49 protein-coding genes and 2 pseudogenes (1 of these 51 running past the window's edge) are annotated in these 57671 nt (G+C 34.3%); 36 read left to right on the top strand and 15 right to left on the bottom strand.

Annotated elements, in window-relative coordinates; translation table 11 throughout:
- The 3 genes and pseudogenes from AC4BHA_RS11710 to AC4BHA_RS11700 all read left to right on the top strand — a co-directional run.
- Positions 1-24, top strand: the 3' portion of a protein-coding gene (locus AC4BHA_RS11710) for a hypothetical protein (protein ID WP_490558696.1). It extends 234 nt beyond the left edge of the window; only the last 24 of its 258 coding nucleotides appear in the window; its start codon lies off the left edge, out of view; it ends in the stop codon at positions 22-24.
- Positions 6-902: pseudogene (locus AC4BHA_RS11705) on the top strand (IS1595 family transposase); the annotation flags it as partial. The gene AC4BHA_RS11710 and the pseudogene AC4BHA_RS11705, both read left to right, overlap by 19 nt.
- A gap of 201 nt (positions 903-1103) precedes the next feature.
- On the top strand, positions 1104-1565 hold the full coding sequence (locus AC4BHA_RS11700) for a GNAT family N-acetyltransferase (RefSeq protein WP_139892388.1): 462 nt from the start codon (positions 1104-1106) through the stop codon (positions 1563-1565).
- A gap of 283 nt (positions 1566-1848) precedes the next feature.
- Here the strand turns inward: AC4BHA_RS11700 and AC4BHA_RS11695 are convergent, their stop codons facing one another.
- Positions 1849-2088: a DUF6429 family protein gene (locus AC4BHA_RS11695; protein WP_180349992.1), complete on the bottom strand. Its 240-nt coding sequence runs from the start codon at positions 2086-2088 to the stop codon at positions 1849-1851.
- A 326-nt stretch (positions 2089-2414) separates the two neighbouring features.
- Between AC4BHA_RS11695 and AC4BHA_RS11690 the strand changes: the two genes are divergently transcribed.
- From AC4BHA_RS11690 to AC4BHA_RS11625, 14 genes are all read left to right on the top strand, one after another.
- Positions 2415-2612 (top strand): helix-turn-helix transcriptional regulator, encoded by a 198-nt coding sequence (locus tag AC4BHA_RS11690; RefSeq protein WP_066104464.1) that lies wholly within the window; start codon positions 2415-2417, stop codon positions 2610-2612.
- Positions 2612-3067: a DUF3278 domain-containing protein gene (locus AC4BHA_RS11685; RefSeq protein WP_490558695.1), complete on the top strand. Its 456-nt coding sequence runs from the start codon at positions 2612-2614 to the stop codon at positions 3065-3067. The genes AC4BHA_RS11690 and AC4BHA_RS11685 overlap by 1 nt, the downstream gene beginning before the upstream one ends.
- A gap of 209 nt (positions 3068-3276) precedes the next feature.
- Positions 3277-4161 carry a M23 family metallopeptidase gene (locus tag AC4BHA_RS11680; protein WP_490558694.1) on the top strand — a complete coding sequence of 295 codons (885 nt, stop codon included), beginning with the start codon at positions 3277-3279 and terminating at the stop codon, positions 4159-4161.
- 97 nt (positions 4162-4258) lie between these two features.
- Complete coding sequence (locus tag AC4BHA_RS11675; protein WP_490558693.1) at positions 4259-4912, top strand: hypothetical protein; 654 nt, start codon at positions 4259-4261, stop codon at positions 4910-4912.
- Positions 4909-5364 carry a hypothetical protein gene (locus AC4BHA_RS11670; RefSeq protein ID WP_490558692.1) on the top strand — a complete coding sequence of 152 codons (456 nt, stop codon included), beginning with the start codon at positions 4909-4911 and terminating at the stop codon, positions 5362-5364. The genes AC4BHA_RS11675 and AC4BHA_RS11670 overlap by 4 nt, the downstream gene beginning before the upstream one ends.
- A 143-nt stretch (positions 5365-5507) precedes the next feature.
- Complete coding sequence (locus tag AC4BHA_RS11665) at positions 5508-6137, top strand: DUF4304 domain-containing protein (RefSeq protein ID WP_490558691.1); 630 nt, start codon at positions 5508-5510, stop codon at positions 6135-6137.
- A gap of 272 nt (positions 6138-6409) precedes the next feature.
- A complete protein-coding gene (locus tag AC4BHA_RS11660; protein WP_490558690.1) occupies positions 6410-6772 on the top strand; it encodes a YciI family protein in 363 nt (120 codons plus the stop codon).
- A gap of 412 nt (positions 6773-7184) precedes the next feature.
- The gene (locus tag AC4BHA_RS11655) at positions 7185-7886 is read left to right on the top strand and encodes an MBL fold metallo-hydrolase (RefSeq protein WP_490558689.1); all 702 of its coding nucleotides are present in this window, start codon (positions 7185-7187) and stop codon (positions 7884-7886) included.
- Positions 7887-8470: 584 nt separating this feature from the next.
- On the top strand, positions 8471-9577 hold the full coding sequence (locus AC4BHA_RS11650; protein ID WP_490558688.1) for an amidohydrolase: 1107 nt from the start codon (positions 8471-8473) through the stop codon (positions 9575-9577).
- Between the two features lie 43 nt (positions 9578-9620).
- On the top strand, positions 9621-11054 hold the full coding sequence (gene nhaC, locus AC4BHA_RS11645) for a Na+/H+ antiporter NhaC (protein WP_490558687.1): 1434 nt from the start codon (positions 9621-9623) through the stop codon (positions 11052-11054).
- A gap of 12 nt (positions 11055-11066) precedes the next feature.
- A complete protein-coding gene (locus AC4BHA_RS11640; protein WP_490558686.1) occupies positions 11067-12173 on the top strand; it encodes a mandelate racemase/muconate lactonizing enzyme family protein in 1107 nt (368 codons plus the stop codon).
- 15 nt (positions 12174-12188) lie between these two features.
- On the top strand, positions 12189-12872 hold the full coding sequence (locus AC4BHA_RS11635; protein WP_490558685.1) for a GNAT family N-acetyltransferase: 684 nt from the start codon (positions 12189-12191) through the stop codon (positions 12870-12872).
- Between the two features lie 196 nt (positions 12873-13068).
- The gene (locus AC4BHA_RS11630; RefSeq protein ID WP_490558684.1) at positions 13069-13947 is read left to right on the top strand and encodes a hypothetical protein; all 879 of its coding nucleotides are present in this window, start codon (positions 13069-13071) and stop codon (positions 13945-13947) included.
- Between the two features lie 332 nt (positions 13948-14279).
- Positions 14280-14804: an FmdE family protein gene (locus AC4BHA_RS11625; RefSeq protein WP_148629991.1), complete on the top strand. Its 525-nt coding sequence runs from the start codon at positions 14280-14282 to the stop codon at positions 14802-14804.
- Between the two features lie 174 nt (positions 14805-14978).
- On the opposite strand, the gene AC4BHA_RS11620 is transcribed toward AC4BHA_RS11625, so the two are convergent.
- The 5 genes from AC4BHA_RS11620 to AC4BHA_RS11600 all read right to left on the bottom strand — a co-directional run bounded on the left by AC4BHA_RS11620 (position 14979) and on the right by AC4BHA_RS11600 (position 20497).
- On the bottom strand, positions 14979-16304 hold the full coding sequence (locus AC4BHA_RS11620) for an alpha-glucosidase/alpha-galactosidase (protein WP_490558683.1): 1326 nt from the start codon (positions 16302-16304) through the stop codon (positions 14979-14981).
- Positions 16305-16331: 27 nt separating this feature from the next.
- Positions 16332-17162 (bottom strand): carbohydrate ABC transporter permease, encoded by an 831-nt coding sequence (locus AC4BHA_RS11615; protein WP_490558682.1) that lies wholly within the window; start codon positions 17160-17162, stop codon positions 16332-16334.
- Complete coding sequence (locus tag AC4BHA_RS11610) at positions 17162-18043, bottom strand: carbohydrate ABC transporter permease (RefSeq protein ID WP_490558737.1); 882 nt, start codon at positions 18041-18043, stop codon at positions 17162-17164. The genes AC4BHA_RS11615 and AC4BHA_RS11610 overlap by 1 nt, the downstream gene beginning before the upstream one ends.
- A gap of 94 nt (positions 18044-18137) precedes the next feature.
- The gene (locus AC4BHA_RS11605) at positions 18138-19394 is read right to left on the bottom strand and encodes an ABC transporter substrate-binding protein (protein WP_490558681.1); all 1257 of its coding nucleotides are present in this window, start codon (positions 19392-19394) and stop codon (positions 18138-18140) included.
- 92 nt (positions 19395-19486) lie between these two features.
- Positions 19487-20497, bottom strand: a complete 1011-nt coding sequence (locus tag AC4BHA_RS11600) for a LacI family DNA-binding transcriptional regulator (protein WP_490558680.1) — start codon at positions 20495-20497, stop codon at positions 19487-19489.
- A 392-nt stretch (positions 20498-20889) separates the two neighbouring features.
- Here AC4BHA_RS11600 and AC4BHA_RS11595 point away from each other — a divergent pair, with 392 nt between their 5' ends.
- The 6 genes from AC4BHA_RS11595 (at position 20890) to AC4BHA_RS11570 (ending at position 28588) form a co-directional block, all read left to right on the top strand.
- The gene (locus AC4BHA_RS11595) at positions 20890-21444 is read left to right on the top strand and encodes a hypothetical protein (RefSeq protein ID WP_490558679.1); all 555 of its coding nucleotides are present in this window, start codon (positions 20890-20892) and stop codon (positions 21442-21444) included.
- A 121-nt stretch (positions 21445-21565) separates the two neighbouring features.
- Positions 21566-22870 (top strand): hypothetical protein, encoded by a 1305-nt coding sequence (locus tag AC4BHA_RS11590; protein WP_490558678.1) that lies wholly within the window; start codon positions 21566-21568, stop codon positions 22868-22870.
- Positions 22871-23330: 460 nt separating this feature from the next.
- Positions 23331-25307, top strand: coding sequence for a DNA/RNA helicase domain-containing protein (locus AC4BHA_RS11585; RefSeq protein ID WP_490558677.1), 1977 nt, complete (start codon positions 23331-23333; stop codon positions 25305-25307).
- A gap of 219 nt (positions 25308-25526) precedes the next feature.
- Entirely contained in the window at positions 25527-26759 is a 1233-nt protein-coding gene (locus tag AC4BHA_RS11580; RefSeq protein WP_490558676.1) for an AAA family ATPase, read from the top strand.
- Between the two features lie 6 nt (positions 26760-26765).
- Positions 26766-27815, top strand: coding sequence for a 5-methylcytosine restriction system specificity protein McrC (locus AC4BHA_RS11575; RefSeq protein WP_490558675.1), 1050 nt, complete (start codon positions 26766-26768; stop codon positions 27813-27815).
- 458 nt (positions 27816-28273) lie between these two features.
- Positions 28274-28588, top strand: a complete 315-nt coding sequence (locus AC4BHA_RS11570; RefSeq protein WP_490558674.1) for a hypothetical protein — start codon at positions 28274-28276, stop codon at positions 28586-28588.
- 773 nt (positions 28589-29361) lie between these two features.
- Here the strand turns inward: AC4BHA_RS11570 and AC4BHA_RS11565 are convergent.
- The 3 genes from AC4BHA_RS11565 to AC4BHA_RS11555 all read right to left on the bottom strand — a co-directional run bounded on the left by AC4BHA_RS11565 (position 29362) and on the right by AC4BHA_RS11555 (position 31975).
- Positions 29362-30072, bottom strand: coding sequence for a hypothetical protein (locus AC4BHA_RS11565; RefSeq protein WP_490558673.1), 711 nt, complete (start codon positions 30070-30072; stop codon positions 29362-29364).
- 92 nt (positions 30073-30164) lie between these two features.
- Positions 30165-30533: a hypothetical protein gene (locus AC4BHA_RS11560; RefSeq protein WP_490558672.1), complete on the bottom strand. Its 369-nt coding sequence runs from the start codon at positions 30531-30533 to the stop codon at positions 30165-30167.
- 62 nt (positions 30534-30595) lie between these two features.
- Positions 30596-31975, bottom strand: a complete 1380-nt coding sequence (locus AC4BHA_RS11555) for a Sau3AI family type II restriction endonuclease (RefSeq protein ID WP_490558671.1) — start codon at positions 31973-31975, stop codon at positions 30596-30598.
- A 167-nt stretch (positions 31976-32142) separates the two neighbouring features.
- Between AC4BHA_RS11555 and dcm the strand changes: the two genes are divergently transcribed.
- Complete coding sequence (gene dcm, locus AC4BHA_RS11550) at positions 32143-33393, top strand: DNA (cytosine-5-)-methyltransferase (RefSeq protein ID WP_490558670.1); 1251 nt, start codon at positions 32143-32145, stop codon at positions 33391-33393.
- 157 nt (positions 33394-33550) lie between these two features.
- Positions 33551-33994, top strand: a complete 444-nt coding sequence (locus AC4BHA_RS11545; protein ID WP_490558669.1) for a very short patch repair endonuclease — start codon at positions 33551-33553, stop codon at positions 33992-33994.
- A 131-nt stretch (positions 33995-34125) separates the two neighbouring features.
- Here the strand turns inward: AC4BHA_RS11545 and AC4BHA_RS11540 are convergent.
- Both AC4BHA_RS11540 and AC4BHA_RS11535 read right to left on the bottom strand, forming a co-directional pair.
- Positions 34126-34401: pseudogene (locus AC4BHA_RS11540) on the bottom strand (transposase); the annotation flags it as partial.
- 181 nt (positions 34402-34582) lie between these two features.
- Positions 34583-34750 carry a hypothetical protein gene (locus AC4BHA_RS11535; protein ID WP_490558668.1) on the bottom strand — a complete coding sequence of 56 codons (168 nt, stop codon included), beginning with the start codon at positions 34748-34750 and terminating at the stop codon, positions 34583-34585.
- Between the two features lie 749 nt (positions 34751-35499).
- On the opposite strand from AC4BHA_RS11535, the gene AC4BHA_RS11530 reads away from it, so the two are divergent.
- The 9 genes from AC4BHA_RS11530 (at position 35500) to AC4BHA_RS11490 (ending at position 49587) form a co-directional block, all read left to right on the top strand.
- Positions 35500-36981, top strand: a complete 1482-nt coding sequence (locus AC4BHA_RS11530) for an ATP-binding protein (protein ID WP_490558667.1) — start codon at positions 35500-35502, stop codon at positions 36979-36981.
- The gene (locus AC4BHA_RS11525; protein ID WP_490558666.1) at positions 36974-39784 is read left to right on the top strand and encodes a Z1 domain-containing protein; all 2811 of its coding nucleotides are present in this window, start codon (positions 36974-36976) and stop codon (positions 39782-39784) included. Before AC4BHA_RS11530 ends, AC4BHA_RS11525 begins: the two co-directional genes overlap by 8 nt.
- Positions 39766-40794 (top strand): PD-(D/E)XK motif protein, encoded by a 1029-nt coding sequence (locus AC4BHA_RS11520; RefSeq protein WP_490558665.1) that lies wholly within the window; start codon positions 39766-39768, stop codon positions 40792-40794. Before AC4BHA_RS11525 ends, AC4BHA_RS11520 begins: the two co-directional genes overlap by 19 nt.
- Positions 40791-42557, top strand: coding sequence for an AIPR family protein (locus tag AC4BHA_RS11515; RefSeq protein ID WP_490558664.1), 1767 nt, complete (start codon positions 40791-40793; stop codon positions 42555-42557). The genes AC4BHA_RS11520 and AC4BHA_RS11515 overlap by 4 nt, the downstream gene beginning before the upstream one ends.
- 954 nt (positions 42558-43511) lie before the next feature.
- Positions 43512-44063, top strand: a complete 552-nt coding sequence (locus AC4BHA_RS11510; protein WP_490558663.1) for a tyrosine-type recombinase/integrase — start codon at positions 43512-43514, stop codon at positions 44061-44063.
- Between the two features lie 22 nt (positions 44064-44085).
- On the top strand, positions 44086-45168 hold the full coding sequence (locus AC4BHA_RS11505; protein WP_490558662.1) for a DNA cytosine methyltransferase: 1083 nt from the start codon (positions 44086-44088) through the stop codon (positions 45166-45168).
- Positions 45161-46264: a DNA cytosine methyltransferase gene (locus tag AC4BHA_RS11500; protein ID WP_490558661.1), complete on the top strand. Its 1104-nt coding sequence runs from the start codon at positions 45161-45163 to the stop codon at positions 46262-46264. Before AC4BHA_RS11505 ends, AC4BHA_RS11500 begins: the two co-directional genes overlap by 8 nt.
- A 109-nt stretch (positions 46265-46373) precedes the next feature.
- Positions 46374-48314 carry an AAA family ATPase gene (locus tag AC4BHA_RS11495; RefSeq protein WP_490558660.1) on the top strand — a complete coding sequence of 647 codons (1941 nt, stop codon included), beginning with the start codon at positions 46374-46376 and terminating at the stop codon, positions 48312-48314.
- The gene (locus tag AC4BHA_RS11490) at positions 48304-49587 is read left to right on the top strand and encodes a 5-methylcytosine restriction system specificity protein McrC (protein WP_490558659.1); all 1284 of its coding nucleotides are present in this window, start codon (positions 48304-48306) and stop codon (positions 49585-49587) included. The genes AC4BHA_RS11495 and AC4BHA_RS11490 overlap by 11 nt, the downstream gene beginning before the upstream one ends.
- A gap of 672 nt (positions 49588-50259) precedes the next feature.
- On the opposite strand, the gene AC4BHA_RS11485 is transcribed toward AC4BHA_RS11490, so the two are convergent.
- From AC4BHA_RS11485 to AC4BHA_RS11470, 4 genes are read right to left on the bottom strand one after another with little or no spacing between them, the layout of a single operon-like run.
- Entirely contained in the window at positions 50260-51021 is a 762-nt protein-coding gene (locus AC4BHA_RS11485; protein ID WP_490558658.1) for an STAS domain-containing protein, read from the bottom strand.
- Positions 51008-51658, bottom strand: a complete 651-nt coding sequence (locus tag AC4BHA_RS11480; protein ID WP_490558657.1) for a cobalamin B12-binding domain-containing protein — start codon at positions 51656-51658, stop codon at positions 51008-51010. Before AC4BHA_RS11480 ends, AC4BHA_RS11485 begins: the two co-directional genes overlap by 14 nt.
- Before the next feature lie 4 nt (positions 51659-51662).
- A complete protein-coding gene (locus AC4BHA_RS11475; RefSeq protein ID WP_490558656.1) occupies positions 51663-52031 on the bottom strand; it encodes a hypothetical protein in 369 nt (122 codons plus the stop codon).
- Entirely contained in the window at positions 52031-52336 is a 306-nt protein-coding gene (locus AC4BHA_RS11470) for an antibiotic biosynthesis monooxygenase family protein (RefSeq protein ID WP_490558736.1), read from the bottom strand. The genes AC4BHA_RS11475 and AC4BHA_RS11470 overlap by 1 nt, the downstream gene beginning before the upstream one ends.
- A 1032-nt stretch (positions 52337-53368) precedes the next feature.
- Between AC4BHA_RS11470 and AC4BHA_RS11465 the strand changes: the two genes are divergently transcribed.
- Together AC4BHA_RS11465 and AC4BHA_RS11460 are read left to right on the top strand one after the other, a co-directional pair.
- Positions 53369-54124, top strand: a complete 756-nt coding sequence (locus AC4BHA_RS11465) for an aminoglycoside adenylyltransferase domain-containing protein (RefSeq protein ID WP_490558655.1) — start codon at positions 53369-53371, stop codon at positions 54122-54124.
- Between the two features lie 548 nt (positions 54125-54672).
- Positions 54673-57671, top strand: a 2999-nt coding sequence (locus AC4BHA_RS11460; RefSeq protein ID WP_490558654.1) for a Cna B-type domain-containing protein, incomplete at its 3' end; no start/stop codon positions are given.

The raw sequence follows: 57671 nt of genomic DNA, 5'->3' as shown, positions 1-57671 counted from the left end.
TGTGACGTTTTTCTGCTGGTCTAGTTTGTATTCATTGCGGGAGTGCTTCAGTAAAACGTAATGGTAAATATCGTTCTAGACAAAGATATTTATGTAGGGATTGCGGTAAAACATTTAATGATATGACAAATACTCCTTTTTCAGGTTCACGCTATCCAGGAAAATGGTTGAAATACATCGAAATGATGATTAACGGTATAACATTGCCTAAAATCGCTGAACAACTAAACATTCATTTATCTACTGCATTTTATTGGAGACACAAAATTTTAAATGCTTTAGGAAGCAATGGGTTTAATAAATTGTATGGCATCATTGAAAGTGACGAAACATTTTTCCGAGAGTCATTCAAGGGTCGTAGAATTACTCATCGAAAACCAAAAAAGCGAGGCGAAAAAGATGAAAAACGAGGGATTTCAAATCAAAAAATTGCTGTAATTGTAGCACAAGATAGAAATAACAATATAATCGCGAAAATGGCGGGAAGAGGTCGTGTAAAAGCAGAAGAAATTGATGCAGTTATTGGAGAGCATATATCTCCCCCTTCTTTGTTGTGCACTGATACAGCTACTAATTATAAAAAATTTGCAGCATCAAAAAATCTTAAGCACGAAACAGTTAATTTAAATCAAAATCAACGAGTGAAAAAAGGGATTTATCATATACAACACGTTAATAACTTCCATCGCCGTTTAAAAGGATGGATGGAACGATTTCAAGGCGTTGGTACGTATTATTTAGACAATTACCTTTACTGGTATCGTTGGCTTGAATTACATAAAAACTTAGCATTTGAAATTCGAGTCGAGAAAATGATTTATTTAGCGTGTCAAAAATCTAACTATTTCACAGTAAAATTAATAAGAGAAAACAAAAATTTATTATCATCAGATGCTTTTTAAGTTATCCAAGTTACTCAATAAAGGGTTTTGAAAAGTATTAGTAGAATAAATATATAACCTTATTCTACTAACTGCTAAACAATTAGGGGAGATTTCTTCAAGGTAGTAGATTGATTTAGAATTCTATTTTATGTTTTCCCTATGATTTATTTCGAAACAATCTTTGAGACAACAGCCAAAATTATAAAAAAGGAGAAAGAGATGAATTTGCAGACACAGCGGCTCAAAATTATCCCTTGTACAGAACAATTATTATCACAATTTCCAAGGGAAGAATACGAATTTGGTCCTCATATCACTCAGTATTTGGAGAAACTAAAAGAAGATCCAACCATTTCTGGTTGGGGTGTATGGCTGGTTATCAATAAAGAAACAAACACAATTATTGGTGACATTGGATTTAAAGGTAAACCTAATTCAGATAACACAGTTGAAGTGGGATATGGAATTATACCTTCAGCACAAAATAAAGGATACGCAACAGAGGCAGTAAAAGAAATTATTGAATGGGCGTTTTCATTTAAGAATGTTGACAAGGTAATTGCTGAATGCTTGGTTGATAATTTCTCGTCAATTAGAGTGTTAGAGAAGTTAAAGATGAAAAAACTTGGTGTAGTAGATGATATGTTAAAATGGCAATTAGAAAAAGACATAATCGTGTAAGTAACCAAAGACGTACTAATTATAGTACGTCTTTTCAATTTATAAGCTTACTTTTAAAATTAATCTGCAAAAACTCTATAAATAAACGTTACATCCTTAGTCAATCAGTATAGCAACAATCTTTGCGAAAACAGCCTAATTTAAAGAGAAAATGGATTAAATTTAAATTATATAATAATTGAAGGAAGTGGAGTTCTTACGCTGGGCATTCGATATACAAGGTACTTTGTCATATACATAGCTATTTTCTGTGATTAAGAAATTCTCAGTTTAGAGAATTTCCTCAGTTGTCTTTTATATGATATTTCTCTATTAGTTTCTTAGCTTCCTCGATACCATCATCTGTTAGATAAACAGATTTTGAACGTTTACTATCGATAATGAAACATTTCTCCGATAATTCATTTAGAGATTCAAAGGGATATCCCTTCCAACTTCTTTGAGCTTCACCTAATCCATAGTCATCTTTAAAAGAGGTTAAATACAACAATAATAAAGTTAATTCATCGATTTGATTTTTCATATGATTGATTCCTTTCGTTTTTCTTTAGTCTATCTTCATTTATGAAATATTCCAAACCAAATCTATACCTTACGTAAATATCAATGATTCCATGTGGTCTTTGAAATATCAGCTATAGAAAGTTCTATATTTTTTGAAATTAACCAATTAATATAGTCGTGAATACTTATATTTAAACAAACAAGGGCCTTGATCCAGGATGGATTAATGCCTTTTTAAGTTAAACTCCTTATGATTAGAGTCGGTTTCTTTGTTTTATATATAAATCTAATGTAAGATATAAATTGCATATGTAAACTATATCTTACATGAGTAAGGTGGAATATATGAAAAATAATGTAAAAATAACACGAATGAAAATTTCAATGACCCAAGAACAATTAGCAAGAAAAGTAGGGGTGACTAGGCAGACTATTGGATTGATTGAGAAGGGGGAATATAATCCGACTCTTCATCTTTGTGTTGCAATAGCAAAAGAACTTAATAAAACATTAGATGAATTATTTTGGGAGGTAGAGAGTTGATGAAATCTTGGATATCTTTTTTAATACCTGATGATGAATATAAGGAAAAAAGGATGCTATATTTCTTCGCGGAAGGTGGGATACTTCTTTTCCTTTTCATTGTTTTAATAATGTTCATAAACAAATATGCTTCTATCGACTTAGAGATAATTTTACTGTTGGCCATATCCATATTCGTTCTATATATATTTACAAGGTATATTGTAGCTGGGATTGAATATACGGAGGTTGCAACAAAAGTAGCTTATAGGAAAGAGTTAAGAGTTATTTTTACTAAAACAGTTACATTTTTTGTTATTTTTACTCTACTGTATTTACTATTGGTTGATACGCCTTCAAGAATTAGCAGTTGGAGTGAACTAATAGGATTTACATTATTCGGAGGTGTAGTGATGTTCCTCATCAATTATATTTCATTAAAACGTTCTTATAATAAAAATAAGGAACTGTTATAAAGGAACGACACGGGTGTTACTCTATTTCAAGGGCTGTAAACAGCTCTTTTTTTATGCAGCTATTGGGCAGTTTAGCGGAGGAAGGATTTTTCTAATGAATGAAGAATATTGTAAAAGTACATACTGTCAGACAGTCTAGAATTATTAAAGGAAATCTCCAGCTTAAGAATAATTTTAGATAGGTTTATAAAGAATTGGAGGAGTTTAGTTTGAAGGAGAATCAAGCAGAAATATCTAAAGTTTCACCCGAGGATTTCGGAGAATCTTTTCTGAATGGAATGTATTCAACCTTATATCAACAAACAACAATTGATTTTAAAAATATTGTACCTTTACAACAATTCATTGAATATGGAACAGATTTTAATGCTGGAGTCGAAAAGTATACATTAGAAATGGTTACTAATTTAATAGAAGGTATTAAACAATATATCTGGTTAGACAATGCCAGAGAAAAAGTTATAAGTGTATCCTTCGGAGAAAATAATACAATTTACAGCCTATCTCTTGCTCCTTTTATCACTCATCCTGAAAGTGATCAGAAATATACAATGAATAAATATATTATGCCGATAAAAGATGAATGGTATGTTTTCTGGGGTGGAACTAATCAGTTTATCAATTATCACTATGTATATGAGGATCAAAGATACGCGTATGATTTACTTATTTTGAAAAACGGTAAATCTTATAGCGATGACCCAAAGAAAAATGAAAACTATTATGCTTATGACAAGGAAATATTAGCCCCGGCAGATGGTGTAGTGATAAAAGTGATAGATGGAATCGAGGATAATGTGCCAGGGGAAATGAATCCTGAACTTCCTGAAGGAAATTGCATTACAATAGAACATCAAAATAACGAGTATAGTATGCTAGCTCATTTGAAAAATCATTCTATCCTTGTTCAAGAAGGAGAAAGAGTCCAGAAAGGACAGGTTCTTGGTACTTGCGGAAATTCTGGTAACTCAAGTGAAACTCACCTGCATTTTCAAGTGATGAATTCAGCTGATTATTTAAAGGGAAAATCAATCCGTATTCAATTTGAAGACGGAAAAGAACCCATTCAAGGTGATTTTATTAATTCTCTGTGAACTTCAAAATCAGTAACTAATTTATCAATTAACAACCTTATTCAGTACAAGAGCTGTATGATTAGCTGTTTTTATGCAGCTATGTCTTGGAGGAACTATGAAAGCATATAAAATTGGTAACATCGAAATAGTTAGATATGGAGATGAGACAGAAGACACGCTTAATGTATCTTCCGAATACTTATCCGAGAGCCTGGAGCTTATTAAAGGACATAATTACAAAAGAATCTCAGTCATGGGGGATTATAATCTTCCGGATATTGATTTTTTGAAGGAATGTCCTCATATTGAAATATTAAATCTGAGTGGTGGAAATATAAAAGATTTCGAGGGTTTATCCTTCCTTGAAAACTTGAAAACTCTATCTATGAATCATTTAAATAAAAAGGTGAAAGTAGATTTAGCGAAATTGACCTCTCTTAAGGAACTGTATGGAGAACTACCGACTAGAGCAACAGGACTGTCTAATTTAAAGAATCTAAAACGGATGCAGATATGGGATTATAAACCACATTCCAAGACATTTGCTGAACTTGGTCAAATTGAAAATCTGGAAGTGTTGCATCTGATACAAGCAAAAATTGAATCATTCGAAGGTATTGGTCAATTTAGAGCATTACAAGAGTTGAATTTGTATGGATTAAATAAATTGACAGATATAACCGATATAGGGCTTTTAAGAAATACCTTAAGAGAATTAATTATGGAGAACTGCAAAAATATACAAGATTTTCTCCTATCGGGGAGATGAAAAATTTAGAAAAGACAGATGTTGAAGATGGTGATTTGAGTTACTGCCAAATGATACCGACAGTATATTTTACACAGAAAAAGCATTTTTCGCATAAACGTAAAGATTTAATTAATACAAGAATGGAAAACATATTATATCCGACCCTATTTTGGCGAGAACGAATGGAAGAGGGGGATGATATGTTTACACTCGAAAATATTTTGGCTACAGAAAAAGCATTGAATGATTATTTAGAAACAATTAAAGATTTGAAAGAAAAAACATCTCCAAAAACCCTTTTGACCTGTGTAAAGGAAGTTGTTTTAAAAATTAACGTGCTTAATGAAAAGTATAACTATTTCATTGAGACTGCAGAAAGGGAGGAATTACTTGAATACATATTGTCTGTATCTGAGTTAGCAGGCTTAGAAACTAAGAGTGACATAACCGATGAGTGGAGAGATTGGTAACAGATAAAATTCTTATTAAACTAACTGGGCGTTGATTCAGAAGGATTAATGCCTTTTTGTGTTGAATTTCTTAATGTAGAAAAGGGGCGGATTAGCTCAAGAGAAATAGATGTAAGTTAGTGAGAATAAGGGTGTGAATAATAATGATAGTTTCTCCTGAAATCAATAAAGTAATTCGAAAATCACTGTCTCCTATATTAAAAGAAAATGACTTCAATAAAGTGAATACAAGAAATAATTGGTGTTGGATTGACCAATGCATTTGGGTATTAAAAATCAGTACTGTTGGAAACTATTTTTCTGATGTTTCAGGTTGGCCACCTATATCAATTCATGTAGATCTTGGAATATATTATGTCTTTATACCAAGTGAAGAGGAAATTAAAAAAGGTACCAACGGTGAGTTACTTCCTAAAGAGTACCAATGTCATATTCGAGAACAACTAAATTGTAATCTTGACCAATCCAATTACATTCGTCATTTAGATAACCCAGCTGAGAGAAATCGATCTGACATATGGTGGGTTGAGCCAGATGGATCTAATATTGAAGAAGTGATGGAGGATATTAGGAAATCTTTTTCTGAAAATGGACTAAACTGGTATATAAATAATTCTGATTTAGAAACTGCTTTTACTAATATCGAAAATGAACACAATGGTTATAACAAATATTACAAAGCAAAATATTTTGCAGAATATTTGAAACGCAAAGAGAAGTTAGATAAGTATAACCACCTGTTTGAACAAGAGAAAAAGCGAATAGGTTCTTAAAGAATGGTGCAGAATTTCTGTCTTAAATGAAAAATCAATGATGATTCATTTCAAACGGACTTAAACATTATGAAAAGGTCAGTTACTCGTAGTACAACTAAATACCTGACCTTTATAACAAAAGTGAAAATAAAGGAGCAGGTGAGCATGCAAGAAGGAATATCCTTTGACTTTATTGAATATTGATAGTGATTGATTTCGAAGGGCAGATTCGTTGTATGAATAATGACAAACAGGGGATTTTCCCTTAATAAATAAAGGAGGGCTATTTCATGCTGTTTATGATCATTGTTAAAGCTTCAAAGAATTCAGAAGCTGGGAATCTTCCAAGCCAGGAACTCAGGGAAGCCATGTCAACCTACAATGAGGAATTAGTAAAGGCTGGCGTGCGGGTTATGGCGAAAGGACTTCATCCAAGTTCAAATGGGGTTCGCCTTTCATATCCTAAGCCGGGAGAAAAGCGAGTGGTCACCGATGGACCATTTTCGGAAACGAATGAATTGATTGCGGGATTTATTCTCATTGATGTGAAGTCTAGGGAAGAAGCCATCGAATGGGCTAAGCGAATGCCTGATCCACAAGGATTTGGTGAAGGTCAAATTGAGTTGCGACAAGTCATTGAGTTTCCTGAGTAAAATTAATTAATCTAGCGAGTAAATCTATGCAAATGTTCTCGACAAAATACGTATGTCCAGTTATTCAACGATCGGGCGTTAATACACTAGATAGAATAAAAGAGACAATCACAAACTGTCTCCTGAAAAGATGTGAGCCATCCTATTACCGTCTGATTACCTCTTTCATTGAGGTTATGTTGGTCGCCAAAATTTTTACGGCCCTTGTTGCCGCGATTGTTCCCTCAGTCGTAGCGCTGATATGGGTCGAATCTTTCGTCCAAACCCCTCCTTATCCCACAAATCACGACGGTTGCTCACATTTTGTCTTAATCACCGGAATTATATTTTACCTTCTAAAAAATTTCTTTCACTCACCTTGTTTTTCCTTAGATTCAATATATAACCCAAAATATAAGTTGGAGGAGTTTTAATGAGATTAACAAAGATAAATAATCTTTACCAGCTTTCCTTTATGCCAAATCTTTTTCCTGTTAATTGTTATCTTATCGAAGAAGAGGAGCATTTAATCGTAATCGATGCAGGACTTCCTTTTTGTAAAAAAGCAATTTTAAAGACAGCAAAGGGTATAGGAAAGCCGATTAAGAAAATAGTGTTAACACATGCACACACTGATCATGTAGGGGCTCTTGATGGACTTACTCAGGAGCTTCAAGACGTTGAAGTATTAATTCCCAGACGAGAGCTGAAAATTCTAAAAGGAGATGCATCGTTAGAGGAAGGTGAAGGGAATATGCCTATAAAAGGCGGTATTCCCAAAAATATAAAGACAAATCCGGATACCCTATTACAGGATGGTGATCGGATTGGATCGTTGATAGCCATTCATACCCCGGGTCATACTCCAGGAATGATGTCGTATTTAGATATTAGGGATCATAGTTTAATAGTCGGAGATGCTCTTCAAACAAAGGGCGGAATAGCTGTAGCTGGTGATACGCGATGGAGTTTTCCTTTCCCGGCATTGGCAACCTGGAATAAAGAAAAAGCAATCGAGTCCGTTGAAAATTTGTTGGATTATAAACCTTCTTTACTGGCAGTCGGGCATGGAAATTTAATAAGGAATCCAGTAAAAGACATGAAACAGGCAATTGAAAGAGCAAAAAGTCGTTAACAGGGACATGATGATGGAGTCAGCAAAGTTAAGCAAATACATAGGGGAATGAAAAAAATACAAATTGAGATTAGAGTAGTAGATTCAAATGTAAAATTTAGAAAACTATTTAACTAATACTGGATTATTAATATAAGGAAGGACCTGCTCAAAAGTCTATGAAAAATGACCTTTGAACAGGTCCTTTTTCGTGTGGATGACAAATTGTTTATCATATACCTCCTGTTAGCGGGTTAATTAGCAAAGGTGGGGACTTTGTTACTAATTTATAAGGGTTTGCCAACCTAATCAAGGAACTTTATTTGTAAAGAATGGATTAAACAAGAAATTATTTGAATTTTTTGATAAAATGTTTTGTAAGTATTTCAATACATGGTATCTTATCGACAGTCAGAGGCAATCCAAGTATGAATTCACCTGAATAAATGGGAGAAATGCTTATTTATGAAGGGTTTACCCGGTTCCTTTTTCTCTGGGGCTTTGCAAATGATAGGAGCAACTGTGTTCAATGAATCCTCTGACAGGTGGAGTGATATGCTGGAAAACGTTATGGCAGAATAAGGGGATTGTTAGGAGAGTGATGCATGATGAGCTATGAGGAACAAATTTTGGGGTGGTATCATCATTTTCATGAACATCCCGAAATCAGCGGAAAGGAATTCGAAACAACCAATACAATTGCCGAGATATTGGATAGTTTTGGGGTTCGTTACGAACGTTTTTCTGATTGTACCGGATTAATTGCAGAATTGGGAGAAGGTAGTGGTGCAGTGGCGCTGAGAGCAGATATTGATGCGCTATGGCAGGAAGTTGGAGGTATCATGCAAGCGAATCATTCATGTGGGCATGATGCCCATATCGCCATGGCACTCGGTGCGATTCTCTATTTGAGGGAACAGCCGCTGAATCGTAAATATCGTTTTATTTTTCAGCCGGCCGAGGAGAAGGGAAATGGCTCGTTATGGATGATTAAGCGAGGTGCAATGGAGGGCGTGTCGGTATTGTTTGGTATGCATGTGCGTCCAGAAGATGAACTAGCATATGGTCAGTTTACTCCTTCTATCCACCACGGAGCCTGTATCTTCCTCGAAGGGAAAATCAGAGGTACTGATGCACATGGGGCAAGGCCGCATCAGGGGAAAAGTGCGATTGATGTGATGGTTGCCATCCATGGTTATCTGGCAACTTTATATGCTGATCCTGCAGAGAACTATTCTATTAAGCTGACTAAAATGATAGCTGGGGGGCAAAACACTAATATTATCCCAGGTAATGGCTCATTTGCGATTGATGTCCGTGCGCAGTGTAATGCTGTTTTAGATGCAATGATCGATTCTATCGCGACTGGTTTAGATCGGATTGCTGAACTCTTTGGTGTACAAATTGATTATGAATGGAAGGATTATACTCCAGGAGCCACTGTTTCAAAAGAGCCAGAAAGGTCTGCGAGGGAATCAATCATAAAAGTTGCCGGAGAAGAAGCCTTAGAAGAGCCAATCATCACGTCTGGAAGCGATGATTTTCATTTTTATAGCCGGAAGCATCCAGAGGTACAAACAACTATGATCGGAATCGGTGCCCAGGTTAGCCCGGGATTGCACCATCCCAAAATGCAGATACAAACAGACATCTTAGATCTCGGGGCAAGGGTACTTGCGGAAGCGATGCAGCTTGTCCATATAAAAGAATAAATAACGTTTCATTACGGATTAAATTCAAACAGGGGGAGAACAGATGGAGAGAAAAATATCTTTTGGGCTGGCAATTATACCGTTAGTAGTGCTGATAGCAGTTATGGCTATTACAATTATTGTTTTTGAAGAGGGACCACATATCCCGTTGATTGTTGGTACAATCACGGCCGCACTTGTGGCATGGATGGCCGGCTACAAATGGGACGAGCTTGAAGAGGCCATGTACAATGGAATTCGTTTAGCACTACCGGCTGTAATCATCATTATGTTAATCGGTCTGGTAATTGGATCTTGGATTGGCAGTGGTGTGGTCGCTACTATGATTTATTATGGATTGAAGATCATCAGTCCGTCTCTTTTCCTGGTGTCGATTATGCTCATTTGCTGTATTGTTTCCGTTGCCATCGGTAGTTCCTGGTCAACTATGGGAACGATTGGCGTAGCTGGGATGGGGATTGGTTTAAGTATTGGGATACCGGCCCCGATGATTGCGGGAGCGATTATATCAGGTGCCTATTTTGGAGATAAAATGTCACCATTATCGGATACAACCAATTTAGCAGCCGGATTGACCGGCACGGATTTATTTGTACATATCCGCCACATGTTTTACACAACCATTCCAGGTCTAATCATTTCGTTAGGTGTATTTTGGTTCTTGGGGCGTGACTTCGGTAAAGGCAGTGTGAGTACAACAGATATTGAACAAACACTAGCTGTCTTGCAGGATGAGTTCCTTATTTCACCTTTCTTATTATTGATTCCACTTATCGTCATTATTTTGGTGGCAAAAAAAGTACCAGCCATACCTGGTTTGGTGATTGGGGTTCTTTTGGGCTTCCTTGCTCAGGTATTCGTACAGGGTGATACATTTGCTAATGCTATCTCAGCCCTGCAAGCAGGGTATGTGATTGAAACCGGTAATTCCATGGTGGATGATCTCTTCAATGGCGGCGGTTTGGACAATATGATGTACACGGTATCTATGGCCATCGTGGCAATGACATTCGGAGGCATGCTCGAGCATACGGGAATGCTGAACGCAATCGTTTCACAAATTCTTAAATTGGCAAAAACGGCAAAAAGTCTCATTGTTTCTACGATATTATCTTGTTTTGCGACAAACGCAACCTGCTCCGAACAGTATATTTCCATAGTCATTCCGGCACGTATGTTTTCAAAAGCGTATCGTGATAAAGGACTCTCTTCCAGAAATCTATCCAGGGCGCTTGAGGATGGAGGGACACTAACGTCTGTTTTCATCCCATGGAATACATGTGGCGTCTTTATCTTCGGTACTCTTGGTGTAAGTGTATTTGAATATGCCCCATACGCGATTTTGAACTTTGCTGTGCCGATTATTGCGATTCTTTATGCGATAACAGGGTTTTCAATTGAAAAAATGAGTGATCAAGAAAGAGCAAAGATAGAAAAAGAACTTAAACAGCAAAAAGAGGATACAATTACAGTATAAGGGGACTTTCATATGATTAAAGCTATTTCACTATATGCCATTCGCCTGCCTCTTCGTGAACCATTCGTTGTCAGCTATCATACATATCACGATATGCCCTCCATTATTGTGAAAATGGAAAGTGATGACGGTTTTATTGGTTTTGGGGAAGCGGTTGCAGATGAACATGTAACAGGAGAGACATGGGAGAGTACGTATAGTCTTCTCAAGCATACATTAGCACCGCTTCTAATTGGTCAGAATCCAGGCGAATTCGAACGTATACATGAGCGAATGAATAAAACGGTATACGGAGCTCCTACAGCAAAGGCGGCTATTGATATTGCCTGTCATGACCTAGTGGCCAAGAAACTGGGGGTACCGGTTTATCAGCTGATCGGAGGACGTTATCATGATCGTTTTCCAATCACCCATGTACTAAGTATTCAGGAACCAGCTGCAATGGCAGAAGAAGCGGTGCGGAAGGTGTCTGAGGGATACCTTTCCTTTAAAATGAAAGTTGGCAAACAGGTAGGGCAGGATATGGAACGAATCCGAGCTGTTCGCAGGGCAGTTGGGAATGAAATCGCCATTCGTGTCGATGTTAATCAAGGCTGGAGGAATAGCTCCAATACATTGAGGGCTCTCCCGTCTCTTGAAGAACTGCAAATAGACTGGCTCGAGCAACCAGTGCTGGCTGATGATCTTGAGGGGATGGCTGAATTGAAAAAGAAAGCACGCTTGCCATTAATGGTTGATGAAGGTCTAAAAGGTATAAAGGAAATGAGAGAGGTTATCCACAAGAAAGCGGCTGATAAAATCAATATAAAGCTAATGAAATGTGGAGGCATCCATCCAGCTGTGAAGCTTTCCAATCAAGCGGAAATGGCTGGAATCGAGTGTCAAATCGGGTCGATGGTCGAATCGTCCATTGGCTCGGCCGCTGGCTTTCATGTTGCTTTCTCCAAGAAAATCATCACATCCGTCGAATTGACAGGACCTTTAAAATTCTCAAAGGATGTTGGGAATTTGCACTATGATGTCCCGTTCATTGAATTAAATAAAAAGAGTGGTCTCGGAATTGATGTGAATGAAGATATACTTACAGAATTGACCGTTCACAGAGATGTTCTTCAATGAAAGGAGAGACACTAGATGATCGATAAAGGCATGTTTCCCGACGGACAAGCTTATGTTGTTCGCCGTTTAACAGAGACCGATATTCCAACTGTGTTACGCTTGCAGGAAAAAGTAGTAAGGAATCTGGATGATAAAACAAGCCTTCAGCCTCTTTCAGAAGAGGAGTTCCGTTACATAACGAGTGGTAATGGTCTATTAATCGGCGTATTTGTTAAGGAAGAATTGATTTCATTCCGCGCTTTAGTTGTGCCAGATACAATGGAGGACCATTTGGGAATCGATGCAGGCCTGCCAGAGAGCGAGTTGGATTTTGTTATTTATCAAGACATTAGCAATGTGGATCCGGACTGGCGTGGATTGAGCCTGCAACGACGTATGGCAAAATGGATCATGGATGAACTGGCACGTAGCAAACATCCCTATAAATATGTATGTTCAACAGTTGCTCCGTTTAACATCCCAAGCCTAAAGGACAAGTTTGTTCAAGGAATGGAAATCGTTGCATTGAAGCCTAAATATGGAGGGAATCTACGTTATATCTTCTTTAAGGAACTCGAAAGCTCGAATAACGGAGAAGGAGAACCGGTATTATGCCAAATGGCTGATACGAAGGGACAACAGAAGCTACTGGCAGAGGGCTATCGTGGTCAAAAACTAGTAGTGATTGAGGATGTATACTATGTGGAATATTGGAGATGAATGAAGTCTAATTTCGGATATTGGAATTTAGGGTTAAAGGCTGCTTATCATTTGTGTGATTTTTCTGAATCACTAAGAAGCTGGTTCCCGATCTTCGGATAATTGTTTTGATTCTATAAAGAGAGTAATAGGTAACTCTTTTTAACGAAAAGATTTTTATTAGCAATTATACTTAATGGAGATGGTGGTAACAAAAATGAATATTAAAACGACTCTGCTGGATGCTGGTGTAAGTGAGGAACATTTATATTTTTTGCAGGAGAATAAATTAAAAAGTGATAATTCATATAAATTTTTCTTCAAAGGTATAGGGGAACGCGAATATCAATTTGTCCCTGTTAAGAAAATCCAAGGATTATCGAGGGGGGAAGAGGGTTTTTCGTGGTGGGAGCACGTAGTAAGAAAAGCTGGAAATATTGATAGTAGCCGTTTAGAGAACATTCAAAAGAGACTTGAAGCCACAACTTTAAACCAGTTTAGAATGGGTTTCGAAAGTAGCTCATTCCCTGCAGTAGAATTATGTTATTATGACGAGTTTGATGAATATCATGTATCTAGTGACGGAAATCATAGAACTTTATGGGCTAAATTAGTAGATGCAAACTATATTAGGGCTAGAGTATACAAATATAAGTACAGTCCAACAAAGCATGACAATTATAAGTGGGTTCAATCCATCTTAGGCGATTATGAAAAATTTCTGCATTTTTGTAATTTCCAACAAAAAGAAGGTTATCCTGAGTATAAAGGTTTTCCAGTAACTATCCATGAACTTCCATACATCTCTGACTACTCAAATGAAACACAGATTTCAAATCTTAAAAATTGTTTAGAAGAGAATATTGAAGTAATAGGAAATATTATAAATAAATACTTTGTGTTGAAGAAGATACCAAAAGAATGGCGGATTCAATTATTTAATTTGTTATATTATATTTCTAAATCAGATGATAATAAATACACTTATGAAAATCTAGTTATGCTTCAGAAACAAGGATGGGTTCCAATAATAAGTTTTAAGGATTGGAAAAGTTTAAAAGATGACTGTGGCTTCCTTTTAGGAAAGGTGAAGTGAGGAATCAAAATACTCCCTGTGTTTTAACAAAATAAATTACATTAATTTGAAATCCTCCGATGACAGACGTTTTCGGCAGAATTTATCAATATCTCCTTTCAAATTTCACTATTAAAGAAGGAAAAGGTAAAAGGGGATTTTTTACCTAGTCCACATTGGTATCTCTAATCTGTGAGCTTATCGAAACAGTATTCTTTATGATGGAGCTTGAGGAAGTATGTTTTACAGTCAATGAATTTTATTGATGAACATAAGTCTGCTTATAATTTGTGTGATTTTTCTAAATTACCTATAATTAGTTTGCGAGAACAACTAAGAATAGGGGACTGAATATGCGTACAATTAAAATTTATGATCGTAATGATTTAATTGAAATCTCTTTTGATGATATTAAAAAGTATCATGGCTATGCAGCTTATATGGCGTTAGGGGTTGGGTTCCGTGTAGTGGAAGCAGCCTTTCAGGAGTTGTTTGGAGACGAGATTCCGAATCGGAATGATCTTTCCGTTCAATCGGGGCATGGGGGACCTGGATTTCGTGATGTATTCGAGTTTATTACTCGTTGTAAAACGAGAGGGGTCTATACAGTGGATGTGAATTACCCGGTAGCTCAATACGATCCATACCGTGCGACCAGCTATGCCTATATTTTCACAAGACAAAATGGGGAAGCAGTGGAAGTTTCGTTAAAAGAAGACTTTTTACCTCCTATTTTCTATGACTATTTGAAAAAAGGCCGCGAGGATTCATTTACAGCGGAAGAATATGATGCCAATGAAGCGCTAAAAAAAGAATTAGGAAACCGTGCTTACGAAATGCCGATTGAAGAATTATTAAATGTAAAACGATTAAAATAAGTACATTCACATAGGGAATGTATTTCTTTATCACAGACATCATCTAGGTTTATTTTGACCGAGCGGTTCGCCTTTTTGAGAGAGTTACTAAAGAGGGCGTAGTAGATTTAGAGGAAACAATAACAAAGAGGAAGGATACATGGGTTCATGTATCCTTTTCTAGTCCTGATCATTCTATCCAATGGTGACTGATTTTTTATATTGTAAATGTCTTCCTTTGGTGAACTTCGGTAAATGCTGTTTATGTGCGTCCAATAATTCGGACGTCATATCCCAAATCTCTTCTAATGACAGGACGGAGGAGGCGTGAGGATCTAACATAACTGCTTGATAAACATAATCAATATCACCTGTTAGAACGGCTTCTACAATCAATTGTTGTACATTGATATTTGTCATATTCATAGCCGTAAGCTGCGGAGGCAGATCTCCGATGTGGGTTGGCTGAATACCGCGTTTATTGACCAGGCAAGGGACCTCAACACAGGCATTGGTTGGCAGATTCGTTATTAAATTAGTATTTAACACATTTCCCCATATTTCACGGTTAACACCCGTTTCCATGGAGTGTATAATCGGAGCCCCATATTCGTGACTTTCCTCTGTATTAAAGGGAATATTATTTTCGATTTTCTCTTTTGTTTCTTCAAAATGCTTTAAATTAGCTTCGCTTCGTCGGATATATTCATCAATCGGAATCGAGAAATCATCAATAAGCGAATCTCTTTTTATGAAATAAGGTGTGTATTCGGAAAGATGTTCACTTGATTCTGTGATGAAGTAGTTCAGCCTATTCATCATTTCAAAGCGTACTTTATCCTTTTTATAAATGGCCGGATCTTTCATTGCCTCGAACAAAGCAGGGTACAGATCCTTTCCTTTATGCTTTAATTCCAAGAACCATGCCATATGATTAATTCCTGCAACCTTGTATTCCAGTTCTTCTGCTGGAAGATTAAGATATCCAGCTAATTCTCCCGCGGTGTTTTGTACGCTATGACAGAGGCCTACAGTTTTAATGGATGTCGCTTTTTCAATGGCAAGGATCAGCGCAGCCATTGGATTTGTATAGTTTAGTAATAGGGCATCCGGACAAACTTCCTCCATATCCCTGCAAATATCTAAAACAACCGGAATGGTCCGCAGTGCTCTAAATACTCCGCCTACGCCAAGTGTATCTGCGATGGTTTGTTTGAGTCCGTATTTTTTAGGGATTTCAAAATCAATTAAAGTGGATTCATGCATACCGACTTGTATGAGATTGATTACATAGCTGGCACCTTTTAATGCATCCAGTCGGTTTTGATGAGCTTCTACTGTTGCGATGTTTCCATTTTGCTCTATTAAAGAAAGGGCCATTTTTTCTGCAGTTAGCAATCGATCTTCGTTTATGTCCATTAAGGAGAAGGTTGTCCCTATTAATTCTGGATAACTAAGAATATCTGAAATAAGTCTTTTGGCAAAAACAACACTTCCTGCACCGATTATTGTTACTTTCATTTTAAAAATCCCTCCAATTTTAATTGATTATCCTTTGATTGAACCAGCTGAAAGACCTTTAACAAAATGTTTTTGTAGCACCAGAAACAGAATGACCATCGGGATAACTGCCATGATTGAGGCAGCGGCAACTAAATTAAGCCTGCTGGAATTTTGCCCAAAGAAGCTGGATAAAGCGACGGTTAGCGTTTTAACCTCATCAGCCTGCAAGAAGAAAATAGCAAATTGATAATCATTCCATATGTAAACACAGGAGATGATTAAGATTGATGCTGTGACAGGCTTCAATAATGGAAAAACAATCGTAAAGAAAATTTTTATATTACTGGCTCCATCCATTTTCGCGGCTTCTTCTAGTTCTCTTGGAATCGTAGATCGTATAAAGCCTGTGTAAAGAAAAACAGCGAGCGGGGTGTAAGCAGCAACATTATTTAAGATCGCTATGGCATGGGTATTCATCATCCCTAGATCAACAACTAATTGGTATAGAGGCACTAAAGCTGTTAAAGGAGGTATGACCATTACAGCTACTAATAACATGTATACAAAGTTATTTAATCTGGTCTGAAATCTAGCTAAAGGGTAAGCAGCCATAGAAGAAAATAAGATTAATAGTAAAGCTGAAAAAAACGTAATAATCACCGTGTTGATAAAGGCTGTCCCTAAATTAGCTGTTTCCCATGCTTGAGTGAAGTTTTCGAATGAATACGTTTCTGGTAAAACCCATTTCGAACTAAAATCTCCTCTTTCTTTAAAAGCAGTAGTTACAAGGATATAAAAAGGGATCAAATGAAATAACCCAATAGCTAGAGCCACAATGGACAATAACCACTTTTTCTTTTTTGACGTATAATCCATCAAGCCTCAACCTCTTTTCTCTTAAAGTATAGGAGGGCTGCCAGACTTAAAATTAAGATGACAAAGGCCATTAGGATTCCCTGTGTTGCCGCATATCCAGCATCCTGGCGATCGAAGTATAAATCATACATATAGGTAGACATGGATTGAGAGGCATTACCTGGTCCACCTCCGGTTAAGGCTAGAACGACATCAAACAGCTTAAGTCCACCAATAATGTTAATAACCATATTAATAGTGATAGAAGGCATTAAAAGTGGCAGGGTAATGGTCCTAAACTTTTGTAATGAAGAGGCTCCATCAATATTGGCAGCTTCATAATAATCTTTTGAAATGCTCTGTAATCCGGCTAAATAGATAATCATTGCTACACCTGTATATTGATAGGTATTAACAAATACGATTAACCATTTATTGATATTGGGATCAGCCAGAATATTTGTTTTATCCATCCCAATAAATAAGAGTAAATCATTCAGCGCACCACCCTGAAAGGAAAAGAAGAAGTACCAAATGTACCCCATTATTAGCGGACTGATAATAACAGGTAAATAGATAATCGTCCGGGTGATCGTCCGGAAACGGATGCTTTGATTCAATAATAAGGCATAGCCCAGTCCGATGATATTTTGAAACAATGTACTTCCCAGTCCATACAGCAATGTGTTTTTCATAATTAACCAAGTGTCTGGATCCTGCAGCATTCTAGAATATTGGGCTAATCCAACGTTCTTAAAGGTCTGAGAAAATCCATTCCAGTCTGTAAATGAGATACGGATCCCATTTAAAAAGGGATAGATAATAAATAAAGAGACTACGAGCAAGGAAGGAATATACATCCATGCTAATGAAGGTTTTCGCCTGGATTTAGGTCTTTTCATCTTTACGTTTTCGATTGGTCTAGTCTGTTTTTGACTGTCTACTTGCGCTTCCAACTAGATGTTCAACTCCTTTCGGTTCAAGAGTTAGATGGTTTTACTTTTGTTCTAACAGACGTTTATATTCTTCACCCATTTTATTTGAAACGTCTTCTGGACTCATTTTCCCCGATAATAACTCTTGACCTGTTGCACCCATTGGATCCCACATCCCACTTGGCAGGTAAACACGGTCAAAATATGGTTCAACCTTCACATCCTGGTATTTAGCAAAGTAATCAGAGTAATAAATATCTGCCTCGACATCTGTTAAGCCGGAGGGAAGAGAGGTTCCTTCAGCCATCGCCTTTGCATTTTCAGCCACTGCCATAAACTCAATAAACTTTTTAGCCGCATCCTTTTTCTTTGAATCCTTCCAAACAGCAAGTGTATGTCGTTCCCCGCCAATCCAGCTTTGTTCATCGCCTTCATGGATCGCCGGCATAGGAAGCACTCCGAGTTTGACATCTGGATTCATTTCCTCCACCGTTGGTCCTTGCGTGCCTCCGCCGACGACAAAACCAATTTTGTTTTGGGCCAACAATTCAGGCTGCTGATGGAGTTGAGCCGTCAAGACATCTTCATTCAAATATCCCTTATTCTGCATCTCTTTTAATTTCTCAGGCAGATAAGTATAATAATCCCAGTTGAATGTGCCATTTAATAATTCTTCTGAATGATTATTTTTACTATCTGTTATCAATAATGGAGTTGCGAACTGATCGAAGTATTGACCGAATGAACCTTTATCTGAACCGCTAAACCATAGAGGGGTGACTTCACCTTTACCCTTTTCTTTTATCGTTTGGAGCGCCTTCATAAATTCATCAAACGTTGCAGGAGGTTCAATGTCATACTCTTCTAGTAAAGTAGCGTTGTAGGTTAAGCCATCTTTAGCTTGGTTGAGGGGGAATGCGTAAACCTTTCCGGCATCATCAGTTAAGAAGGGCTTTAAGGATGGATCCAGACGATCTACCCAATCCATAGAGCTTAAATCCTCTACATATTCGGCGTATCGATTTTTTGCCCAGCCGTGAGTATCAAATAAGTCTGGCATATCATTTGCGGCCATTTTGACGCGAAGCATACTTTCATAGTCATTTGCAGGGTAGTTTTGTTTAATATCGATGTCCTTGTTTTCCTCTTCAAATTTATCAATTAATTCATCTAATGCGATTTGATCAGATTCATTCGTTACGGTTGAAAAAAGAGTTAGGGTTGATTTCTTCTCGTCAGTAGAGCTGCTACTCGAACAACCATTCAGAGCTACTAACAATAAGGCAGGTAAAATAAAGAATCTCAATGTTTTTTTCATAGTATTCTATTCTCCTTATCCCATATTATTTTTCAGTATGTATATCTGGAAGATTGTTACGACTTTAATCAAACCACCTCCTTTTAGTGTGCTTAACAGCTTTCTCTGATCATTAATTTTGTCGGAAGAACAGCTTTAATAGGCAGCTGTCTACCATTTAGTCGATCTAAAAGCATGTTGACTCCTGTTTCTCCCATTTCCTCCGTAAATACTTTTACAGTGGTAAGAGGAGGATTGGAAAACTTGGCTATATCAATATCATTGAAGCTGATGATTGCTAATTCTTCAGGTACAGAAATATTAGACTCCTTTAACGCTTTTAAAGCCCCAATAGCCATGGAATCACTGGCAACGAAAAAGGCTTGTGGTAGTAGTTTGTTCGTTAATGCCTCTTTCATTAATGCATAGCCGGATTCCATCGTATACTCGCCAATATATATATGATTTTTCTTAAGCAATCCTTTTTCTTTTAAAATGAATTCAAAGGTGGTGAGCCGTTCATCCTCGATCTTGTAGGAATGATCAACCTGATGTTCTTTCTCAAGACCACCTATATAACCAATGTGGTTGTATCCTCTGGTAAGTAAATGATCCAGTGCTAGTTTAGTGGCCTTTTGAAAGTCAATAATGACAGAGTCATAGAGGTCTTCATCTGGGGAATGATTGATATACACGACATTTTTCATATTAGGAGTTAGTTTTTTTAGTGTTTGATCACTGATCCTGCCAATTACGATGGCACCATCCTTATTCATAAACTGATGTTCATGAATTGTTTCATGTATTCGCACCACCTCAAAACTATTTACGCCATTCTTTACTAAAGAGCTTTCCACACCTTTTCGAATCGATAAAAAATAAGGGTCGATTAATTCTTCCTCTGATGACAAACAGAGTAGTAATAAAATACTGTGCGTCTTCTGCAGCTTGCCTTTCTTCAGTTTTCTTTCCTTAACAGTCTTATATCCAAGCAGCTTAGCATTCTGTAAAATTCTCTCCCGTGTATCTTCCGTTACCATTAATGATTGATCATGATTTAACACACGCGAAACAGTGGTGGAAGAAACATTTGCTAGTTTAGCGATGTCTTTGATTGTGACCATATTTAATTACCTCTTTATCCCTTATAAGTAATAATTTAGTAAATAGTTATCCATTGAACATATATTAACACTAAAAGAAAACGCTTACAATATATTATTTGAATTTTTTGATTACTTATTTGACTCGTTTTGTTTTTTAGGAAAAAGGATTAGATTTAACTTGTGAGCCTTTAGGTAAAGCTTTATCGAGCTAAATGTATATAGGTCTGTCACTACAACACTAAAACACAATTTATCACCTAGGTAAAAAGTGGCATGAATTCTAATGATTAAGAGTGGTATAGAAGTAATAAAGCGTTAACAAGTAATTCTGAATTGTTTACAATCTCATACATAATGCTGGCCTTTGGACTAAGCAAGCTAAGAAATATTCTTGAAAGGAATTGGTTGCAATGTCAACAAGCAGATGTTTGAAAATGGTTGTAGCAAGCGTAGCCATGATGGTAATCATCAGTGGGTGTAGTGGACAGGAAGCTAAATTCGTTAAAGGGGAGGTTCATACTGAGTACGTTGATCTAACAGAGTTGGAGGATACTGCATTGGAAGGTCAGCGTATTTTAAAAGTGGAAGGTTTGAAAGCGCAATTTGAAGAAGAATGGAAAACAGAACAAGAGCGAATTGCCAAAGAGAAAGAAGAAGCTGAACTTAAAGCTAAAGAGGAGGCAGAAGCTAAGGCAAAGGCCGAAGCCGAAGCGAGAGCAAAGAAAGAAGCAAAAGCAAACCCGGCAAATATGGGTCCGGTAGAAAAAGCACAGTGGGAAAATAACAATTTTGCAGATGTGCATGAGCGTGCTAACTACTTAAATGCTCACCGAAGCCATTTTGATAATATTTATAGTGACGAACAAACCAAAACGTATCTTAATGCATTGAATGATTATTTACAGACTTCTGGAGAGATGCAAACGGAAGCGCTCTTGAACGGAGAAATGGAAGCGGTTGAATAAAGAAATATATTATCTATCAGATACATATTTTAGTTTAATAAAAACATTAGAATCTTGTATGTTGATTGAAGAATAAAACTTTATTAGAATTATTAATCACTCTATGCAGAGGGGAATATATATGGATTCATTTATACTTTTAATAATTTTTTTAGTAATAACCATTTCTTTAATTTGTTTATTTCTAATGAAACGGCGTAAAGAGGTAGAAAACAAAACTAGTGTTAGTACTGTTTTATTGGAAAATAATAAAGAAAATGAAAAGTACGAAATTAGGGAAGATGTGTCCTTAATGGAAATTAAACCTTATCATCACTCGATGATTGAAGAATATAAACCGACCCAAAGTTCTATAAGGCTTACTGACAAATTAAAAGAGCAAGTTGAAAACATCATAAAATTAACCCCACATACTAATGAAATTATAAAGAAGGAGAATCAAATTGTTATAAAGTTTAATAACGATGTTATGAAAAAAATTAAAACTGGGGAATTGCATCTAATGAACAAGAAGGATTCAATTAATGAGTTCAGAACAATGGCTGTGGATAATAGAGGTAAAATACGAGCGCATGGTTGGGAAGAAATTAAGGAGGTTAAAAAAGTAAATCCTGCCCAATTGGCTAATCTAGCTTTTGGTGCAATGACAATTATTACCTCGCAAGAACATTTAGATAGGATAAATAAACAGTTAACAAAGATAGATGGAAAAGTCGATTTTTTAGTAAGAAATATTAGTCAAGAGAAAAGAGGGAAAATACAAGGTAATATTAAGTATTTGAAGTCATTAATGCCTGACATTCTTCAACAATCATATGGATTTGAATCATCTAATTACCATATTGTTGAAAATATTATCAACGAAACTTATAGAGATATTCAATATTTTATAAATATCATTAACGATTTAATTCTTGAAATAAATAATGTAGAGCCTCAGGCACCATATAAGGTAGAAACGAAAATAGACAGTATAAAATTCATCTCAAAAAGATTTAATGAGGTATTAGAATTGTGTTACGGCAATATAGAATTAATGAATGTTTGTATGAGTTTAAAATCAGAAATATTGCCAAACACTCAATCATATGAAGCAAGGATTGATGATATTGAATTCTATATGACAGATTTAGAAAATCTTGAAAACGATTTTATTAGTATCTTTAATAATAAAATCAACTCTCTTGATGTAAAATTCAATATCAGATTTAAACCTAGTGAATATCTTAAAAATAAAAAACAAGATCTTCAAGAGGAGGTGGATATCCTAAAGCAAAAGATTGTTCAGAATAGGAATGAAATCAATAAAGGGAAGAAATTATTGACAAAGGTTGATGATTTTACAGAAAATCCAATTGATCTAAAAGTAGAATATGATAAACACGGCAATATATTAGCTATTCATAAATTAGAAAGGATAAAGTGAGTAGTATGGATAAGGAGAATAGTAGTTACTATAAATGATTATTGGAACAACCGTTTAACTACCCTTGGTTTAATATAAGCTTCAAATCAAATAACGAATATAAAAACGCTCGGCACCTCCGGTATGATAACGTATCAAAAAGGAGGTGCTTTTTTCATACCTATCCTTTCTACAAGAAAGCTTAGTATACTTTTAGAAAGTGTGAAGGTTGTTTAAAAGTTAATAAAGCTATTATTAACTTTCTTGCATCAAATTATATATATGAAGGACAAAAATTTTATCACATTACTGCAAAGTCATTTTTCTCACCGTTAAACTAGGGTGTTATCATAGTTCTTTTATTATTGATACTACAGTCTTATGCGATTGATTCTAGGGAGTATCTTGGTAGGGGATAAATAACTTATGATACTATATTGAGTATAATGAACATTGTACTAGAGGAAAAAGGTGGATACTAATGATTGTATATGAAGCTTTAAAAAGTGAATTTATGCAAGATGTATTTGAAGATAAACTCGTAGATAATATTGTTAAGAATTATACTGATAAAATTGGGCGAATAAATAAGAGTGAATTAAGGTCTTGGGATAATTCCCTGAAGAATATGCATTTGGTGCTTTTAGATCCGGATATACCAGATAATGCTGGTGTAGCAATTGAATTTAAGATACCTTATACTTCAAAGCGTGTTGATTTTCTTATTTCTGGGAGTGATGAAGAAGAGAATCAATCAATTGTAATAGTGGAATTAAAACAATGGCAGGAAGTTGAGAAGGTTGAAGGTAAGGAAGCGATTGTCAAAACCGTTCTAGGTGGCGGTCTTAGAGAAACGACGCATCCTTCCTATCAAGCATGGTCATATGCTGCTTTAATAGAAGATTATAATGAAAATGCTCAGGATGGTCAGGTGGAATTGTATCCATGTGCCTATTTGCATAATTATATTAAGCTACAAGAGGAAAATGATCCGATTATAGATGATTATTATCAGTATTATATTGAGAAAGCTCCTGTATTTCGAAAAGGGGACGCTGCAAAGCTACGTGAATTTATTAAGCGTTATATAAAATTTGGTGACAACAAAGAGAACTTATATAAAATTGAAAACGGCCGAATACGCCCCTCAAAATCATTACAGGATTCCTTGGTCAATATGTTAAGGGGAAACAAGGAATTCGTGATGATTGATGAACAGAAGGTTGTTTTTGAAACAGCCAAAAAACTTGCGGCAGAAGCTCAAAGAACCAATACTAAGCATGTTCTGATAGTAAAGGGAGGCCCGGGTACTGGGAAATCCGTATTAGCGATCAATCTTTTAGTTGAGTTAACAGCTAATAATATGGTGTGTCAATATGTAACCAAGAATGCTGCTCCCCGAAATGTTTATGCGAAGAAGTTGAAGGGGGATTTCCGCAAGGGGCATATTGATAATCTATTTAAGGGCTCAGGCAGTTATATTGAGGCAGCCTCAAATGGATTTGATGTATTAATTGTTGATGAGGCTCATCGTTTAAATGAGAAATCGGGTATGTTTAACAACCTTGGTGAAAATCAAATGAAGGAAATCATAAATGCGTCTAAGTTATCAATCTTTTTTATCGATGAACATCAACGCGTTACATTGAAGGATGCTGGCAGTATCTCGACGATAAAAAAATTCACTGAATACTATAATGCGAATGTGTCTTATGCTGTATTAGAATCTCAATTCCGCTGCAATGGATCGGATGGTTATTTGGCTTGGATTGATGATGTTCTGCAAATAAGAAAAACTGCAAATGATCATTTTATGGGGAGTCATTATGACTTTAGAGTATATAGCGACCCAATTGCTCTAAAGAATGAAATCTTTGAATTGAACAAAATAAACAATAAAGCCCGATTGCTAGCTGGATACTGTTGGGATTGGAAGAAGGAAGGCAAGGCTAATTCGGAAATTCATGATATTGAATTACTGGAACATGGTTTTAGTATGAGCTGGAATTTGGCTAATTCCGATAGTTGGGCTATTGATCCCGAATCCGTTAATGAAGTGGGATGTATTCATACGTCTCAAGGGTTAGAGTTTGATTATGTCGGTGTTATCATTGGTGATGACCTGTTTGTAGAAGGTAATGAAATAAGAACGGATTATACGAAAAGAGCCCGAACCGATAATTCTTTAAAAGGTATAAAGAAAATGATGAAAGAACAACCGGAGGAAGCTGCTAAGGTTGCTGATGAGATTATCAGAAATACTTATAGAACGCTTCTTACGAGAGGACAAAAAGGCTGCTTCGTATATTGTACGAATAAAAAACTGGAATTGTATTTAAAAGAGCGTTTAAAAGATACTAAAAATATTTATGAGCCCAATGAATTCTTCCGTCCGAATCAAGAAGTAGCCGAGAAAAAGGGTAAATATAAAAAGTCGAAAAGACCTCAAAACTGGTGATTTGCAACTTAAACCTTGATTGGCTAAATGCCTTTCAAGGTTTTTATTAAGTACCTCGGCTACAAGGTATGTAGAAGAAGGAATTGAAAACCATTTTTGAAAATACGCCCAATTATTTAGCGACTATTTACGAGAAGTTGATGTTTTACTTAGGATATTTCAAGTGGCCACAGTCATTACAGTATGTTAAATTAATATTGATATATAGGGGGTTGAAATTTGGAAGGTGTTAATTTGAAAAAAGAATTTGAGAATTGGATGGGTGAACAAACCAAAGAAGATGGGAGCCCGTACACTAAGAAAACAATAATGGGTTATATTTATGCACTAAGTAAGGTTACTAATGACATTCATAATCTAAACTTAATTAATAATGATATATTTACTATTGATTCATCTGATAAATTCACTTCAATTGCAAAGTTGATAAAAGATAGTCCTAATTATAAACATGTTAATAAAAAGTACGGTAATAACCAATTATCTGCGGCAATTTCAAAATATATAGAGTTTTTGGCTTCCAGAAATCCCTCGACTATTTCATCTGAGGAAATAAAGATTGAACCAGAATCTACCCAAAATAAACAGACACCACAAGATGATTATAAACCATACACAAATCAAGATTTCTTGGAAGAGGTTTTTATAAATGAAGATTCATATGATACCATCCTCTCTATATTGAAAAGGAAGAACAATCTTATTTTACAAGGTGCACCAGGTGTAGGAAAAACCTTTGCGGCTAAAAGGTTGGCCTATTCGATGATGGGTAAAAAGGATGAATCTAGAATAAAGATGATTCAATTTCATCAAAGTTATTCTTATGAGGATTTCGTTATGGGTTATCGTCCAAATGGGTTAGGTTTTGAATTAAAGGAAGGTCCGTTTTTCAGCTTTTGTCAATTAGCATCAATGCATCCTAAAGATGACTATTTCTTTATTATTGATGAAATAAACCGTGGGAATATGAGTAAAATTTTTGGTGAGTTAATGATGCTGATAGAGAGTGATAAGAGGGGACGGGAATTAACACTTACTTATCAGGAAACCCCTTTCTCTGTTCCAAAAAATCTATATATTATCGGAATGATGAATACTGCCGATAGAAGCTTGGCCATGATTGATTATGCATTAAGAAGAAGGTTTTCTTTTTTTGAATTGGAGCCTGCCTTCCAAACAGAAGCATTTCGAAATTATTTAATGGCACAGGGAGCAAGTGAACAATTGGTTAACATGATTCGAAGGAAAATCGAGAAATTGAATAATGCAATTTTGAACGATGATAACTTAGGGAAAGGATTTCGAATCGGACATAGCTATTTCTGTAATTATGAGAAATCCGTAAAGTGGTATGAAGAGATAATAAAATACGAAATAGAGCCGCTTGTCAAGGAATACTGGTTTGATGAAGAGGATAAGGCGAAGAACTATATCGAAGAACTTTTAAGGTGAATAACAATGGTCAACCAACCTAAAATACCCATAAAAAATATCTATCATATGCTTTGTTACGCCTGGGATGTACTGGACCAATCCGATAATATTCTTGTCGGGAGCGGTAAATTCGATAACATTTATAACTTATTGGCTAGAATCTACATCAATGGAACAAGCATTCTAATTAAACGGGGTCTCCATAGATACTATATCGAGGAGAATGAGGCCCTATCCACCCTAAAAGGGAAGTTCAATATTGGTGATTCATTGAGAAAACAGACATTTCAACAAGGCAGAATGATTTGTCAATATGATGAATTCTCTTCAAATGTAAGGTTGAATCAAATCATTAAATCAACTATTCATTTATTACTTAAATCGCCAAAGGTGGATGAAGTTTTAAAGAAAAAACTATTGAAGCTACGTTTTCATTTCTCCGATATACAGGAGATTCCGTTAACTGAATCGTTATTTGCCTCAAAAAGATATAATAGGAACAATAAACACTATAAGATGCTAGTTAATGTGAGTCATTTACTATATAAAGGTTTGATTTCTGATGATACAGGAAATGAAATGGAATTTGCAGATTTTATTAGAGATAGTCAAATGTCTAAACTTTATGAAAAGTTTGTGATGAATTTTTATCGTACTCATTTGGATAAGGAAGTCTATCTGGTTCACTCTCCAAAAATAAAGTGGGATTTGGGTGTTGAGGTGGACGAGGAAGATTTATATTTACTTCCTGAAATGAGGACGGATATTGTAGTTGAAAATAAAATTGAAAATACACAATTAATAATTGATACAAAATACTATGCCAAAACACTGGTTTCGAGTAATTGGACAGAAATTGAAAGGATACGCACTAGTCATCTTTACCAAATTCATGCATACATTACAAATAGTGATTTTACTGGTTCAATCAATGGAATGCTTTTATATCCGACAATTAATCAAGAGATAAATGCAAGGTTTCCTGTTGGTGGAAAAATGATTTATATCAGGACGCTTGATCTGAATTCAGATTGGAATGATATATCAGATCGATTGTTTTCATTAATAAGATAGAGTAGTGGTTAACTATCGATTTTTGACGACTAATAGTGGTCTTTTTTAGATTATAAAAAGCAATAGCAATCTCTTATCCTGGCATAGCATATTATATATAAACTCAAAAAAGCCTCTTTCTTTTTGGTTTTAATGTGCTAGATAGCCAAAACTCAGCATTTTATGAAGTTCGTCACTTCCTTTTCCTTTTGAAAATCTTATACATGGGGATAGCTCGCTATTGTAATGGAGTTTACTTTAATAAAAAGGAAAAACATAACAAAATAAATTTGTATTAACTTTTTTGTAGTATAATATTGGATAAGAATTAAGAGATTTAATAAAATAAATCTTCGATACAATATACGTATTGTTATTACCACAAGAGATGGTTGCTATATACATAGTAAGTATTTACTGAATTGATACATTCAATCTAAAATAGTTTGAAATATTTTCCAAGAGAGGTAATTGCCTTTATGAAAGGAATAAGAGTTGATTTTCCAGATGATGTTATAGATAGGTTTGATGTTGAAGGAGTTATTGTCTCTCCTTATGTGGATACACTAGGCTGGGCTTTCTTGTCTGAAAGTGAAACCAATAAAGTAATATTAAGAATCTTTTTGTTGAAGAAAGAGAGTATAAGCCTAGCATTTGAATTAAGTGATGAATTATCTGCATTTATGTTTCCGTCACGAGAAGAAATGGAAAGATTTTGTAATAATCTATTAAATATGTCTGCATTAGATTATATGACATTATTAAATGGCACTACTGCTATTAATTTTCACTAACTGATAAATATACAGTTATTATTTTTTTTGTTTTTGTCTATCATCATCCCATTCTTGATACAATCTTGTTCCAACAAAATATCCATCAGTGTAAACGTATTTATTTAAGTGTTGCGTTTATTAATTTTAGTGGGTTGCGACTTTTTTTTAGATGCGTTTAAATAGGCGAAAGGATAGAGCGGTTCGTGGACATTTATTGTCCATCGGTAAGAAATCTTAAAGAAAAGCAAAGGAGACATACGAAAAGCTCCTTCTTAATGAGAATTATCCTTTGGCTTATTAACAGGTAATATAAAGAAAAAAGATGCTGATTTTCTTTTTGCTACAATCAATACGATTTCAACGTACAACAGAATTATCGACCGGATTAGTTTGATTATATTATTTTGAAGAGGCACACCAGGATCCAAGTTATCAAGGAATCTTTGAATATTCCCCTCCACGAATTACGTTAGGAATGCCGATCGCTTCGGAAAGAAACAATTAGCAAAATGTGTTTAATCTCTTTGATAATAATGTGGCATTTGAGGTTCATTTCATGAAGCGCTTGACGATGATTTAGTTATACCTTTTCACTAGGATAACCGATATTGACGAAGTTGATTTGAGTGATATTTATTAACTAAACTATTTAGATAAAAAAGCCCTTAATATAAATAAACAAAGAAAAAGGGCTTTCATTACATTAATTAATTGGTAAATAGAAGTTAAATTATTCTAATTAGTCACATCAATAAAATCTAGACATAAATTGTCATGATTGTAATAATATTCTACAAGTCGAATATTATGCCATTCTCCACTCTTATATTTAGGTCTATAGCTTTGTATATATGGTTAGAGCTACTCGCGTAAGTTTTTACGTTTGTTGGAATTTTATGTGCGACCAAAAAGGCAGTAATAGGATATGTGTTTGCACATTTATTTCTACTAATCCAGTCTACATATTTTAGTAGCTGATCAATATATTCATTTTTTGCGGTTCCTTGTTTGACTTCGATAATTAAGTAATCTGTCACACAGCCCATATTAAATTTGTCGTATTTATAGCCAAAGATATCAATGCTGTCCATATATATTTTTGGCTTTTTTGGAGATGCAACCACCTGATGTGAGATAACATCCCAGTTTCCGAAAATTCCGATTGTCTTTTTAAGTTTATTGGCCAATTGATACAATAAACCAACTTCAATTGCCATTTCATTTGACAATTCACCTTGAGAATCAGCTACATTATTGAGTATATCCTTAGGCGAAAGGATGTATTGATTAGGTGAGTGTCTAAGCATTTTCGTTTTGGCTTTATTATGAAAAAACGTATATTTTGATTGAATGACATTATTGATGCTAGAGCTTTTATTCTTACTAATAATGATGTCCTTTAAAGCTTTATATTCTTCCTTGTCAATTTTAATGAAGCTTAACCTTTCATTATTAGGAAGAGAGATAAATTTATATGAATTTGATTGTAAAACCTCGTCCATATCTACCCCAGTATTAAATAAGAATGGAGATGGTTTAAACGTACAAATCCCTCTTAGTTCTTTTTCTTTGCCCCAATCTTTATCACCCCATATTAGATATTTAGAAATATCTTCGTATTTAATATTATTATTATCGTTGTTAATCCAGGTGTATTTGCCTGAGGGTAATTTAAAAACTTACAATCATATAATGGATAATTGTTTTTATTTCGATTTTCTTTGTTGATTAGTGGGACAAGTTCGCCAATTCCATAAATCATTCTTTTGTGAAAGAAATATACATTCTCACCAGGTTTCATATTCATATAATCGCCAAGAGTAGAAATTGCTGATGTATGCCATTTATTAATAATCGATCTCCCATTGTTGGTATAAGGTTTGACCTTAGTGGAATAAAGTCCGCGGGTAATGCATTGTCTCATGGATATGATAGAATTTAAATTGAATATATATCCGGCCATAAAACCAACTCCTGTCTTATACAATGATGAAAGGAAGATGCGAAACGATACATTATGTATTTCTATTCGTTGATAATCTTTCCAATATAACTATTGTTTAACCAATAACACTGCTTTGTTAGTTTTTCTCCAGTAGGAAGAGTAATCTTGTCATTTCCATCTCTACCCTTTGGTCGAATATGAGCTACTCCATTAAAGTCACTTTTAGGAAGGTTGTTGTACTCTACTAGTTTGTTTCCTCTTTTTTTGTATTCTATTTGGATGCCTTCTTTTATAACACGATTGACTTCTTCCCAAAGCTGCTTAATTTCTGTTTCGATAGTGGTGTGTGGCATATTCCATAGTTTAATGCCTTTGAAAAATAGCTCTCTTTTAGGGTTTTCTTTTTCAGTTTCTTTATATTCAAACACGGTAAATAGAAACTTAGTTTCTGTGAATTTTTGTCGAATATAGCTTTCTTCCCATGTCTCTGTTGTCCATTGATGAAAATCAATGTTCTCAAATGACATGCTTTCCTTAGGCTTGCCTGAAGGTTCGAGACGAACCGTTTTAAATTGAATATTTGCTTTTGCAAACTCTTCGATAGAGTCTAGTTTGGTACCCTTTACGCCTAAAATAGCGCTAATGAGTGTAGCATTAAACTGTTTTGATTTTGAGTTGTAATCTATATTTAATTTTTGGGATATTTCCTGTATTGTCATTCCATAATAAGGAGAGAATCTTTCTTCTAATAGCTCTTCCAATGTCTTTGTTTTTAATTCATTTGTATTCGTAAATCTGACTAAATCTTCATCTAATATATGCTTTCTAAGGAGTGCAGTCATATAGGATCCTTTTAAGGAGAAAGCTCTCTGCATGGCAGGTATATCAGAATAGGGCTGCTGCCGTAATGAAGATTTATTAGCTCCTTTGGTACACGCACCGAGATAGTTCGTATCTCCCTCAGAAAGCTCATGGGCTTTTCCTTCTCGTATCTTATCAACAATGGTTTGCCAATCTTGTTTGATGATTTGTAAATCTGCTTCAGAAAAATCATGTAATATATTTTTATAAATTCGTAAATCTTTTTGGGGAATGTTAGGTAACCATTCATAAACCATAAGTAAGATGGTTTGGTTCTTTTTCCAAAAGCTTGATGTTTCGAATATTGTTTTTACCTCATCCATGTAATTAATAATATTTAAAACAAGACGTTCCTTAGCTGATATGCTCCCATTTTTATTCCGTTTAAAAGCGGTTACTTTTAACTCAACTCCAGCTTCTTCAAAGTCAGCCCTTGCATCGGAATTTATTTTATATTCAAAGAGACTTTCTTCGATTACTTGACCTAGGCTGCCTTTTGTCTCTTTTTTTATACGACCTGTTTTATCAATCTCTCCAAATGTTTTGCCAATTGCTTCTTCAGCTTTTTCGTAAACTTCTTCTGGTGTATAATAAATCATTGTCATTCCCCCCCTTGATAGAAAGTGGATTTAAGTTGTCTAGATTTACTCATACTTATATTGTAAATTATTTTATGCGAAATTTGTCGTGCTAAGTGGTTGATCTTTTTGTGTTTTTTTATTATAATATGATATAAGTATTAAAAATACCGAAAGGATGTTCGGTTATGATGAAAGCAATTGAGTTGTTCGCTGGAGTTGGAGGCTTTCGTCTTGGACTTGAAGCAACAAAAGGTTTTGAAGTAATATGGGGAAATCAATGGGAGCCATCAAAGAAAACACAAGATGCGTTTAATTGTTATTCCCGACAATTTTTTGATAAAGGCATTCATTCGAATGAGGATATAGCTACAGTGGATGAAAGGCAATTTGTAAATCAAGGTATCGAATTAATTGTTGGTGGATTTCCTTGCCAGGATTATTCAGTAGCCAGGTCTCTTTCTGGAGAAAAAGGGATACAAGGTAAAAAGGGCGTTTTATTCTGGGAAATCATGAGATTAGTTCGTGAGATAAAACCAAAATATATATTGCTCGAAAATGTGGATCGTTTGCTTAAATCTCCATCTAAACAAAGAGGTAGAGACTTCTCCATTATGTTAGCTAGTTTCCGTGATGAGAATTATTCTGTTGAATGGAGAATCATTAACGCGGCTGAATATGGACAAGCACAAAGACGACGTAGAATATTTATTTTTGCGGTTAGAAATGATACACCATATATAAAAAATAGGGAAAATATTGATGGTAAAAAGATGCTACATGAAAAAGGCTTTTTTGCTAATGCTTTCCCGGTTCTAGAAGAGTCATCTGAAAAGCATCTACCTAATACTATTATCCTTAAAGAAGATATTGTTGAAGTATCAGATAACTTCTCAACAAATTATCGTAATGCAGGTATCATGAGAAATGGAGTCATTTATACTGAGGAATTGATCCCAGATAGTGAGAAACCAGTAACATTAGGTGAAATTCTAGAATCGGGTGTAGATGAGAAATATTATCTTCATGAAGCAGCATTAGAGAAGTTTAAATACCTGAAGGGTCCTAAGCGGATTGAACGAACTTCTGCCAGTGGGCATAAATATACATTTTCAGAAGGTGGTATGGCTTTTCCAGAACCGTTGGACAAGCCAGGTAGAACGATGCTCACTAGTGAAGGAACCGTTAATAGAAGTACACATGTGGTAAGAGATCCAGAGACAAACCGGATTAGAATCTTGACTCCGGTAGAGTGTGAACGATTAAATGGATTCCCTGATAATTGGACTGTAGGCATGTCAGAGCGTATGAGATACTTCTGTATGGGAAATGCGCTGGTGGTAGGTTTGATAGAAAGAATGGCTAATAGAATATTAGATATTGAAGAGGAAGATCAAGCAGCAATTAAAGAAAACCCTCACCAATTGGAACTGTTTTAAGGAAGGTTGTCCTAAAAGTTATTAAATGACTTTTTGGACAACCTTTTTATTTTCCCTATTGTTCCTTAGATAGAGGATATTTAGATTACCTCTCACTAGTGTTGTAAAGGAAATAAAGGGTATAGAATAAAAAATCCGAAATGAGATGTGATTTTTTATGTATACTCAAATATCAGATGAAAAAAGAAAAAAGATAATGAGCTCTATACATGGAAAAGGAACTAAACTTGAAAAGCGTGTATCAAAAGAGCTATGGAGACGTGGATTTCGCTTCCGTAAAAACGTTAGAAGTTTGTATGGTACACCTGATATTGCAATTAAGAAGTATAAAGTTGTTATTTTTATTGACTCGTGTTTTTGGCATGCATGTGAAATCCATGGGACACTGCCAAATAAGAACCAACCCTTTTGGATCAATAAATTTAATCGAAATAAAGAGCATGATAAAGAAGTGACTGATTATTATAAAAGAAAGAGATGGAATATTTATAGGGTATGGGAGCATGATTTAAAGAGAGATTTTTATGGTACGGTTGATAGAATTGAGGATTTTATTTTAGAGGCTAAAAATATAGGCTCTAAAAATAAGGTAATTCACTAACCTTTCTGTAGGAGTAACGTGAGTCTTTGTTTAATAATATTATTGAAAAGGTATAAAAAGAAGTGGGATTAAAATAGTTTTAGGATATAGACCTTACGATAATCTGACCCAAGAAAGTTAGACATATATAGTTAGGTTGCATCGAGGACCTGAGTCCGGTATTCCACCGGGCTCAGGTCCTTTAATTTTGTCTTCATTCGTTAGTTGTTGCAATAATGTGTACACTCCGCCAGCTCTTTCTCAAAATGCTCCATGCTCTCAAATTCTTGGAGATACATAAGCTCAGATTGCAATATGCCAAAGATATTTTCAATGACTGCGTTATCCAGGTAATTCCCCTTTCTGGACATGCTTTGGGTAATTTTATGTTGTTTGAGTGTCCCCTGATACTTCCTCATCTGATAATGTCAGCCCTAATGGAGATTGACTTTATCTCCAGGCAGGGAGATGAACTACAAACTGTTTTAACATATCAGCCAAAAGTCGATAGACGGGCGTATCATTAAGGTGGAGTCGATGATTTTCCCATTACACAAATCAATCAAGGACAGGGGATAAGTAGCATTTTCCATTTCAAGTTATCTGATGCTAGTGCTTAACTAATCCTTCGTCTTTTTTCAAGGATGGCCGCCCCTTTTTCTTAGGAATAAGGGCATCAAATCCTCCTACCTCAAACCTTTTTACTCCAATCATTCCAGGAGAGGAGCTGTTGAAAAGCGCAACTGTATCGATGGAGGAAGCCCCAGTTTCGTTCATATAAGTAAGTACATCCATTTTAAAAGTAGCTGGATAGTTTGTATGTGATTTAGGGAAAGCCTCGGGCCATGTGTTTCATAAAGTCAAATCCACCCACTTAAAATCGTCAGATTTATTCCGATACTTTTCGCAATCTCTGTCATGGATTCGTCTTAGTATAAATATCTTCTAATTGCTTGAATCCGTTGTTCAGCATTTAATTTCGCCATATAAAAAACACCCTTTAAAAATTAGATTGAGTATCTAAATTTTAAGGGGCAGTTCAATAAAGGGGGCTGGTTCTTTTAGAATATAGGAAAGATAATTTTGGCGGTGATAACCAATGGGTAACCTTGATTAAATAATCGTAATATATTGTTATTTAGAATATTTAATGGGACAGTACTCTTATTGAATAATTTTAAAAAATAACTGTTTGTTTTAAAATAAGTGAATTTACTTTTTAAACCAATTTTTATTATAGCAATTTTTGTAGTTACAATAGATGATATAATTAGAGTGGAAGTAGATATAAAGAATGAGATATAAACCATCTTATAAGAAAAAAGAGTCTATTTAACTGTAATTAGTGGTGTACCTATTCAGTTTGTTAGAGTTTTGAAATTTAAAACAAACAAATTTAGCTGAAGATATTCTTAATAACAATATCTTTGGAAGTAACCTCTTGTTGCTGTTATCCCTATAAAGTTGTTGTTGAAAAATGAGTTTAGATAATGCTTTTTATTTTTATGGTTAGGAGGATATAAGTTTTGCGTAATTTTGACAGTGAGATAGTAGTGCCTGATGCTGCTCCATTGATTAATTCATTAAGAGCAATTGGATATAGTTTAGAAACAGCAATTGCAGATATAGTAGATAACAGTATTGATGCTAAAGCTACCGTTATAAAAATTGATATGTTTTGGGATAGTGAAAATAGTTATGTCCGTATAGAAGATGATGGTATTGGTATGAATGAAGTTGATTTGGTACTGGCAATGAAGATTGGTTCAGCCAACCCAAATAATGAAAGAAAACAAGGGATATTAGGTCGATTTGGTATGGGTTTAAAAACTGCTTCATTCTCATTGGGAAAACGCTTAACAGTTCAAACAAGGAAGAAAGAGAAGACTTATATTAGGTGCTGGGATTTAGATCATATTGCTGAAACAAATAAATGGGATTTACTAAAAAGTCCATATAATTCTCAATCAACTGAAATCTTGGGTTCTATAGATAATACAGGAACTATTGTGTTGATTGAAAATTTAGATAGGGTTATTGAAGAGCCTTATACTACAAAAAAGGTTCAAAAGTTTTTCAATAAAATTAGTATGGTAGAAGAGCATTTAGCAATGGTTTTTCACAGATATTTGGAGGGACCTAATAGGATATTAATGTACTTGAACGGTAATAGAATTCTACCTTGGGATCCCTTTTTGAGCAAGGAAATTGCGACTCAGGAATTACCACCCGAATCTATATTAATTAATGGTGATATAGTTCGCATTCAACCATACGTCCTCCCGCATCATACAAAATTGACAAAGACGGAATATGAAAAGGCAGCAGGACCTAAAGGGTGGTTAGAACAACAAGGTTTTTATATTTATAGAAATAAAAGATTATTGGTAGCTGGAAGTTGGCTACATCTTTTTGGTCGTGAAGAATCATATAAGTTAGCGCGAATTAAAATAGACATAACAAATAAGTCGGATTTTAATTGGCAAATAGATATAAAAAAATCAAATGCGAAGCCTCCACAGGAGTTAATAGGTATACTAAGAAAAATCGGTGAGAAGACCAGGCATAAATCTCATGAAGTTTATTATCAGAGAACTGTTGGTAAATCTACTGAAAATAACATGATAAATGATTATATATGGGAGCAAGTTTCTACAAAAACTAATTCTTATTTTCGTTTAAATAAAAAAAATAGCTTTTTAAAGGAGCTTTTTGATTCTAATGAAGATTTTGCTGCAAAATTAAAATTTTATCTCTTTCATGTAGAGGAATACTGTCCTGCAAATCTAGTTTCATTTAATGTAAACCAAACAGCAATATCTAAAGTTGAGGAAGTAACCCCTGAACAGAAAAATAAAATTAAAATGCTAATTGATATTTTTAGAGAAAATGATTATAGTTTGGAAGAAATTATAGAACAATTGGCTAACTACAATAGCTTTAGTAACCATTCTAAAGAAGAATTAAAAAGTATTGTCTATGAGATAATGGGAGGATATTATGTATAACGATGCTAGAGATACAGCATTAAGAATACTTGAAAAACTTAATGTAGATGAAATAAACCTCATTGATGAAATAGTTAAAGCTATTGATAGAGCTAGTGTTGTATTCGAATTATCAGAAGATGAGAAGATTCGATTAAAAGAGGACCTAATAAAAAGCCTGAATATAACAATGTCACATAAAAGCATATTATTGAACAACGATGATAGCGAACATATACCTTGGTTACCAGCGAAGAAGCATACGATGAAATTTAAATACTGGAATAGGTACAAAAAGTATCTTTTGTCTAAAAAAAAGTGGTCGCCTAATGTTGTGAATTCGCTTGATGATACAAGTGAATCTATCATTGAACTTTTGGAAGATCCATCTGTAGAAGGAAGAAAATATGATAGAAGAGGACTAGTTGTTGGTTATGTACAATCTGGTAAAACAGCAAATTATACAGCCGTAATTAATAAAGCAATTGATGCTGGGTTTAAATTAATTATTGTACTTGCCGGTATGCATAATGATTTAAGATCACAAACGCAAATGCGATTGGATGAAGAAGTGCTAGGTTATGAAACTAGTAAGGATAAACTAAAAGAGGCATTAGAAAATCAAGTGAACGCTATTGGTGTTGGTGAGCTTTTTGGAGAGAATTTTTTTGAAGTATTCTCCTTAACTACAAGGGATCAAAAAGGAGATTTTACTGCTAGCAAAGCTAAGGTCAATATACAACCAAAGGTTCAGCCGCTTTTATTGGTGGTTAAAAAAAATGTAAGTGTATTAAAAAGTATTTTAAAGTATTTTAGAACAACAAGCCCTCTAGCTAGACTTAGTACTCCTGATGCGCCGTTTAAGACAGTACCAAACATACCATTTCTTATGATTGACGATGAAGCAGATCAAGCATCTGTTAATACTGCTGATATCTATGATGAGAATGGTGATTTGATACCTGACTATGATCCATCTAAAATTAATAGATACATTAGGGATATATATAATACCTTTGAACAAAGGGCATATGTTGGCTATACAGCAACACCTTTTGCAAATATCTTTATTAACCAATATGGTTCAACTAACCAACATGGCGATGACTTATTTCCTAAAGATTTTATTATTAGCCTACCGAAACCTTCAAATTATGTTGGTCCATCGGAATTTTTCTTGTTAGACTCAGAAGATGAAGAGGCGGTAAAACCTCCATTAATAAAAGAGATAGATTACCATGAAGACTTCTTACCATATAAACATAAAAAGGATCACGAGCCTGATATATTACCTGATTCCTTGGTACAAAGCATATATGCATTTTTAATAGCTACTAGTATTCGGAAAATTAGAGGCCAAATAAATGTGCATAATTCAATGTTGATTCATACAACTAGGTTTAAAGATGTGCAGAAAAGAGTGAAAGATTTAGTTGTCGAAGAGATAAGGGAAATAAAAAATGATGTTAAACATAGTAAAAAATTAGGCCCGCATTATTTGGGAATAAAATCATTTTTTGACTCTGAGTATAATCCTGAAAAATTAGCTGAAATAAGAGAAGAATTTCCTAATCACTTTGATGATAATATAGAGAGTTATATTTCTTGGGAAATGGTGGAACATGAACTTAATGCAACTATAAGCTCTATAAAAATAAAAGAGATAAACGGTAATAGTAAAGATTCCCTAGAATATAACGATTACAAAGAAACTGGTTTAAACGTCATTGCAATTGGTGGAGACAAATTGTCACGAGGGTTAACTTTAGAAGGATTGACTGTCAGTTATTACTTAAGAGCGAGCAAAATGTACGATACACTTATGCAAATGGGTAGGTGGTTTGGATATAGGCAGAATTATTTAGACGTTTGTAGAATTTATACAACAGGAGAAATTATTTCTTGGTTTCAGCATATTGCATCTGCGACAGAGGAACTAAGAGGTCAGTTAGATTATATGGCAGAAATTGATGCAACTCCAAGTGAATTTTTGCTAAAAGTACAATCTCATCCAGATATGTATATCACTAATACATTAAAAATGCGATCTGCAAAACAAATCAAGGTAGATTATAGTAATGAGCTAATCCAGACAACCGTATTTCCAGTAAACAATAGCGATTTTCATAAGAATAATTATGATGCTGTATCAAGACTAATTTCAAATATCCAAGAACGATATACAAAAAGATTTAGCCATGATTTAAGAGTAAATTCCGGGAAAAACAATCACTATTATTGGGAACGTGTAGGATATGAACTCATAGTTAATTTTTTGGAAGAATATCAAACCGTTTCATCTGCGTCTAGAGCAAATAGTAAGAGTTTATCTAAATATATAGAAAAAAGAGCTGAAGAAAACGAACTTATAAATTGGACGGTTGTACTAATTAATGTTGGTAAAGAAAATAATGAGTTTGCTCATTTGAACCTTGGAGACGGAATTCAGCGTAGAGGGATAGTAACAAAGGCAAGTGTAGAGCTTACCTCTATTAAGACTTTAACTTCTGCTGGACATGAATTTTATGACTTTAATGATGCTCAATTCAAGGAAGCTCAACAGATTCTTAATCTTGAAAAAGGTAAAAGAAACAAAAAAGCTGCTTCCAAAAAGGCGAGATCTATTCGTAACCCTAAAAATGGTTTGCTAATTCTGTACCCTTTATGTCATGAGCCACTGGAAAAGTATACTTTTACTCAAGGGAATAAACCCTTTGGCTTTGCGATATCATTCCCTGAAAGTAAAAGTGAAAATACTGAAGTTGACTATGTGGTAAATAGTTCACTTACTGAGGATGAAGAATATTGGAACGAATTGGAGTAACTTATAAAGAGATAGATAATAGTATTTCGGTTAGTATGTTGTTAGCATCGCAATTAAAAGCAAGACTTATAAAGAATTTGGGCTTTGCAACTATATTCCTTGCAATTAATACAGAGCATAAGAGGCTCTTTCTCTTAGGATTAACAAGAATTTTGGATAAAGAAACAGTAGATAAATTTCCGACTTGGAAGGGGATCAATATATATCAGAAAAAGATGTTTAATCCAATTACAAACAGGGACAACTGGTTCTTAGTTTTTGAGCAACAAGACCTAATTGCTAATGATATTTTCGAATACCTTGTTGCGGATATTATAGAATTCATTATAGATTCAAACAACTTAAATCAACTCCAGTATAGACTTAAAAAGGTTTTATTTAAGTGGAAGTTATTTTTTTTGAAGAATAGTGCAGTCGGGATCTCAGAAAAGGTACAACAAGGGTTGTTGGGAGAACTTTCATTCATTTATCAAGTTCTCAAAACGGAAGGTAATCCAAATAAAATTATATCTTCATGGTATGGAACAGATAAGGAAAAAATTGATTTTCAAATAGGGGATTTAGGGGTTGAAATTAAAACATCTAGTGCCGGAAAACCATATAGAGTAACCATTAGTAGCGAAGAACAATTAGAAACGTATCAAGGACTAGATTTATATCTTTATTGTGTTATGCTTGAAAAATCTAAAAGATTAGGTATTACGATCCTAGATATTATTAATGAAATAAAGGCTCTACTTAATGATTACCCTGATGTATTACTTGAATTTAAGAATAAGTTATTTTTATGTGGGATTATTGAACCGAACTTAAAAGTAGAAAAATTAATAAAATTTATTATTAAAGAATCCTTCTATTTTAAAGTAGAAAATGAATTTCCTAGAATTTCCAAAAACACTCTACCTTTAGGTGTCTTAAACGTTAAATATCAGATCTCATTGGATAGTTGTAATTCATTTCAAGTTCAAGAGGAACAAGTTCTTTATAAAGTAAAGGAAGTTATTCAATGAAATTAGAAGATTTTATTGCTACATTTACTGAAGAAATAGAGAGTCAATATGATATGGCTTCAAATTCTGAGCAAATCTTTGTAGAAAAGATGGGTGAATACCTATCAGAAAATGGAATTATTACAGATATCGAGCTGAGTTTTGGTCAAAAGTCTGGTCAAGGGATAAAAGTTAATGCCTATTCTTTGAAGGAGGAACAAGAAACTTTATGTGTTTTTATAGCTGAATATGATAAGTACAAATTTGGTAAAACAATTAGTAAGACAAATGTTGAAAAAACACTTAGAAGAGCAGTTAAATATTATTCAAAATCTATATCGGGTATGAAAAATGAGATGGAAGAAACAGCGGAAGATTACCCACTTGCTCAGTTGATCTATGAACAACATGGTAAATTGATTAAATCTGTTGAATTCTTTTTATTTACAAACAATTTATATAAGGTGAATGAAAAAGTTGAGCTTCCTCATGTTGAGGGAATAAAATCCAAATATCATATTTGGGATATAGAAAGACTTTATCAATTAATAAATGAAAATCAAGGCTTAGATAATGTAGAAATAAATTTTGAAGAATATTTTGGTAAAACATTTGAATTAATTAAGGTACCAAATAATGAAGATGCTCATTTCGATTGCTATATGGGGTTCATACCGGCTGACTTGTTAGCAATGTCTTATGATTTATGGGGTCAACGTCTTATTGAAAGAAATGTGAGGTCTTTCTTACAAGCAAGAGGAAATGTTAATAGAGGAATTAGAGACACACTCAGGAAAAATAAGGAGATGTTTGTGGCTTATAATAACGGGATATCAACTGTCGCAGAAGACGCAATATTAGAGATAGTGTCGGAAGGTTCAAACCTTTTTAAAGTTAAAAAGGTGAAGGGTTGGCAAATTGTAAATGGTGGTCAAACAACTGCATCAGTTTTTCATGCTTTAAAAGAAGGCATAGATTTATCTAATGTTTTTGTTCAAATAAAGTTGACGGTAGTGCAATCGGATATTGGAATGAATAATATGACAGCAAAGATATCCGAATATGCAAATACACAAAATAAAATATCTATGTCAGATTTGAAAGCCAATCATCCTTGTTTAATAAATTTAGAAGCTATTTCGAGGACAACATGGATACCTTCTAGTGATGGTACAAAATCTAACTCTAAATGGTTTTTTGAGAGAGCAAGGGGACAATACCTAGTAGAAGTAAATAGACAAACTACACCAGCGAAGAAGAAGGCGTTTCAAAAGGAAAATCCTAAAAACAAAGTACTTAGCAAAACAAATATAGCTAAGTATTTTATGTCATGGAATCAAAGCCCTCACATTGTAAGTAAAGGTGGAGAGACAAACTTTGAAGCCTTTATCAGTCTTATTGATGAGAAAGATATTAACGTAGATTCAGTTTTCTTTAAAGAAACTGTTGCGAAAGGAATCTTATTTAATACGTGTGACAAAATAATTAAAGAATTAGATTTACCAGGTTATAAAGCTAATGTGATAACTTATACTATATCAATGCTCTCCTATATTTATAAAGGAAAGCTAGACTTTTTAAAAATTTGGGAACAACAAAGCATAAGTATCGAACTTCAGTACAATTTGAGAATTATAGCTTCATACACTTGGAAACACATTACAAATCCACCGGTGGCAGGAACTAATGTAACGCAATGGTGTAAGAGGAAAGAATGTTGGGATAATTTTGTTGATGAGCAATACTCTGACATAGAGAATCATATAAAAGAAGCCGTTCATTAATCTCGTATTGTAGACAAAAGGAATTCAGAATGACTCTATGGAGTCCATATTCTGAATTCCTTTCTTAATTTTTTGTTTTTTTCGAAGGATAGACCAATCTTTCGCTCTTATTTAGGTCAGTTTTGGACTTGCCCAAGTCCAATTTGCCATCTTCTTTAAATTCATGGCAAAACCTTAGAAAGGTTAAAGGCAGCTGTTGGCAATCAGTTTCATCCAGAATCTCTGCTGCATTCTGGCCAAGGCGTGCACTATACGCATCCTCTCTTCCAAAGCAAAGTGGAAAAGCTTGGCTTAACTCAATTGATGTCCCGAAAGGGTAACTGTTGGGATAACGCCCCGATGAAGAGCTTCTTCGGACATTTCAAAGATATAGCAGAATATAAAGATTTGATAATTTGAAGGAAGTAAAGAAAGAAGTGGATCGAGTTATCCAGGAATATAATCATCATCATTCCCAAAGGGGCCTAAATAAAATGACCCTGGTAGAACGCCGGATCAATTATTAGCCTCATAGGCGCCTTTTTAAACTGTCCTTAAATGGGAGGATAGTTCAAATATTATATTGGTTGCTTTTTATTTTCTGTTTTATAGATTCCAAATAAATTGTCTATCTTTTAGATTTGTTGAAGTAGTTAAGAAATTCTATCAATTCATTTTCTTATTTTTGGATGAATCTTAGTTTGCCAACAATTAGAGTCATCTTACAATTTATTGCGGAAATGTGACATATCAGGAAGCTGAAAAGCGTCAAAATGGATTTCAAAGGTAATTAAAGGAAAACCTTCAAAAAGGAATATTTTACAAGAATGAAGGAATTGAATTTCTGGCAATATCTTAAGTTAAGTAGATTCACTAGAAGCAAACATATATTCTTGCAATTAAAATATAGATAGCATATAATGAATACAGCATATTGATACGAATTCAATGTTTTGCTGTATTGGGGGGTTAAGTTTGAATGAAGTAGAACCAATTAGAAAAGAAGAAGATATTGAGAACATAAAAAAAGTATTGATGGAGCATAATTACAGAGATTACTTCTTTTTTATACTTGGGATAAATACTGGCCTAAAGCTATCATATCTATTAAATCTTAAATTTAAAGACTTTACAGTCCAAGGTGAGACCTTGATTTTAAATGTAAGTAAATATAAAATTCCATTAAATATAATTGTAACAGAATGTTTCTATACATATAAACAGTTAAAATGTGAAAAAGATGATATAGAAAATCATTATGTTTTTGCTAGTAGAAAAGGTGATGAACCAATTGATAGGTCGCATGCATACAGGATATTAAATGACGCAGCACAAGAAATAGGTTTAAAAACGAAAGTAGGAACACATACTCTAAGAAAAACTTATGGTTATCACTTTTATAAAAAATATGGAGATATAAAATACTTGCAAAAATTATTTAATCATAATTCATGTAAACAAACTAAAAAGTATATAGGAATCTCAGATGAAGAAATAAATATAAAAATAGTAGAACTCAATTTGTAACTTGTGAAAGGTGAGCATTGAAATGGTAGCTAGAGTGATAGATTTGTTTTGTGGTTGCGGAGGTATAAGTGAAGGATTTAGATTATCTGGCTTTGAAATAGTTGGGGGACTCGATTTAAACAAAGATGCGGTAGAGACCTTTAATAGGAATTTCAAAAATGCCCAAGCATTTTGTGAAAATATAGAAAAAATTAGTAATGATGATATTCCTTTTATGTTTGATTTATTAGGTGATATAGACGTTATTGTTGGAGGACCTCCATGTCAGGGCTTTTCCTCTGCTAATAGATGGCAGAAAGACACAGATGATCCTCGTAATAAATTATTCTTTGAATACATTAGATTTGTGGAAGTCCTTAACCCTAAAGTGGTTCTTATTGAAAATGTCAGGGGCATATTGACTAGAGATAATGGTTATGCAAAGAAAAAAATATATGAGATATTAGAAAATGCTGGGTATAACGTGGATAGTATCGTTTTGGATGCTTCCGAATACGGAGTTCCGCAAAAACGATTAAGAGCATTCTTTTTAGCAACTAGAAAGGATATTCCTCAGATTACTTTTGACAAACTCGTAAAGAAACCCTTGGTATTAGTAAAAGATGCTATAGGAGAATTGTATGACATAGAACAATATGCAGAAAAAAAGAGTTCGACCTATTATCTTACTTCCAAACCTAATACTCCTTATAGGAAATATCTTAGAAATGTAGAGAATAAAATTGACAATCATGAAATAGTGTACCCTGCTGATATTCAACAACAAAGGATCTCTTATGTACCACAAGGTGGAAATTGGAGAGATATCCCTGTTGAGTTATTTCCTAACCAAAGAGAAAATAGACATTCATCGGCATACAAACGATTAAATGAAGAAGATGTCTCAGTAACTATTGATACTGGTAATGCTCATAGTAATTATTTTCATACAATATTTCACCGAATTCCTACAGTAAGAGAAGCTGCAAGATTACAATCATTTAATGATAATTTTGTCTTTTTGGGGTCAAGAACAAGCCAGTATAGGCAAGTTGGAAATGCTGTTCCTCCATTATTAGCTAGAAGTATTGCTGACATAATCAAGGAGGGGATTGGAAATGGATAAACCGAAAATAATTGATTTGTTTAGCGGTGTGGGAGGATTCAGTTTAGGATTTGAAATGGCAGGGTTTGAATCAGTCCTTGCTATTGATTTTTGGAAAGATGCTATAGAAACATATAATTATAATCGAGAAAAAGCAATTGCTAAACATATGGATATAACAAAACTTACTAATGATAATCTGAAGAAGTTAAAAAGTGAACATAATATTGAAGGCATTATAGGAGGGCCTCCGTGTCAAGGCTTCAGTACTGTGGGAACGAGAGATATTAATGATGAAAGGAACCATCTTTACTTAGAATATTTTAGGGTAGTAAAAGAAATTAGGCCCAAATTTTTTGTTATTGAGAATGTAAAGGGACTAATGACCTTAAATAAAGGGATGTTTAAAGAAGATATCATGGAAAGGTTCGGATCATTAGGTTACAAAGTATATGAACCACAAGTACTTAATGCAGCAGATTTTGGGGTACCACAAAATAGATATCGAGTATTCTTTGTTGGTATATTAGATGAAGGAGAATTTGTATATCCTTTAAAAAATCCTGCTAAAGTATCAACATTTGAAGCTTTATCAGATTTACCTTTGCTAGATAGTAAGCAAGAATATGAAGAAATTTATGATTATGAGAGTGAGCCCCAAAATAGCTATCAAAAATTAATGCGGAAAAATTCTTCTAAGGTATTTAATCATAATCATACTAATCATACTTCCCAAACTATAAACATTATATCAATGGTACCAGATGGTGGTTCGATAAAAGATTTACCGCCTGAATACTGGCAAGTCAGAAAGTACAATAAAGCTTTTCAGCGTATGAATAGTCAGCTTCCATCTCATACCATTGACACTGGACATAGAAACTATTTCCACTACCATGAAAATAGAGTTCCCTCTATTAGGGAGTGTGCTAGAATACAATCGTTTCCTGATGATTTTGTATTTGTCGGTACTAAATCAAGTCAATATAAGCAAGTTGGAAATGCTGTACCACCGCTTCTTGCTTATGAGATAGCAAAAATGTTGATTTCAAGAGACAAAAATCAAAGTGTTAAAGTTATGGGGAAAGATGTAAAGCAGTTACAGTTGAATATTTAGGATATTTAGGACTGTTGTACTATACAACAGTCCTTTGCATTGCTTTTAGAAAAATACTTAGCTACTATTATTTATAAGGATTAATTTGTAATGTTAGGGGTGTTTTTTTATGAAGAAAAAACAACTGATTTATTATGGACCGCCAGGAACAGGAAAAACATTTAAGTTAAGAGAAAAATCCCTTAGCTATCTTGTTGGAGAGAGTCAGGAAGATGCTCAATTTGAAGAAGATATAGAAGAATTTGATGTAGGGTTGTATAAGAGTAAATTCGAAAGTTTTTATAACACAAATCATATTTTTTTAGAAAATCAAAAGTATAAGCCTGGGAAAAAAACATATAGGAATTTAAGTTCACTAAATAAACTAATGAAACTTTTTATTGTTGAAGGTACAAATACTCTAAATAAAGATTACGTGGTAAATCAACGTGGATGGGGTGGATCTTCATCATACGTTCAACACGAAAGGGCATATACTAACTTTGACTTGACGGAAGAGGATTGGAAAGAACATTCACGAGAAAATATAACCCTAAATACTAGAGGACAAATTTTAAAAGAACAATATATTAATTTTCTTTCTGACAATGGGATTGACTTGACCGATTTAGACATTGATTCTGATAAAGATGGATTCCCAGTTCGAGAATTACCTCTTTTTGTAAGAGAAACGTTATATGAAGTATTAACTAATACAAATGTGAGTAGTATGACTCTGTGGAAAAACACTATTTTATGTGCATTGTGGCTAATTCTTGAACAGGGGTATATATTTACATTGAAAAATAATAAAATTCCTACATATGATGAGAAGGTACTACTCCAGAAATGTTTTAACTATACACATGATGATATGTCGTTTTTAGATTGGGTTGTCACTTATTTATTGGATTTAAAATTAATAACGTTATCAGAAGATATAGACCCAAGGTGTAAAAAATATTACTTAAATAGTCATGGTGAAAAATTGATTTCCAATTTATCGATTTTAGATGATTTTGACATAAGTGAACAAAATGATACTTTATCTTCACAAGAGAAAATTTATATAATAAAACAGGCAACTAAAGAAAAAAGGGAAAGAAATAAATCAGTTTTTTACGAATATAAAAATAATGGGTACATTGAAATGGTAACATTTCATCCATCATATGAGTACGAAGACTTCATAGAAGGTATTTCGGTAAAGACAGAAAACAACGAACTTAGGTATTATTATAAAACAGGTATATTTAAAGAATTTTGTAAGTTTGCATTGCAGAATGTTATTAAAAATAACATTCTTGAGAATGAAAATGGTGAAACAGAATTGTTGAAAACTTTTTCGTCACCAGATATCGATTGGAAGACTTGTTTTAATTATTACAAGGACAACAGGAACAGTATCAACTGGGATTTTGCAGAAAATTATGTTTTTATAATTGATGAATTTAACAGAGGTGATATTGCTAAAATATTTGGGGAATGTATCACTCTGATTGAAAGCGATAAGAGGCTAGGAGGAAATAATGAAATTAGTGTAAAGTTACCATATACACATGATGAATTTGGTATTCCCAAAAATATTATTTTTCTTTGTACCATGAATACTTCTGATAAAAGTATAGGCTCTCTAGATATTGCTTTAAGAAGAAGATTTGATTTTATCCCTTCTAATCCAAATTTAGATTTAATTGTAGAAAATTATGAATATAGACCTAATAATCATGATATGAGTGACAATTTGTTATATAAATCTGCGATTGCAATACAAACTATCAATCAAAAGATTGTCAAAATCCCGTTTATTGGTCCAGATAAACTTATTGGACATTCTTTCCTAATGATCGATGATGTCTTTACCGATGAAGACATAATAAATGCCTGGAAGTATGATATTTTTCCAATGATTGAGGAATATTTTTTAGGTGAATTTGAAACATTAATTGATACTTTTAATATTAATATGGATGATAACATTTATATTAGTATAGATAGTGGGTTTGAAAAAGAAAACAAAGATATTATTTTAGATTTTATTAACTATATGGTGAGTTTAAATGAAGAATAAAGGTATAAAAGATAAAAATCTTAACGAAAATAGTTCATTTATCATCAAGCTTAACTCACCTGAGGAAAAATATTTAAATAAAAATTTTGGAGGAGAATTTTTTACAACAAAGGTATACGAAAATAACAAAATTTTTTCTCTTAAAAATTCAGTTGGTATAATAAAGGTAGGTAATATAACTTACAGATTCTACTCAAAAGTTAGTCACTTAGTCAAAGTCTTTTTAATACTTGAAAAGATTCATCAGACAGAATATAGATTTAAAAAAAACAAAATTATATGGTCATTTGATCCGAAAGTTCTTGTTACTGTTGAAAATGGTTCAAGCTTTATAAATCAACTTATAGACATTTATATATCAGAACTCTGGAAAATAAAGAGAATAGGTTTTTCAAAAGAGTATAATTCAAAAAGCGAGAACTTAAATTATCTAAGGGGAAGAATACAAATAAGTAACCAGGTTAGAAGAAATTTAATTCCAAAGAGTTTCTATGTTAAATTTAACGAGCTGAACCATACAACAACAGAAAACTTAATAATCTACGAAACAATAAATAAAATTTTACTTCTACCTACTGGCAATAAACAAAAAAATACGTTGATTTATTTTAAAAATGAATTTAACCAATTACTAAATATAAAAGTTAATTTAAATTTATCGGGTATAAAATATAGACAAAACAGACTAAATAAGCATTATGAAACAATTATGTATTTGTCAGAAATATTTTTGAAAGGGAACTTTTTTTCAACATTGGAAAAAGGCGAGAACATCCTTTGTAACTTTCTAATAAAGATGGATGAATTGTTTGAAAAGTACATTTTTTTATTAATTAAAGAGATAATAGAAGAGCAATATCCGCAATATTGCGTTGAAGAACAAGTTGGTATAAATTATGTTAATAAATATGATGAAGTACGGGGGAGAGATAAGGGATATCTGAAAATGTTACCGGATATTATTATATATGACATGCATAATAAGCCAAAAGTAGTAATAGATACTAAATATATAGATATAACTGCAGAAAATAAATTAAATAATAATGCTTATTACCAGATGTTATCTTATATGTTCTCGTTGCATTTACAGAGTGATTCATCTATTACAGGAGTATTGTTATCTCATGGAACGCCAGGAAACACTTATCGTATCAAATATTCAGAAGACGAGCATATGTACATTTACACTGAATCGATTGATTTACTAGCTTCAGAAGAAAAAATAAAAGATAGTTTAATCTTAATTTTAGATAAAGTACTACTTGGATAATTAGATAAGCTTTTTTTGAGTTTAGAGATACTGTAAAATCAAAACAACGAATAATAAACTAACTTTTTTGATGACTTTTGTCGCTTTTTCTATTATGAATATTGAATCGAAAATTTAGCTAAAGCAGTTGAAACTGTTTTGGCTATTTTTATAAGCTAAATGAAAAAAGGAATCGATGATAAATAAAGAATTAATATAGAAGTCGGATGCTATTCGTCGTAAACCGCATACATATCCAAAGCTTACTTTTCAGGAGTTCGAAACAACAAAATGTATTCGAAAGTGGATGATTGATACTGGTGTAAATACTAGTTTATAATCCTTGAAAAATACCTAAATAATCCTAGTTTAAATGGTTATTTATTTTAGAACATATAAAAGACTAAAAAGTGTTGTTCTCTCTCGAGGAACTCTTTTTCCGACAGAATAAATTTAAATCCATAGTTCTTATAGACGAATTTCTATTAAGGTGAGCACATATAATAGTCTTCTTAGATAGGGAGCAATCCATTTCAATGTATATTATCTGTTTGGATGAAGTAGGAAGGGAGTTGTTGATCCATCATACTGAAAGGATAACTATTCTGACCTATCAGTATGATTACAACTTGATGAATAGTAATTTTTTAGAGATTGGCATGAAAGACTGATTATAATAAACGCTGTTAATCATCATGCATATTCATTCTGTAAGATATATTGCAGGGATGATTTGAATTCAACTATACTTTCAAGTTCATAGGTAGAGAGAACCTTTGCCGGTCTTGGTTGAATGCCGATTAGTTGAATCTTGCTTCCTGCCATAAATCGAAGCGTACGGATGAGGTCGATTAATTTTTTGATACCATCATCTTCTACCTCACCAACAGCCGTTAAATCTATCAGGATATTTTGATACTCTCCATTAAAGACTGAGTGGAGGACATGTTCGGATATCAAATTGATTTTTTCAGATGTTATGTCCCCGAATAAAGGGATATAGCACATTTTATCGGACAGAGGGATAAAGGGCCCGGATAGTTTGTTTAATCGCATGAGCACGTCTTCGAGTTTTTCCTTTTGCTCGAGCAATTCAAAATCTGTGTGTGCCAGTCTTTCTTGCAATTCTATAATTTTATCAAGATATAATTGATTGTTCTTTTCCTTGGAGACAAAAAGAATATGCATTCTTCCGTTTGAATCATCTGATAAATATAGATCAAATAAGGCCAACGAGGACTCCTTCGTATGAACATTCACTTCTAATTGTTGCGTACTTTCATTCGATAAGCTTGCTTTGACAAGCTTGTTCATACTTTCATCATCAATAATCCCTGAAATATCTGAGGTGTCTAAATTAAATAGATTAGATGACAGGGAATTGTATTGCAGAATTTTTCCATTATAGTCTACTATTATATAGGGAAGTGGTAGTGGTGTGTCAATACATTGCATTTTTAGTCTCTCCTATAGAATAATCTTTTAGCCACGTCTCTATATCCGATAAATCCGTTACGATGATGGGATCTCCGCTTGAGTACGTTTTTAAATCATATTTATTGCCCAATCTGCTGCCAATAAGGATTTTCGGAGGCAGAGGTAATTCCTTGAAGCTGTCTGTATATGATTTCAACTTTGGTAAATGGGTGACAATGGTCAAGGAAAGTCCGATGACATCAGGTTTCCATTCAGTGGCAGTATGTAGCGCATATTCAAGAGGAAGATTCGGTCCGAAATATTTGGTTTCCCAGCCATTTTCCTTGAATAATTGTGCTGCCATTTTTAAGCCAATATAATGTTGCTCTCCTTCTATACAAAGAAACATTGCTTTTTTAGTATAAGGTGTTGGGTTCAGATTATGCTCAAACGCCAATCTGGATAAAACAAAATCGCAGGTGGCTGTCGCTATATGTTCATCGGCTACTGTAATCTCATTATTTTCCCATAAGTCCCCAATTCGCTGCATGGCAGGTGTTAGGAGTTGATCATAGATATCTAAAGTTGAAAGATGTTTAAGAGATTTAATATAATCCCAGGCTTTATTGTAATTGCCAGAAAGTAAGATGCTAGTGAAATCGATAATCGATTGCATATAGTTATGCCTCCTCTTTGGCTTTTTCGCACTCAAGGATGTCTATGGCATCTGTTAAAAATGATAGGTACATTTTCTTTTTTATATCTGGCATATCAGAAATTTGCTCCAACTCTTCTTTTATGATCACGAAATTATCCAACAGTGTTTGTGTCTTCATTCCGTATTTTTGCAGAATCCCATTTAACCAGAATGTATAATCCGTAAATACTTTTGCATTATCTAATTCAAAGGCCGTTTGTAGATGATCAAGATGGTGTTTATTATCTGCCTGGCATTTGTCTTTTCCTTTATCACCATAGCGTTCCTGTAAGGATGGGTCGAGTGCATAGATTCGTTTTGTCACTTGTTCAATGAATAGAGTTGTATTCATTACTTGCAGACTACCTTATATTTTGTCACTGTAGGTATAACACCGGCTAATTCTTGATCAGGATACTTTTTTTCTAATTCGTGAATCTCTTTGAATTGGCTGCTCCTCACCCAGTTAAGATAATCCTCTTTCTCTTCAAATATCAATTGAACGATCAATTCATCAGGATGTTTCTCATTCTGTAAGAGGAAAAAATCAATGAATCCGGGAGCCTGATCGACTTTCCGGGAACGGTTTCTATAAATCTTTATAACTTCCTCGCTTTTTTCTCCTGGTACCTTAAATGTAGAAAATACGCTAAAGATAGTAACACTCCCTTTTAATTCAAAGATTTTCACTACATTCTTTTAAAATTATATAAAATAGAGTCCTTTTCATAAATACAAAATATTAAGAAAAAAGAGTCCATATTATGATGAACTCTTGATAGAATTTGTTAATTTGTTGATTTGTTGATTTACCTTATTAATCTGTTACAGATGGTTTGATTTGTTTCATATTCACCTTATCAAAAGTTGAACCTTCCTGTCCATTGACAGGGGGAGGGTTGAAAAGGAACAAAAAAGAAAAAGCTCGTAATATAAGCGAGTGTAGACGGGATTCTTTATGTGGATGGGCGTAAATGGTCGCAAGAATGGCATCATCCGACCATTGAGTTGAAAGATGAAGCCTTGCCGGAGTGGCATACTATTTTTCGAGTTTAGCTATGAGAGCATTAGAGCAACTGAATGAAGCTGAATGCTAGATGATGAATCGAGCATGACCCTGTTTCGTTACTAGCAGGGTCGTGTTTTTTATTATTTTCAGATTGAAAAAGAGTTTTCCAATAAAGACATGGCAATATTAATAAAATCATTTGCATCTCCTAAGCTAATTCGATCGTCCATTTTTTATAAATATAATGTCTTCTATATCTTATGTTAAAATCCAGTCTAGCATTTTATTATTATCCGAAATATTCCACCTTTAGAAGTATAAGTTTACTCCGACAAACTATTTAGTAAAATCAAACAGTATTTAAGTTAATGCCATTTTTATTTACTAGAATGATACCTGAATGAACGTAACACCACCTCTTCCTACCGATTTTTCAATTTAAATCATAAATAGTTTGGCACTTTTGTGTCCGTAATAGACTATTTGTGTTTTTTGGTAGCCATATTATCCAATCTTTAATGGATATTTATTTGTTTTTATACTATTGTGTAAGTATGGAAGGAAAAATTTTCATGTGAATGCGGTCTAACTCGCTTTTTGATCACAGATAATGTGATAGTATGAGCAAAATTCCGTAAACAAATAGAGTAAGAGTAAATAATTCATTGAGGGGTGTAAGTATGATTTATTCATGGGAAACAAGCACAACCGAAATAAAAGATTATGTCTATAAGGTTTTAGAGCAAATAAAAGAAAGTCTTCAAGATAATTTTAAAGGGGTCTATGTTCATGGTTCATTAGCTATGGATGGATTTAATCCGCAGTCCAGTGACATCGATCTTATCGTAGTGACTGAAAATCCACTAACCTTTGAGGCTAAAAAGGAGTTAGTTAATTATTTTCTATCCAATTCCGGAAAACCATTTCCGATTGAAGTCAGTTTTTTAAACAAAGATCAACTAAAGAATTGGCAGCATCCTTGTCCGTATGATTTCCATTACAGTGAATATTGGAGAGAAAAGTATGAAGAGGATGCAGACTACTATCTTAATAAAGCAGACTTAAAAGATCCAGATTTAGCTGCCCATATCACGATTCTTCATAGACGTGGGATTTGCCTTGAGGGTCCTCCAATTGAAGAAGTTTTCCCGCTAGTTCCCCAAAGTGATTATCTATCATCCGTAATGGAAGATTATCGGGAGTGTCTTGTTAACTTAGAGAAGGATCCAAAGTATTGTGTGTTAAATATGGTTAGGGTGTATTGGTATGTAAAAGCAGGAATCATTACTTCTAAACAAGAAGCGGGTGAGTGGGCAATAAATACACTGCCTAAAATGGTAGCTGAAACGGTACAAAAGGTTATGGATGGCAACAGGCCGGAGGAAAAGGAACTGCAGGAATTTAGAGAGTACATTGATACTAAGTTGACTCAGTAAGTCAATTAATGCTGCTATATAAAAAATCTATCAGTATAGAAAGTATAACCGTGTATTTTAAATGATGGTATAAAAGGAAAGATAGCTCTTTTTGAAAAGCCTTTAATTTAGGCTTTTTTTATTTGTCTGCATGTATAATGGAGTCCGCAATGAATCAAAATTTGCAATCTATCTACAAGAGATTGAAATGCCAAGTTTATTTTTCACTAATTTGTAAACATTTCATCCATCCTTAAAAAAAACATAACCTCCTAACTACCCCTTCAGATACCATGATTTCCGCATGTTTCACAAGCTTAATCCCATATCTCTAATTGTATATTAATATAACTATTGTAAATAATTACATTAGTTTAAATTGTGTAAAAATTGATAATATAATGATGTAAATAGTTTATTAGAATAGTTATTATTTTCACTATTATTCTAGTAAATAATATAAATGAAGGGAGATGTTCTGCGAAATTATTTCAATAGGGCTTTAAAAGCTGCTCCAAAAACTTCATAAGGGTGTGTGAATCATGAGATCGACTCGGAGTAGGTACTACATGAAAAAACGTACGAGAAAAAGAGCATTCTCAATTCTGACATTGCTTTTTCTTCTTGTTCAAACGATTTTAACTCCGGTAACTCAGTATGTTAATGCTGACAGTACAACTGTTGAAATCAGTTTCGACAATCCATCTGCTCAAGTAGGAGATATACTAACAGCGACACTTACTGACAGTGGAGAAGATTCTGGTACATTAACATTCTCTGTACCAACTGGTTTGAGTATTAAGGAATTTACTGAAGGTCAAGACAATATTGAAATCAGTAATAAAGATGCTCAATCCTTAAGTTTTACTTGGAAAGAAGAAAGTAATCAAGTTGTGAAAGTGCAGGTATCAGCAGATGCAGCTGGTGACTACATGCCACAACTAACTTCTCAGAACGGAGGTACTCAATCTGTTGCGATTCAGGTCACATCACCAGAACCAGAAGTGACAACTGATGAAACAACAGAAGGTACAACTGAGGAAGAAGGAGTAACAGCGGAAGAGAGTACCCCAGATTCAACTGAGGGTGAAGAATCAACAACTGAAGATGAAGGGGTGGAGGAAGATTCTACTGATAATGAATCAGTAACTCCTCCGGAAGAGAATGACGAGGAATATCCTGTTACTTTATTACAAGAGAACGACGAAAAAGAATCAGAGGATGTAAAAGATAGTAAAGCATCCACTAGTAAAGAAAAAGCTGTGAATGAAGTAGAGCCAGCAGCGGATTTTCCTTTTAACCGTGGAGAATCTACGGCATCTGATGCCAAGCTAAATACTACTGGTGATTTAAACCTACCAATTACAATTCGCGACTTTCCTGCGGATGGTGTTTTATTTGAATCAAAACTTCCTAGTTATCCTGATAATGGGGTAGTGACGGGATTTGTGAAAGGGGATATTGGTTCCGGGAAGAAGCCGGAATACACTGATAAAATAGTTTCATATACAAAAAAGTTAATGTATAGTGAAAACACTGATGCAGAAATAATGACAAAACTCAAAGAATTATTTACTGTTTCAGATCCAAATAGGGTACGTAATAAATCTTTACCGCTAAAATTAAATAGTGATGGGAAGACATATTCGTATAACAGTGACGCATTCTACCCAATTGATAATGATGCACTGGGGAATGAAGGAAGGAACCATAACTACCACTTTACCTTGGAGATGCATACATCTTTTACGTATTTAGGTGGAGAGGTATTTGAATTTAACGGTGATGATGATGTGTGGGTATTTATCAATGGTAAGCTAGCTATGGATTTAGGTGGTATTCATAATCAAGAAAAAGGAAGCATTACCTTAAATGCGGAAACGGCTCAAAAACTTGGGTTGGAGTTAGGTGGAACATATGATTTTGACTTTTTCTATATGGAACGCCACACTACTGAATCTCACTTGAAAATTACAACTTCCATAGCCTTTCCAAACATTCAAACCTCGAAATCTGTAAGTCAATCAGAAGCTAAATTAGGTGATACGCTTGATTATACGGTTACTGCCAAAAATATTGGTAAAGCAGATGCACCTGAAGTAGTGATAACTGACGTTTTAGATGAGGGGCTTGAATTTGTTGAAGGTTCTGTTCTTATCAATGAAAATGAACCCACAGAAGAACAAACAGTGACATTTATTGGGAGAACATTGACGGTAAATATTGGTCAGCTTAATAGTGATTCAGAAGTTACTGTTTCCTTTAAAGCTAAAGTAAAAGATAATATAACAACTCCTGGTAATAAATATGTTATTTATAACAAAGCCGATGTAAAAGATGTACAAAATAATAAAACATCTACTACTAATACAGTAAAAACGGATGTGGACATAACAACAGTTAACGGTACCAAAACATGGAATGATAGCAACAACCAAGATGGTAAGCGTCCAGGATCCATCACGGTGAATCTGTTGGCGAATGGCGAGAAAGTTGATAGCGCAACGGTTACAGAGGAAAGTAACTGGACATACAGCTTCGAGAATCTTCCGAAATATGAGGCTGGCGAAGAAATCGTCTATACCGTGAGTGAGGAAGCCGTTGCGGGTTATACATCATCCGTTGATGGCTATAACATCACGAACACTTATACACCTGAGGTAACAGAAGTCTCCGGTACCAAAACATGGGAAGATGCGGAAAACCAAGACGGAGTACGCCCTGATTCCATCACTGTAAACCTATTGGCTGACGGCAAGAAAGTTGATAGCGCAACAGTTACTGAGGAAGATAACTGGTCATATCGTTTCACTGAACTTCCGAAATATGCAGCTGGCATGGAAATTGTCTACACCGTGAGTGAGGAAGCTGTTACGGGTTATACACCAACCTATGATGGCTATAACATCACCAATACCCATACACCTGAGGTAACAGAAGTCTCCGGTACCAAAACATGGGAAGATGCGGAGAACCAAGACGGAGTACGCCCTGATTCCATCACCGTAAACCTATTGGCTGATGGTGAGAAAGTTGATAGCGCAACGGTTACAGAGGAAAGTAACTGGACATACAGCTTCGAGAATCTTCCGAAATATGAGGCTGGCGAAGAAATCGTCTATACCGTGAGTGAGGAAGCCGTTGCGGGTTATACATCATCCGTTGATGGCTATAACATCACGAACACTTATACACCTGAGGTAACAGAAGTCTCCGGTACCAAAACATGGGAAGATGCGGAAGATCAAGATGGTAAGCGTCCTGAAAGCATCACCGTGAACCTATTGGCTGACGGCGAGAAAGTTGATAGCGCAACGGTAACTGAGGAAGATAACTGGGCATACAGCTTCACGGGTCTACCGAAGTATGCGGCAGGTGAAGAAATCGTCTATACCGTGAGTGAGGAAGCCGTTGAAGGTTATACACCAACCTATGATGGCTATAACATCATCAATACCCATACACCTGAGGTAACAGAAGTCTCCGGTACCAAAACATGGGAAGATGCGGAAGATCAAGATGGTAAGCGTCCTGAAAGCATCACCGTGAACCTATTGGCTGACGGCGA

Source organism: Pradoshia sp. Z3_51, from assembly GCF_058215915.1.
The sequence above is the reverse complement of the archived record's forward strand: the minus strand, read 5'-3'. Positions and strand labels throughout refer to the sequence as shown.

Excerpts from the sequence above, each read along its gene's own strand:
- AC4BHA_RS11700 (WP_139892388.1), top strand. The coding sequence starts at position 1,104 with ATGAATTTGCAGACACAGCGGCTCAAAATTATCCCTTGTACAGAACAA.
- AC4BHA_RS11695 (WP_180349992.1), bottom strand. The coding sequence starts at position 2,088 with ATGAAAAATCAAATCGATGAATTAACTTTATTATTGTTGTATTTAACC.
- AC4BHA_RS11690 (WP_066104464.1), top strand. The coding sequence starts at position 2,415 with ATGAAAAATAATGTAAAAATAACACGAATGAAAATTTCAATGACCCAA.
- AC4BHA_RS11685 (WP_490558695.1), top strand. The coding sequence starts at position 2,612 with ATGAAATCTTGGATATCTTTTTTAATACCTGATGATGAATATAAGGAA.
- AC4BHA_RS11675 (WP_490558693.1), top strand. The coding sequence starts at position 4,259 with ATGAAAGCATATAAAATTGGTAACATCGAAATAGTTAGATATGGAGAT.
- AC4BHA_RS11670 (WP_490558692.1), top strand. The coding sequence starts at position 4,909 with ATGAAAAATTTAGAAAAGACAGATGTTGAAGATGGTGATTTGAGTTAC.
- AC4BHA_RS11665 (WP_490558691.1), top strand. The coding sequence starts at position 5,508 with ATGATAGTTTCTCCTGAAATCAATAAAGTAATTCGAAAATCACTGTCT.
- AC4BHA_RS11660 (WP_490558690.1), top strand. The coding sequence starts at position 6,410 with ATGCTGTTTATGATCATTGTTAAAGCTTCAAAGAATTCAGAAGCTGGG.
- AC4BHA_RS11655 (WP_490558689.1), top strand. The coding sequence starts at position 7,185 with ATGAGATTAACAAAGATAAATAATCTTTACCAGCTTTCCTTTATGCCA.
- AC4BHA_RS11650 (WP_490558688.1), top strand. The coding sequence starts at position 8,471 with ATGATGAGCTATGAGGAACAAATTTTGGGGTGGTATCATCATTTTCAT.
- nhaC (WP_490558687.1), top strand. The coding sequence starts at position 9,621 with ATGGAGAGAAAAATATCTTTTGGGCTGGCAATTATACCGTTAGTAGTG.
- AC4BHA_RS11640 (WP_490558686.1), top strand. The coding sequence starts at position 11,067 with ATGATTAAAGCTATTTCACTATATGCCATTCGCCTGCCTCTTCGTGAA.
- AC4BHA_RS11635 (WP_490558685.1), top strand. The coding sequence starts at position 12,189 with ATGATCGATAAAGGCATGTTTCCCGACGGACAAGCTTATGTTGTTCGC.
- AC4BHA_RS11630 (WP_490558684.1), top strand. The coding sequence starts at position 13,069 with ATGAATATTAAAACGACTCTGCTGGATGCTGGTGTAAGTGAGGAACAT.
- AC4BHA_RS11625 (WP_148629991.1), top strand. The coding sequence starts at position 14,280 with ATGCGTACAATTAAAATTTATGATCGTAATGATTTAATTGAAATCTCT.
- AC4BHA_RS11620 (WP_490558683.1), bottom strand. The coding sequence starts at position 16,304 with ATGAAAGTAACAATAATCGGTGCAGGAAGTGTTGTTTTTGCCAAAAGA.
- AC4BHA_RS11615 (WP_490558682.1), bottom strand. The coding sequence starts at position 17,162 with ATGGATTATACGTCAAAAAAGAAAAAGTGGTTATTGTCCATTGTGGCT.
- AC4BHA_RS11610 (WP_490558737.1), bottom strand. The coding sequence starts at position 18,043 with ATGAAAAGACCTAAATCCAGGCGAAAACCTTCATTAGCATGGATGTAT.
- AC4BHA_RS11605 (WP_490558681.1), bottom strand. The coding sequence starts at position 19,394 with ATGAAAAAAACATTGAGATTCTTTATTTTACCTGCCTTATTGTTAGTA.
- AC4BHA_RS11600 (WP_490558680.1), bottom strand. The coding sequence starts at position 20,497 with ATGGTCACAATCAAAGACATCGCTAAACTAGCAAATGTTTCTTCCACC.
- AC4BHA_RS11595 (WP_490558679.1), top strand. The coding sequence starts at position 20,890 with ATGTCAACAAGCAGATGTTTGAAAATGGTTGTAGCAAGCGTAGCCATG.
- AC4BHA_RS11590 (WP_490558678.1), top strand. The coding sequence starts at position 21,566 with ATGGATTCATTTATACTTTTAATAATTTTTTTAGTAATAACCATTTCT.
- AC4BHA_RS11585 (WP_490558677.1), top strand. The coding sequence starts at position 23,331 with ATGATTGTATATGAAGCTTTAAAAAGTGAATTTATGCAAGATGTATTT.
- AC4BHA_RS11575 (WP_490558675.1), top strand. The coding sequence starts at position 26,766 with ATGGTCAACCAACCTAAAATACCCATAAAAAATATCTATCATATGCTT.
- AC4BHA_RS11570 (WP_490558674.1), top strand. The coding sequence starts at position 28,274 with ATGAAAGGAATAAGAGTTGATTTTCCAGATGATGTTATAGATAGGTTT.
- AC4BHA_RS11565 (WP_490558673.1), bottom strand. The coding sequence starts at position 30,072 with ATGGACGAGGTTTTACAATCAAATTCATATAAATTTATCTCTCTTCCT.
- AC4BHA_RS11560 (WP_490558672.1), bottom strand. The coding sequence starts at position 30,533 with ATGGCCGGATATATATTCAATTTAAATTCTATCATATCCATGAGACAA.
- AC4BHA_RS11555 (WP_490558671.1), bottom strand. The coding sequence starts at position 31,975 with ATGATTTATTATACACCAGAAGAAGTTTACGAAAAAGCTGAAGAAGCA.
- dcm (WP_490558670.1), top strand. The coding sequence starts at position 32,143 with ATGATGAAAGCAATTGAGTTGTTCGCTGGAGTTGGAGGCTTTCGTCTT.
- AC4BHA_RS11545 (WP_490558669.1), top strand. The coding sequence starts at position 33,551 with ATGTATACTCAAATATCAGATGAAAAAAGAAAAAAGATAATGAGCTCT.
- AC4BHA_RS11535 (WP_490558668.1), bottom strand. The coding sequence starts at position 34,750 with ATGAACGAAACTGGGGCTTCCTCCATCGATACAGTTGCGCTTTTCAAC.
- AC4BHA_RS11525 (WP_490558666.1), top strand. The coding sequence starts at position 36,974 with ATGTATAACGATGCTAGAGATACAGCATTAAGAATACTTGAAAAACTT.
- AC4BHA_RS11515 (WP_490558664.1), top strand. The coding sequence starts at position 40,791 with ATGAAATTAGAAGATTTTATTGCTACATTTACTGAAGAAATAGAGAGT.
- AC4BHA_RS11505 (WP_490558662.1), top strand. The coding sequence starts at position 44,086 with ATGGTAGCTAGAGTGATAGATTTGTTTTGTGGTTGCGGAGGTATAAGT.
- AC4BHA_RS11500 (WP_490558661.1), top strand. The coding sequence starts at position 45,161 with ATGGATAAACCGAAAATAATTGATTTGTTTAGCGGTGTGGGAGGATTC.
- AC4BHA_RS11495 (WP_490558660.1), top strand. The coding sequence starts at position 46,374 with ATGAAGAAAAAACAACTGATTTATTATGGACCGCCAGGAACAGGAAAA.
- AC4BHA_RS11490 (WP_490558659.1), top strand. The coding sequence starts at position 48,304 with ATGAAGAATAAAGGTATAAAAGATAAAAATCTTAACGAAAATAGTTCA.
- AC4BHA_RS11485 (WP_490558658.1), bottom strand. The coding sequence starts at position 51,021 with ATGCAATGTATTGACACACCACTACCACTTCCCTATATAATAGTAGAC.
- AC4BHA_RS11480 (WP_490558657.1), bottom strand. The coding sequence starts at position 51,658 with ATGCAATCGATTATCGATTTCACTAGCATCTTACTTTCTGGCAATTAC.
- AC4BHA_RS11475 (WP_490558656.1), bottom strand. The coding sequence starts at position 52,031 with ATGAATACAACTCTATTCATTGAACAAGTGACAAAACGAATCTATGCA.
- AC4BHA_RS11465 (WP_490558655.1), top strand. The coding sequence starts at position 53,369 with ATGATTTATTCATGGGAAACAAGCACAACCGAAATAAAAGATTATGTC.